Origin of the sequence: Microbulbifer discodermiae, assembly GCF_040742695.1 — a bacterium.
Taxonomy (GTDB): Bacteria; Pseudomonadota; Gammaproteobacteria; order Pseudomonadales; family Cellvibrionaceae; genus Microbulbifer.
In genome coordinates, this window is the sequence record NZ_JBFLAB010000039.1 from 1 (window position 1) to 41076 (window position 41076).

A 41076-nucleotide genomic window follows, 5' to 3' on the forward strand; every position below is an offset into this window, starting at 1 on the left:
CTGCTGAAGCGAGGTGCTGCGAATCCAGCTTTCCAGGATTGCTGCATCATGAGCGGTAATTGTAAAAACGTCCGGAGTATCCATGGGGCAAGTATACATGAAATCAAATCACGTAACCTTATTTTCCGCATAGCCCACTAGTCCAGCCTACAGTCGTAAAACTCCTCTTCCGGTAGAATTATAGGGATTGTCCATGGATATTCTATAGGCTATTCGAGCAGAGTAGGGCCTGCACACTTTGCTCAACTGTATTGCGTCAATCTCTTGGGTCTGCTGAGGACCGTCACTGCCTGGTTTCACTCTTTGGGTGCGATCGAATCTTTCATGGATACCGATTCGTTTGTCAGCCGGTCTCACTGGACGTTGTGCCCTCGATCTAATACGGATGTGGGGGCGCCTGGCTTGCCGGGAGGTAGCAGGCTCCCCGGTTGCTTAAAGTCCGTTCATCACCTATACACTCGAAATACCGTGAGAGGGGATTCCGGCGGAGGCAAATCCCACGACAAGAAACCATAGGTTGAAAGGAAACCCTATGCTGCAGAAAGCTTACCCCTACTATCTAGCTAATGAGGCTGTATACGCCAACGGGGAATTGGAAGTTATTGACAAATACTCCGGAAATTTGGCGACCCGGGTGGCGATGGCGGATACAGATGCCATCGATAACGCGATCACTTGGGCGGTGAAGGCTGAAAAGCCTATGGCACAGCTGCCACCTTACCGGCGCCAGGATGTTTTAAAGCACTGTGTACAGCGTTTTCAGGAGAGATTTGAGGAATTGGCGGAATCCCTGTGTATCGAGGCGGGCAAACCTATTCACGATTCCCGGGGGGAGGTGAACCGCCTGATCGATACCTTTCGTGTGGCATCCGAGGAGGCTGTACGTATAAATGGTGAGATTCTCAACCTGGAAATCTCAAAGTTATCTGTAGGGTATCGGGGTTTTGTCAAGCGGGTTCCGGTTGGAGCCTGCTCCTTTATATCACCGTTTAACTTTCCGTTGAATCTGGCTGCGCACAAGGTGGCACCGGCCATTGCATGCGGCTGCCCATTCGTCTTGAAACCTGCGAGCCGGACACCGATTGGCGCGCTGATTATTGCCGAGACTCTGGCCGAAACGGACCTGCCTAAAGGCGCTTTTTCCGTGCTGCCCTGCCATAGGGAGGGCGCCGAACTTTTCACGGTAGACAACCGCTTTAAGCTGCTCAGTTTTACCGGTTCTCCGGCGGTGGGCTGGGATTTAAAGGCCAGGGCAGGGCATAAGAAAGTGGTATTGGAATTGGGAGGCAATGCCGCCTGTGTGGTCGATGAAAATACCGATCTGGACGATGCTGTTCAGCGCCTGATTTTCGGTGCCTTTTATCAGTCGGGACAGAGTTGTATCAGTGTACAGCGAATCTATGGCCATAAAAGTATTTACAGTGAATTGAAAACGCGCCTAGTGGAGAGTGTTCAGAAACTCAGGAAAGGGGATCCAAAAAAGGAGGATACCTTTATCGGCCCGATGATCTCAGAGGGCGAGGCGGAGCGACTGCAACGCTGGGTGGATGAGGCGATTGCGACGGGAGCCAGGCTTTTGTGTGGTGGCAAGCGCGATGGCGCTATGCTGGACCCGACCCTGCTGGAAAATGTGAGTCACGATTGTGCTCTGGTGCAACAGGAGGCTTTTGGTCCGGTGGCCGTATTGGAGTCATTTGACAGCTTTGATGAGGCGCTGGAGAGGGTAAATGACAGCGCATTCGGCTTGCAGGCTGGAATTTTCACCAGGGATTTGTACAGGGCGCAAAAGGCCTGGGACAGGCTGGAGGTGGGTGGTGTCCTGATCGGAGAGGTTCCCAGCTGGCGCGTAGATAATATGCCCTATGGTGGAGTCAAGGACTCCGGCCTTGGCCGGGAGGGGATACGCTGGGCTATTGCGGATATGACGGAAGAGCGATTGTTGGTGATACGGACTGCGCAAATCTAGTTTAATGGGTTTCTTCAGTCTTTATTTGCAGGCTGATAAAGCTGAGTAGATCCTCGACCGTCACTAAAAATCTAGGTTTGGTGATTTTATTGGCAATAGATTTACCGATGTGTTTCTGGCCACGGGTAGTTATTGGAATATTTCATAGTCCGGCACGAGCGGGTGGTAGAGAGTCGGCAAATTTGTCGTGTTGGTAAGTGAATTCCGTTTCTTGGGTGCTGATGCAGATGGCACTACGGATATTTTAAGAAAAAGCGGTGGCGCCAAGTATGTATCTTGACCCGGCACCACTAGATGGCAGCTACTCAATACTGATATGTGGTCCTTTCCAATACGCTGATCGTCGATTTTGACGGCGATGGTTTTACCGATGTCCTCAGGATCAACTATTATGGTTGGGATTTGAGCATATTGGGCCATGCACCTTGGGAGTGGGCGAAGAAATTGACTTATTTACTCACGAAAATTTTGCGTGTAGAGAAATTTAATAATGATGGGTCCGCCGATATTCTTGCTCTTTACCATTCAAAATGGCACAAGATTTATGCAAGACCAAACGGTCCAGGTAACCTAAGGAACGTCTGAATAACTCAACAATCGCTACGGCAGTATCAGCTAATGGGCTGCCGGCACCGCTTATGGTAGAGATCAACTGTCTTGAATAAGCTCTCCAAATAACTCTTTGACTTTGATCTTGGCGTCTTGGAGTGCGGTGCGCCCTTTTCCGGTGATGGTGTAAACACGTCTGGGCGCGCGTGCACCACTTTTGGTGCTGGAAATCAAATAGCCTTTTTTTTCCAATCCGTGCAGCATGGGGTAAAGGGTGCCAGCACTAATATTGTATCCGTGTCGCTGTAATTCCTCTATGATCCCAAGGCCAAATACAGCTTCTTTATCGGCATGATACAGAATATGTAGGCGAATCAGGCCGCCGTATAGATCTTTGTCTGTCACCTTTTTCTTTTGCCATTTTTTGCTCTCAGTTGGCAATCTATAGCCAGCTGAACAAGGTTTCGGGATTTATGTAGGTTCAAGCTGTGAGGTTCAGGCCGCTACCCCTAAAAACCCAAGCCATCCCAGCCCTACTATCATAACAGTCGGAAGTGTGCTGCTGCTCCAATAGCGGGGCCGGGGGCATTGTACTTGCCGGGCGCTGCGCACGCATCGCTGTCAGTATAAGGCATGGAGTCGCACTTGGACGCGCCCATTTTGCAGGATTGTCGGCAGCTGAGCTATTAGCACAGCGAAGGGTGGAAGCGCTGTGATGTTGCAGCGACTATGGGGCTTTGCTAATGTATCGAAATTCGATATTATCTTAAAGAGACAGCCCGGAGTATGCGAGCTGCTATGCATACCCGATGCCACTGCTTATGTAGTGACAGCCTTAAGGCCAATGGGGACCTAGTCGGTAGATGAGCAATCTGTGCTAAACCGTGGCTGGACGGGTGCGGAAAATTACCCGGTCGATTTCAGCAGACAGGTCTGTTGCTAACTGGTGATTTGGCCATTGGAAAAGACAGTGGGGTCTGGGTGTCAGGGCGATTTGTGTCACCCGTCCCCTGCAGTAGTAAATAGTCAATTTGGCAACCGTAAGCTTCATCCTGGGAGGGATTAAGGTGAATACTCTATTGTTCGGCGGGCACAAGGCAAAGTCTTGCGACAACGCTACCATTTTCATCCGACTGGCGGTGGGCCTGGCTGTTTTCTTTCCCGAGGGGCTGCAAAAAGTGATGTTTGCCGACATTCTTGGAGCGGGGCGTTTTGCACGGATCGGCATTCCCGAGCCGGAATTTTTCGGCTACTTCGTGGGAGTTGTTGAAATTCTGTGCGGCTTGATGATTATTTTTGGAATCGCCACACGCCTGGCGACTGTCCCGCTGATTATCACTATGTGTGTTGCACTGGTATCCACTAAGCTGCCAATCCTGCTGGGGCACGATTGGTGGGTCTTTCATGTAAGAGAATTGAGTCGTTACGGGTTTTGGAGTGCCCAGCATGAAGCGCGAACTGATATGGTGATGCTGCTGAGCCTTGTATTCCTTTTTATAGCGGGTGCCGGGCGCTGGTCGGTGGATCGCTGGTTGTGGCGCAATCAGAAGCATGGAAATGGGGCTAACACCATTTAAGCGGAGGTTACAGCTTATATCGGGGACAATGCCGCTTCAGGGTGAGCGGAGCTGAAGGGTGGGGCAACCTGGCCCAAAACGGGTTGATGAGTAGAGTTGGATCCGGGCGGGACAGGGTGTCATATGCCAGTTCCGTCTGGGGTCGGAGAAGGCCTGGGGAAATGGCACTCGAGGACGAATCAGGCAGCGACACTAGCCGGTAAAACTTCTTTTACCAACTTGAAGTAGACGGTATACACTTCCGGCTCCCGGCCTTCCCGTTCCACCAGGAAAAAGGGTGCCCGGTCGACCCCATACTCTTTCGCCACCCGCATCCCGGGGCTTTGCGCATCGCGCGAATCGGCAATCAGGGTTTGATCGATAAAACGCATCTGGTCGTTGTCTTCCAGTTTGCGTTGCACGTCCCTGCACTTGGCACAGGGTGAGCCATCAGCCAGTATTTTTTTGACCAGGGTAATCTTCACACTGAATCTCCGAGTGTCACCGATTGATCATTCCCACCAAGAAGAGGGAGTCCACACGGGAGACGGAAATCTAACAAAAATATCAATAACCAGGAAATATCAAAAAAGGATACTTTTATAACTTTTAGATGTATCCACTGGGTGGATTAGGGTTCCTGGGCGCCCGGTGAGGATGGAAGCTGTTCCAGTGTGTCCAAAAGCATGCGCACCTTGTGCAGGCATTCGCGGTATTCCGCCGTCGGGTCTGAATCCGCCACTATGCCGCCGCCGGCGGCGCAGGTCAGCTGTTTGTCATCGGCGCTAAAGGTGCGAATCGCGATATTGGTGTCGGCGCGACCGCAACTGCTGATATAACCGAGAGTACCGCAGTAGGCCCCGCGGGGGCTGAGTTCCAGCTGGCGGATTATTTCCATGGCCCGCCGCTTGGGTGCTCCGGTGACCGAACCGCCGGGGAAACAGGCGGCCATCAGGTCGGGGAAATTGCAGTGGGTGGGGAGTTCGCCGGTGACCGTGCTGACCAGGTGGTGCACATTGGCGAAGCTGGCCAGTTCAAACAGCTGTGGTACCCGCACGGTACCGGGCCGGCACAGCTTGCCGATATCGTTGCGCAGCAGGTCCACGATCATCAGGTTTTCCGCGCGGTCCTTGCGGCTTCTGGACAGTGCAGTGGCTACTTCCCTGTCCCGTGCCGGGTCCGGGTGGCGCGGCGCCGTGCCTTTGATGGGCTGGGTCTGCACCCCTGCGCCGGCGGCGCCGATGAAGCGCTCCGGGGAAAGGCTTAGCAGGTAGCCCTGGGGCAGTTCCATATAGGCGGAAAAGGGGCCCGCAACCCGCTCCCGCAGGGCGAGATAGGCACGAAACAGATCCCCTTCATAGGGGGCCGTGAAGCGCTGGGTAAAGTTGGCCTGATAGATGTCGCCAGCGAGGATGTAGTCGAGGATCTGATGGACTTTCTCCTCGTACGCCGACTGGTCCAGCTCAGCGCTGAAGGCGGACAGCAGCCGGAAAGGGCGGAGTTTCGGCGCCTGCTGCCAGGAAACGGTGGAAAAACGGGCGATGACTTCCCGAATCTGCAGTTGGGTACAGACTGGGTGAAATACCAGGTGAGAGGCCCGCAATTTGTGATCCACTACCAGGGCCCAGCCATAGAGGCCAAAAAAGCCTCCGCCCAGCTCTGTTGGGCGTGAGTCTGCAGGGAGGAAGTTATCGCGCATACCCAACTCGTAGCCGGCATAGCCGATGGCGCCTCCGCAAAATGGCAGTTGGGCGTCGCCTTCGACGGGGCTCAGTTCACACAGCAGGTCGTCCAGCTGGGTAAAAGGGTCCAGGGTATCCCAGGCCAGCGACAGGGTCTGAAGCGGGTCGGCGGCGAGGATGTCGAAGCGCCCCCCGGGTGCCTGCGGCTGGCCGCTGTCCAGCCACACCGGTACCGGCATATCCGCAATGGCCTGGAATGCCATGGCGGTATTGACGGAGTAGGGCAGGGAGACAATCTTCAGTGAGTTCATCTTGGCATCTGTGGGGCCCATTGCCGCTGTCAGTCGGCGGTCTGGCCCTGGCTCAACAAAAAGGCGGCTACTTTAACCGAAACGGCGCTCAATGCCAGCCTGGGACATCAATCTGGTGGCTAGTTCCTCTACCGATAACTGAGTGGCGTTGAGGAAGGGTATCTGCGCCCTGCGCAGCATCTGTTCCACCTGCCGAACCTCAAATTCACACTGTTCTAGGGAAGCGTAGCGGCTGTTGGCGCGCCGCTCCTGGCGAATCTGCATCAGGCGGCGGGGATCTATGGTGAGACCGAACAGTTTGTCGTGGAATGGCCGCAGCACCCTGGGCAGGGCGGTGGAGTCCATATCCTCCTCGGTGATGGGATAGTTGGCCGCCCGCAGGCCGAACTGCAGGGCCATATACAGGCAGGTGGGTGTTTTCCCGCAGCGGGACACCCCCAGGAGTATGACATCCGCCTGTTCAAACTCGCGTACCCGCCGGCCATCATCGTTGTCCATGGCGAAATGGACCGCTTCGATTCGCTCCGAGTAGCGGCGGTCGTCGGCGATGCCGTGGGACACATTGACCATTTGCGCCGGATCCCGCCCAAACAGTTTGGCCAGCGGGGTCAGGTAACTCTCAAACACGTCCAGCATCAGTGCGGAACTGCAGTGTAGTTGCTGCCGGATATGGTCGGACACGATGCTGGTGATCATGACCGGCCGCAGCCCAGATTCCGCGGCGCACCGCTCTATGCGCTCCAGCGCCCGCTGCACCTTGTCGGTGGAGTCGATGTAGGGCAGGGTGACCTGCTCCACCTTTTCCCCGTGGAACTGGGCCAGGAGGCTGTGCCCTATGGCCTCTACCGTGAGGCCGGTGCCATCGGAGATGAAAAATACCGAGCGCTTTCTTTCTGTCATGTGGGTTACTGGCTTCCAATAGCCGCCGCCGCGGCAGCTTGTAGATTTTTTACAACATTTTGTCAGTTTTTCGGGGGGTATGTTTTACAAACCCCTTCCTTATAATCGACCGCCTCAATTCCTGCTGCTGAGGGCTTGCACTTGACGAACTTCACGCTTGAATTCGCACATCTGGGCATGGGCGACGTCGACAGGGTCGGGGGCAAGAACGCCTCTTTGGGAGAGATGATCTCGGGGCTGGCCGGGGCCGGCGTCGAGGTCCCGGGGGGCTTCGCCACCACCGCGGACGCATTCCGCACCTTTCTGGCCGGTGATAACCTGGAGCAGCGCATCGCCGACCGCCTCCTGTCTCTGGACGTTGCCGATGTTACCGCATTGGCGGAGGCAGGGGAGGAAATCCGTGGATGGATCCTGGCCACTCCTTTTCCGGCGGGGCTGGAGCAGGAGATCCGGAGCGGCTACGAGTCGCTGGGCGGCGGCGAGACCGCTGTAGCGGTGCGCTCTTCGGCGACGGCTGAGGACCTCCCGGATGCATCCTTCGCCGGCCAGCAGGAAACTTTTCTCAATATCCGCGGCATCGACGCGGTGCTGCAGGCGGTGAAAGAGGTCTTCGCATCTCTCTATAACGACCGCGCCATTGCCTACCGGGTCCACTCCGGTTACGCCCATGCGGGCGTGGCACTGTCGGCCGGTATCCAGCATATGGTGCGCAGCGAGACCGGCGCCGCCGGGGTGATGTTCACGCTGGACACGGAGAGCGGATTTCGCGATGTGGTGTTTATCACCTCCGCATTCGGTCTCGGCGAAACGGTGGTTCAGGGGGCTGTGAACCCGGACGAGTTCTATCTGTATAAGCCGGCCCTGAAAGCCGGCCGCCCGGCAATCCTGCGCCGCAACCGGGGCAGCAAGGCCATCAAAATGGTATATGGCGAGAGCGGCATTGGGGGTCGGTCGGTGCAGACAGTGCCGGTGGCGGAAGAGGACCGCCAGCGCTTCTCCCTCTCCGACGAGGACCTGACCAGCCTGGCGATGCAGGCCTGTCGGATCGAGGAGCACTATGGCCGGCCGATGGATATCGAGTGGGCCAAGGACGGGGACAGCGGCAAACTCTATATTGTTCAGGCGCGCCCGGAGACGGTTTGCTCGCAGCGGCAGGGTACCAGTATCGAGCGGTTTCATCTGCGGGAGCGCGGCGAAACTCTGTGCGAGGGGCGGGCGATAGGCCAGCGTATTGGTGCCGGCAAGGTGCGGGTGCTGGAATCGCCCGGGGACATGGCCGCGATGCAGGATGGCGAAGTGCTGGTTACGGATATGACGGACCCGGACTGGGAACCGGTGCTGAAAAAAGCCAGCGCTATTGTTACCAACCGCGGCGGCCGCACCTGCCACGCAGCCATCATTGCGCGGGAGCTGGGTATTCCCGCTGTTGTAGGTTGCGGCGATGCGACCCAGGTGCTCAGGGATGGCACTCCCGTCACCGTCTCCTGTGCAGAGGGTGACACGGGGCTGGTGCTGTCCGGAGAGCTGGATTTCGAGCGCAAGGAAACCGAGGTGGGAGCCATGCCGGACCTGCCTTTCAAGATTATGCTCAATGTGGGCAATCCGGATCGCGCCTTCGCTTTTAGCCAGCTGCCGAACACCGGTGTGGGGCTGGCGCGGCTGGAATTTATTCTCAATCGCATGATCGGAATTCACCCCAAAGCCCTGTTGGAACTCGACCGGCTTCCCGAGGACCTGCAACAGTCAATCCGCGCGCGCATCGGTGGTTACGCTTCACCGGAAAATTTTATTGTGGAAAAGCTGGCGGAGGGTATCGCCACCCTGGCGGCGGCATTCGCACCCAAGCGCGTGATAGTCCGCCTGTCGGATTTTAAGTCCAATGAATACGCCCACCTTGTGGGGGGGCAACTGTACGAGCCCAGTGAGGAGAATCCCATGCTGGGCTTTCGCGGCGCGGCCCGCTATCGCTCCGAGGATTTTCGCCAGTGCTTTGCCCTGGAGTGCCGGGCACTGAAAAAGGTCCGCGATGAAATGGGGCTGGACAATGTGGAGATTATGGTGCCCTTTGTGCGCACGCCGGCGGAGGCCGCAGACGTAATCGAATTGCTTGCCGAAAACGGCCTCAAGCGGGGGGAAGCCGGCCTCAAAGTGATTATGATGTGCGAGTTGCCCTCAAATGCGCTGCTGGCGGATGAATTTTTACAGTATTTTGACGGTTTCTCCATCGGTTCCAACGACCTCACCCAGTTGACACTGGGCCTGGACCGGGACTCCGGCCTGGTGGCGGAACTGTTCGACGAGCGCAATCCGGCGGTCAAAATGCTGTTGTCGAAGTCCATACAGGCGTGCAAAAAGGCTGGAAAATATGTCGGCATCTGTGGCCAGGGGCCCTCGGACCACAAGGATTTTGCTCGCTGGCTGATGGACGAGGGTATCGACAGCGTATCCCTGAACCCGGATACGGCCGTGGATACCTGGCTCTTTTTAGCCGGTGAACAGGGCTGAGGCTACTGTAGAAGCGGTCTTTTTAGGCCGCTTTAACTTTTTTGAACCCTGTTTGCAACACTATCTCTCCCACCGCAAGATGGTCCCGCCCGGGGCGCTAAAACGTCAATTTTGTTCCATTCCCCCATTTGGCTGCGACTGGTTTTCAGTCTAAGAACATTCTTCAGATTCCTATCAGCAGGCTCCCAGAGAATTATTCGGTCTAACTGCTCGGGCCACAGGCAATAGAATCGAAATAACTGTCAGGCCAAAAGGAAAAGCCAGCGTTGGTCCGTACCGGCCCGCACCAGGTCGCCGGACAACATATCAGGTGCGCCGGGACTTTACAGCGAAGCCTGTGAACAAAACACAGGGGCGGGTTACGACAGTTTCCGAGAATAATGTAAACAGCCGCGATATTTTACTACGACCCGAAACGCCATTGGGCTATCGGGTTGTGGGGATTCAGCCGGGGACATCTCCGTCATGCGGGATCCCTGGGAGTCAGCGGCCGGGTCGGGTAGGGGAAGGACCGTCTGACCAAGTAGGTGAGGTGACTTATGTATGCAATCCGGCAAACGTGGAGTCCCGTATTCTATGTATTGTGCCTGTTGTTCATCGCCGCACTCCTTACCCCGGTGCCAGCCGCGGCCAAGCCCGCAAACTGGTTCGATGAGGCCGCGGCGGCGAACTCCGGGGGGGCTCCATCAATCAAGATATCCCTCAGCCAGCAACGGGCCTATTTTTACAAAGGCGGTCGGTTGGTTGGGGTATCCAAAGTATCCTCGGGCAAAAAAGGCTATAGCACCAGACCCGGCCACTTTCGCGTACTGTCCAAACACCCCCGCCACCGCTCGACCGTTTACGGCAGCTATGTGGACAGAAACACGGGGCGTGTGGTGAGGTCAGACGTGAATACTCGTAAGCATCGCCGGCCGCCCGGAACCTATTACCGCGGCGCCAAGATGCATTATTACATCCGCTTTAACGGTGGTATCGGCATGCATGCCTCCGGCAATGTGCCCAACTACCCGGCCTCCCACGGCTGTGTGCGGATGCCGCCACATATGGCGCAGAAATTCTATCGCTATGCGCCGGTGGGTACGCGGGTGCGTGTCGTTTGGTGACCGGCTCGGGTTTGCGACACAGGTGCGCAAACCCTCCACTGCAAACCAAGCAGTTACACGCTTGGCTTGCGGTCCGAACATCTGAGTTCGGGGTCGCAGGCTGCTGGAAAGAAATTCTCAGCAGCCTGCTGGGATTCGCGAGCCCGACGACATAAATACGCCTTGTCCCGGCACTGGATGGCTTTATTAACGCCGGGGCAGGTGGCGGAATTTTCACTTTTCGATGTTTCCGGGTGACGCTTGTTCCCACTGAAAATCCGGTTATGATCCTTTTGTCGGACCGGGAATTTCGAATACGGCCTGCCTGACATGGGTACTACTGGCGCTTCAATCCTTGTGAATAGCTCCATAATTCTCACCGCGTGTCACCTATGCTAGAGGGTATGGACGGCGGGGAGGGAAACTCCCGGCCCGGTATGTGAGCGCCGGGACCACTGGGGTCGGAAGCTTGTTAATCTGCCGCTTCGGCAGCCAATCACCTGGAAACTACCGATGAGCGATCTGCGCAAGAAATGGATCACCAGTCCGCTTCTCAATTTTATCAAGAAGGTTTTGCCGCCCATTTCGGAAACGGAGCGGGAGGCGATGGAAGCGGGGGAAGTCTGGTGGGATGCGCAGCTTCTGTCGGGCCATCCGGCGTGGGATCAACTCCTGGGCATGGGGCCGCCGTCCCTGAGCGAAGAGGAGCAGGCCTTTCTCGATGGCCCCACAGAAGAACTCTGTCGCATGATCGACGACTGGCAGATCAGTTTTGAGGATCGCGATATCCCGCAGGAGGTTTGGACTTTTCTTAAAAAGGAGCGGTTTTTCGGCATCATTATTCCAAAGGAATACGGTGGCCTGGGGTTTTCTCCCACGGCCCACGCGGAAATCGTTACCAAGATATCAACCCGCAGCACCACCGTAGGGGTCACGGTGATGGTGCCAAACTCCCTCGGCCCCGGCGAGCTGCTGGCGGCGCACGGCACCAAGGAGCAAAAAGACTATTACCTGCCGAGACTGGCGGATGGCCGCGAACTGCCCTGTTTCGGGCTCACCGGTGTCGAAGCCGGTTCCGATGCCGCATCCATGACCGATACGGGCATCGTCTGCTACGGGGAATATAAGGGAGAGAAGACCCTGGGCATGCGGGTGAACTGGCACAAGCGCTATATCACTCTGGCGCCGGTGGCCACTATCCTGGGGTTGGCATTCAAACTCTACGACCCGGACCACATTCTGGGTGAAGAGGAGGAACTGGGCATCACAGTGGCCCTGGTGCCAACCGACACCCAGGGGGTCACCATAGGCCAGCGCCACCTGCCCGCCATGCAGGCGTTCCAGAATGGTCCCAACTGGGGCAAAGATGTTTTTATCCCCATGGAGTGGATCATTGGCGGACGCGAGAATGTGGGTCGCGGCTGGCAGATGCTGATGAGCGCACTGGCCGCGGGACGCGGTATCTCCCTGCCATCGCTTTCCACTGGTGGCGCGAAAATGGCGGCCAGGCTGACTGGCGCCTACGCGAGAGTCCGCGAGCAGTTCGGTATTCCCATCGGCAAGTTCGAGGGGGTGCAAAGGCGCCTGGCGGAAATCGCGGGCATTGCCTATGTGCTGGATTCCGCCCACAAGACCACTACCCGGGCGCTGGACGACGGTCTCAAGCCAGCGGTGGTTTCCGCCATAATGAAAGCCCACGCCACCTGCGGTTTGCGCGAAGCCATCAACGATGCGATGGATATCCACGCCGGCAAGGCGATTATGGACGGGCCCTTGAATTACCTCGGTAACCCCTATCGCGCAATACCGGTGGCGATTACGGTAGAGGGTGCCAATATTCTCACCCGTAGCTTGATGATCTTTGGCCAGGGCGCCATCCGCTGTCATCCGTATCTGCTGGAGGAGATGTTCGCGGCGGAGAACCCGGACCGCGAGGAGGGTCTGAGGCAACTGGATAAGCTCTTGCCAAAGCATATGTGGTTCCAACTTAAAACCCTGGGGCGCGGTGTTTTTCACGGCTGGACCGTCGGGCTTTTTGCCAGCAGTCCCCGGGGCGTGGGTTCCGCGGCCAAGTACTATCGCCAGCTCAACCGCTATTCGGCCATTCTCACGTTGGTGACGGAAATATCCCTGATGTCCCTGGGTGGAGAGCTGAAGCGGAAGGAGCTGATTTCGGCCAGGTTGGGGGATGTACTCAGCCAGCTGTACCTGCTCAGTTCCACCCTCAAGCGCTTCAAGGACGACGGCAGTCCCGATGCAGACAGGCCGCTGCTGGAGTTTGCCATGCGCGCGGGGCTGCACAAAATCGAAGTGAGTCTGCTGGAGGTGTTCCAGAACTTTCCACATAGATTCCTCGGTCAGTTGATGCATTTTCTCACCATGCCCTGGGGCCACAGTGTGCACACTGCTTCGGACCGGCAGGCGCGCGCCTGTGCGGAATTGCTGATGGAGCCCTCGGAGACCCGCGACCGCCTGACTAAAGGCGTGTTTCTCGGCAATCCCGGTGATGGTGTGGATATCGTTGAACAGGCATTCAATAGCGTCTGTGCCACCCAGTCGGCCCGCGACAAGATGAAAAAGGGCGGGATACGGCCACTGAACCGCGACGCCATCCAGCAGGCTCTGGATGCGGCGCTGATCAACGAGGAAGAGGCCGCATCTCTGAGAGAAGCTGCGGACGCGGTATACCTGGCCCTGCAGGTGGATCACTTCGATCACCTGAGCCCCTGTGGGGACAGGGCCAAACACGAACAGCTGGGTTAGCCGGCAGGCAATCAGGGCAGGGGGCAAATAGGGGTTTTTTATTGGACAGGCAACCGCTTCGCCTCAACAGCGCAACCGCAGCCGTGGACGCCGTGCTGGAAAAACTCGGCAAGCGCGTGGTCCTGGGGCTGCCCCTGGGCCTGGGTAAAGCCAATCACTTCGCCAATGCACTCTATGCGCGCGCGGCCGAGGATCCCTCGATTTCCCTGACCATTTTCACCGCGCTGACGCTGGAGCGCCCGTCGGGAACCGGCGAGATAGGGCGGCGTTTCACACAGCCGCTATTGGATCGCCTTTACAACCAGTACCAGGAACTTGCCTATACCCAACCGCGGCACAGGGGAAAGCTGCCACCCAATATCCAGGTGTGCGAATTCTTTTTGCTCACTGGTGCATTTCTCCACAACGCGGAGGCACAGCAGAGCCATGTGTGCGCCAACTACACATTGGTGGTCCGCGATCTGCTGGACCGGGGTGTCAATGTGATCGCGCAGATGGTGTCGCCGGGGGCCGGGGGCGATACCTTCAGCCTCAGCTGCAACCCGGACCTGACTCTGCCCCTGTTGCGGGAAACCCGCCAGATACCCGACTACCAGTTGCTGGTCGTGGGCGAGTCCAATCCGCAACTGCCCTATTTGACAGGCGACTGTGAACTGCCGGCGACGGAGTTCGACCTGATTCTGGAGGGGGAGCAGTTTGATACGCCGCCTTTCCCGGTGCCGTCGCTGCCGGTGAGTTTGACTGACTACGCCATTGCACTGCAGATTTCGACTTTGATCGCAGACGGCGGCAGTCTGGAAATTGGTATTGGCACTCTGGGAGATGCCATCTGCCATGTGCTCGGCATACGCCAGACCGATAATGACTCCTATCGGCGCCTGTTTACAGCGGTGAATGCCGATGACAGCCTGATGCTGCGCGAGCGCCTCCCGCCGCAACTGGAGTCGTTTATCCGCGGGCTCTATGGGGTCAGCGAAATGGTGCCGCAGGGGTTCCTGACCCTGCGCCGCAATCGTATTCTGAAACGGGAAGTGTTTCCCGATGCGGCTCTGCAACAGCTTTTGGATGAAGAGAAAATCACCACAAAGGTAACGGAGGATACACTGCTGGCACTGCGTGACTGCGGGCGTATTCAGGCGCCCCTGACCGTCGAGGACACGGAATTCCTGCAGCGGCTGGGAATAGTCGACCCCAGTTACAGTTGGCGCGGCCACAAGTTGCTGACCGCGGAGGGGGAGGAGGAGGAGTGCGATCTTCACAGCGAACACGGTCGGCGGCGTTTGCTGGGTCGATGCGCCAATGAAAAATTGCGTGGGGGAGTGTGGCTCCACGGCGGCTTCTATCTCGGGCCGGCAAGTATGTACGCGGAACTCAGGGATATGGCGCCGGCGAAAAGGGCCGGCATCTGCATGACGGCGATCGACTTTATTAACGACCTGCAGCGAGATCGCACGCTGAAAGTGGCCCAGCGTCGCCAGGCACGGTTTGTGAACTCGGCGATGATGGTTACCCTGAACGGCGCCGCTGTCTCGGACGGCCTGGCCGACAGCCAGGTGGTCAGTGGCGTGGGGGGGCAGTACAATTTTGTCGCCCAGGCCCAGGAGCTTCGGGACGGTCGTTCTATTCTCGCTCTCGCCAGTACCCGGGAGAGCGGTGGTAAAGTCACCAGCAATATTGTCTGGCAGTATCCCCACACCACGATCCCACGCCATTTGCGGGATATTGTAGTGACCGAGTATGGTGTCGCAGACCTGCGCGGCAAAACCGACCGGGATGTGATGGTTGCGATGCTGTGCATCGCGGACTCCCGCTTTCAGCCCGAATTGCTGCAGCGCGCCAAGGCGGCCGGCAAAGTCGAGCGGGATTTTGTGATCCCACTGGAATTTAGTGCCAACAGGCCGGATAGAATCACCGCCGCATTCGATGAACCCCAATACCTTGGTCTTTTGCCGTATTTTCCTCTGGGTACGGATTTCAGCGAGGAAGAGGCAATGCTGGCGGTTGCCCTAAAGCAGCTCAAGGCGGTGGGCAACCACTGGTGGAAAATGTTGCCGCTGATATTGGATGGGCGCAGAGTGAGACGGGACCATTCAGAAAAAAACCAGCCTATCCATCGTTGCCTCGAGCGAATGGATTTTGAGTATACGGACACCTTTGAGCACCGATTGCTGGCCTGTGTGGTTGCCGGAGCATTGTACCGCTATATCGACCGGGAAAGACCCCTGTGCGGGAGCTGAGCAGTTTCCAACGGCAATATTAGCCCGGTAACCAAATAACCTGCAGAGTGAATAATGATTCGTTGAATTTCATACTGATTTAAATTCAAAATCTTCAAGGTCCAACTCTCGCATAAATCTTCTTTTTCTATTTATCATCATTGTTAAGAGAAAATAAAAATTAATAGAGTGAAATTCCGTCAGCAAAATAAATTGACATGATAGCGCTGGCTGTGCTAATCGTTGTTTGCGATGTGTGTTTTACTGATTTCAATGGCAATAGGACTTAGCAGCTTGTTGAATAAGTTTTTTCCTGCTTGGTTTGTGGCGCGTGTTCGCAAAATTTTCGTGACAAACCGGGCAGTCGCATATTTTATTTACTACCCGGCCCACCCTATTCGAGACAGCAGGTTGTTGGCGAAGCCTTTTACAGCAGATTACTAGTTATACGATTATTGGGACTGAGTCGGTGTCAGAGGTGGAATAAGTCCTGTGGCAGTAGGCAGAGAATATTCTGCTCTCGTATTCACACCGTAATATTTGCAGCCTAGATTGGTCCGGACCTTGCCGGAAACAGGGTTTTTCCGATCGAATGCCTGCTTTTTAATCGGTGGGGTTGTGGGCCTTCTCTTTCAATCCATTCATGGAGGATTTTAGGATGTTAAAGCAAATCAAATATATTTTGCTTGGCGGTGCGATTTTCGGGAGCCTAAGCTTGGCGATCAATGCTCAGTCGTCTCTTGCAGCAACCACAGATATACCGGTTTCGGACCCGGACATGCTCCGGGCAATGGGTTTTGCGCCGGATGCAGGCAATGTCTATGTGGCAGCGGGCGTTGATTTAACCGGCACCCGGGTTGATCTCGAAAGCGACACTTCGGTAAACAGGGATCTCGCTGTTCACCCCAATTTATTTCCATCCGGCAGTGTCGACTATTCACCGGTTGCACCGAAGGAGTTTTTTGGGCGGGTGGACACCACCGGGACCCAGTGGCGTTTTTCCTCCGGTGGCAGCACCGAGATCAGCCGCCTGGGCACTGAGGCCTTTGCCGATGCCCAGGTTGAGGACCTGCCAAATGGTGGTGTCTTGCAATTTTTTAGGTGGTGGTGGTCCGACAATGACCCCAGTTCGTCGATGACGGCTTTTCTTTTTGAAATCTGTCAACCCGCTTTTGCTGGCGGTGCCATCACCTTTACAACCGTCGCGACCAGTACCAGTACCGATACGCTCACTGGGTCTGCAGCAGTCAGTACCGCTTCCCGGCCCATCGATACCCAGAGCTGCTACTATCTGGTTCGCGTGCGCTTTGATGCCGCGACAGCTCTGCTGAGGTTCCAGAAAGCCCGGCTGCAGTTTACCCATCCCTAGTTTGGACCTGTTCGCTTTCTTGCATTGGAGGAGTCCCACTTGAGGTGGGCTCCTCATTCCCGGCAGGTCAATTACGGGGAATAGCCTTTTCAGAATTAACTACTATTAACCTGGCAATCCAATCGATGACCTTCACCGATTGGATTGTTGTCCTTGAAAGCCAAAAAGTACTTGTCATGAGAATCAGTTGAGTAATTTATTGGAAGTTTTCGTTGCGCTGGAAAAGAATAAATCGTTATCAAGTATATAAGCATGTGTGACTAACATGCCATAACTTTACATTTTTTTATGATCGAATAATTTTATCTATTGCTAGCCACCTTTGGTTAGCGTAAATTTACTCTAAACGATAAATAGATGAATTCATGTAATGCAGATTTATAAACGAACCATCTTTGCTTTTTCTCTTGCCGGCTTCGTCGGAGTTGTGCTCTATTTTTCTCTTTATGAGCGTGAACCTATTAATGCCTCTGCCGTTGATGCAATAAATGAGAATCCAAAGGTGGTGGAAGGAAAACCTGCTGAAAAAGACTTTCAAAATACTGACTTCAACCAAGCCAGCGTTGAGGATGGTATTGAAAAGGGACCGATAAGGGAATCTGAAGAGCGAAAATTTCAAGACATATTCTCCGGGGCAAAACTCAAGAAGCTTGCGGGCGATGGTCCAATGGCTGTAGGTGTTCGGGACTTTAATATCAATGACTACTTAAATAAACCTGTTGAGCCTAGAGCGGCTTTTAATTTATATAAGGCGCATTATCTATGCAGGACTAAGTTCATTCCAGTTTCATCCGATATATGTAAAAAGCTTGAAGAGTATCACTTGCCATCTGAGTATGAGAGTTTAAAAGCAGCCGCAGATGGCGGATATGTAACAGCTCAACTGGAGTTTCCTAATTATTTGCCTGTAAATCATGAATCTTTCAGCCAGGATGAGGTCGATGAATTTAGAAAATCAAGTATCGAGTATTTAAAAGCTGCATGGGCATCGGGCAGTGTGCGAGCTTTAGCTCAACTATCATCTACATATTTTTATGGCCAGGGTGTCGAAGTCAATTTTAACCGGGCCTATTTTTATTCAAAGACAGCACAAATAATTTTTGAAGAATATAGTCAATATATACCCATTATTTATAAGAATCACAACCAGAAAATTGTCCAGCATCTGGAAGCCGTATTGTACCCATATCAGAAGGGGCCAATTCTAAAGGAGGTATACGCTCAGAAAAACAGCAATTGTTGTATCTTTATATTCTAATAAAAAATAAGGGTTTTTTATGCACAGTAAGAAAAATATTTTTCTTTGGTCGCTTTGTTTTGTTGCCGTGGCTGCGTTTGCAGCAACTTACTACACCAGTATGGATGGTGATGTGGCTAACACGGAGGAAGTGAATTTACATATTAAAACTGAAGTCAATAAGGATGTGAGTCGATGGAGGTCAGGTGACAAAGTCGTTGTTACATCGACTACGACCGGCGATAAAGCGGTTTACACGTATCAGTCTATGCGCAATGAGCATTACATGACAAGCTATATTCCTGCAAGTTCTGGAGATGAAGGGGGTTCTGGTAGTGGGGGTAGTGGGGGCGACTCTGGCGGCGGTACAGGTGGCAGCGGTCTGGGTGGTGGTGACGACTTGGGCGGAGGGAATGACGGTGATCCCACTTGCTACAGCCATTTACCATGTACCACTGATGGTATTTTCGGTGGTGCTGGCTGACACCTTGAGTTTTTCTAGGCTCTGCATAGAGAAGGTGCAATAAGCACTAAGGCCGCAGAGTCAAATATCTCAAGTTATGTATAATTTAGATTAAATTTCTGGTGGCTCCAGGTAAGACGCCCGCCAGTTAAAATAAGTTTTAAGCCCGCTGCGAGTGGGCTTTTTGTACCTTCTGACCTCATTTCAATAAACTGCTAACTCGGATTTCCCTTGCTCCCAGATACAAGAATAACGAAAAGTTTTACCATCTCTGACGTTTAAAACAGCACGATGAGAAATTCCCCATGCCCAAATTTTGCCTGTGGGAAATCCGCTTTTCACCCCTCTCCCGTCGCAAACTCATCGCAGGTTTCACTAGCGGTGATTTATGGAATCTCTGATTAAGTCAGCGCAAGCTGAGGCTTTGCATTGAGTGTGCCAGTTAGACGCAGTCGCGGGGAATGCTGGTTGCTTTTCTAGCGATTGTAGGACAGCCAGCGGACTCGGCGCAAAGCTCCGTAGGCGGAGTGTGGCGTCACTTGGATTGTATTTCTCCGCTGGGGCAGTACTGACTTAATCAGAGGGTCCTTGGTTTGAGCCCGTCCGCACTCCTGTGCATAGAGGAGTTTCACTTGAGTTGTTATTAAATAGTTTATATTTTTCATTGGTGAACCTATTCTTTGATAAGCTCGCAAATGGAAACTTTGAAGTTCCGGCGGCAGAACAAAAGACCGGTTACACAAACCAGAAAGCAGCTGATGCCAAGTGTGCTCAATAGCCAGGCGTAGTCGGGATTATAAGTCATCGACAGCTGAGAGCTGTAGATCAAGCTCCCAGCCACCCATATCCCTAAGATGGAGCCGATTGCTGCAATCAGGCCGGTAATTAACCACTCATAACCCACCAGTTTGAGACAGTCCCGTTTTTTTAGCCCCATACTGAGTAGCAGACCGAGCCGCTTTCTGTCGTCGCTCTCAAAGCCGGCAATGGATGCGGCAATCACAATCAAGGAAAAAAGGAGAATAGCTGCACTGAAGCTGACAGCGACTTTTCTCACTAGGGCCATGGTTTTATCGAATCTTTCGGTAATTTCCTGAAGGGATGTCAGGGCCAGAGAAGGGTGTTTTCGTAGTAGTTGACCGAGCTTTTCCCAGGCTGTCATGGGTAGCTCCATATTGCCCATATAGTGGACTTTTGGCTTGATATGCTGAACTGCCACTGAGGGAATGCGAAACCAAAAGGTGATCTGGCTTCCTCCCGGCTTGAAGTCGTGGCTGGCCACTATTGTAAACTCATACTCTTTGCCCTCCAGGTCAAAACTGATTTTTTCACCGAGCTTTAGTCCGAGATCCGTAAGAACTTCGCCCTCAACCGATACTTGCTGCCAGTGGTTGTCATCAGGCGACCACCAATTACCTTGTAATACTTTATTATTCGTGGGAATCTGCTCAGACCAGCTCAGTCTGATTGGATGTTGCAGCCGTGTCAGACTGTCACTAGGTGGTAGTGAAAGGTCACGTATTGGCCTGCCGTGAATACGGCTGAGTAGGGCGGGGGTGTAGACATGAAAGTCACGCATTTTGCTGTCACTTTCTCGTGACCATGCTGAGATTGCATCCATTTGCCAATCCCGTGCATCGGAGATTAGAAGATTGCCATTGGACTGGCGCAGCTGGCTGTGCATGGCATCGCCGATATCTCTCATCAACATCAGGGAAAACAGCAAGAGAGTCATACAAAGTCCGAACCCAAAAATTTGTGTGAATTTACTGAATACACGCTGTTTCATGATGGCGAAAACAAAGGAAAGTATTCCAGAAAATCTGTGGCTGGCCTGGGCGGCTAGTGTTATCAGAATCCAGGTGGTTACTAACATCAGCAGGATAGTAGATACCATTGCTGCGATAACCATACTGGTAAGCAGCCAGTTATCAGAGTAGCAGGCAATTAAGATAAACAACGCCAAGCTACTCCCAAGTAGCTGCCAGCGCATTGAATACTGGCTTTGTTTTCGGATCAAAGTGGTGATGGCGGTGTTTTTCAACTGCCAGAAAAGTGGCAGCTGATTGCAGAAAAGGACGAGAAAAGCCACTTGTAGGGTTTCCAGCACTCTTTTCCAATGGAAATCGGCCGCGATACCCGCAAACTGGCTTTGCAGCGACATCACTATCAGATGTTGAGCACTGTAGGCAAGGAGCAGTGCAGGGGCGAGGGCCAATATAAAGATCATTCCCCATTCAAAGATGGACATGCGGACACAGCGTTCTAGGGACACGCCAAAGGACAGATATAGCGCAAAACGATATTGCTGTTGCTCCAGTAAACGCCGACTGACCATATGTAGAGCAATAATGCCCATGAAAAAAAATATAACCGAGACAAGGCCAAGGAAGTTTTCTATCCTTTGCCACTGCCTCGAAAGTGGGTGTTGGCCACTGTGACGGTCAAGGAGCTGTGCCTCGGGCAGAGTCTCAGAAACCCATTGCGTGACCGCCTCCCTGGAATAAGCACTACTTGCAGCAATCAAATATCGATGTTGTATTTTGCCGGTACCCAGATTTTCGTCAATAAGGGAGTGTGAGGAAACAAGAGCGCGCATCTCTACATTGTGGCCTTCCAGCAAACGGTCAGGCTCATGCCCAAGGATGGCGCCGACCCGTAAAGTCGTTTTTCCGAGGGTGATCTTGTTACCGATCGAGAGGTTGAGATGGGCGGCGACCCGGCTGTCCACCCATATTTCACCCTCGGCGGGAGGGCTGCTGGTTGCTTTTGCTACTCCGCCCATGGTTGTGCTGTAAGTCAATTGGCCCTGGACGGGGTAGTTATTGTCTACCTGCTTCAATTGTACACGCTGCCACTTTACTCCCCGGGTTATATTTACTACCTGCACAGTGGTTTCTGAGACCACTGTGCCATAAGTCCGCAATCTATTCAGTTGCCCAGGGGTGAGAGGGTAGTGCTGAGCAATAACCATGTCAGAACCCAGTAACGACTGCAGATTTTTGGCGAGATATTCCTGAATGGATGCGCTGGTCAGGGAGAGTGTTACCAGGAAAAACACTAAGCAGCTCTGGATTCCAAGGACAAGTAACTGATCGCGCTGACCGATGCTTTTACGGAAAATTTTCTTTACCAGGGTGATATCTCTCATTGCCTTAGCTCCAGCTTGCCCTGGCTCAGCCGATAGCAATCATCGGCTTCAGCGGCAAGTGTGGGGTTATGGCTGACCAGCACCAGGGCGCTACCTGTCTTGCGGGCACAATCAAACATCAGTTGTGAGACATGTGCGGAGGTATCCTCGTCAAGGTTGCCAGTAGGTTCGTCGGCAAAGACAAAATGCGGCTCGGAGATAAAGGCTCTTGCAATGGCGACTCGCTGCTGTTCGCCACCACTGAGTTGGTTGGATTTGAAGGACGACCTTGCGCTGAGCCCGATTTTCTCCAGCCAGCACGAGGCTTTCATATAGGCTTGGTTGTCGCCGTGGAGTAGGAGAGGTAACGCCACATTGGTGAGTGCGTCCAATTCTGGTATTAAATGAAATTGTTGGAAGATAAAACCACTGTTTTTTCGTAGTTTTTCGGCAGGTAGAGTTTGATCGCCCAGCTGGTAGGTAATATGTCCTTTGGTGGGTGGCTCAAGTGCCGCTATCAGGCTCAACAATGTTGATTTTCCAGCCCCGGATGCACCGACAATTGATAGGCTTCTCCCTGTTTCAATAGTGAGAGACAGGTTTTTAAACAGTTGTACCTCACTGGTGGCGCTCCGGTAGGAGTGACTTACCTTTTCAAGGTTAATGGAATGTTTGACATATGACATAAGCATTTTCCCTACATTTTGACCAATAGTAGGAAGTGCCCGGTGAAATAATCGTGAAATCTGTAGCGGGCGTATTTAACGACCCGCTTCTCGCACGCGCCCGCCGGCTTTTTTATCCGGCGGGCGCTCAGCGGGTCAAGGCACAGTTAGGCGCTCACGCCAATAACCGAGATGGCGTAGTCGATGGAATCCGAGAGGATTTGGCGATAGGTGGTTTGCTCCGGGGAGTTATCCACCTGCGCTGCGGCCAAAAAGTCCGCCCACCAGGGTGCCAGGGCGGTCATATCGGTTTCCAGTATCACCTGTACTGCAGCGGAAATCTCCGCAGCCGAGGCACCGCCCGGGGGAAGCTTGGCCCGCACCAGATCCAGAAATACGGCATTCTGATCCTGATTCGGGGCCTCGGGCAGTGCGACTTTGTCGGTCAGAGAAGGCACTGCCTGGAACCGGGGGGGGATACGACTGACATAGGTCACGCGGTGCAGTATTCGCCAGGGCGCTGTACCGGCAGACAGTGCTTCGGCCTGGCGCATGGCAGCGGCATTGGGGTCCTGTGACGTTCGCAGCCAACGCTGATCCACCACTGAGCTGAACAAGTTGGAGGCGTTGTCCTGCCGGTTGGCAAGGAAGAACGTCATAAAGCGATAGCCATCCACCTTGCCGGGCACTGGTTCACTACTCATTTCCCCATTCTCGTCGTACTTGAAGGGGAAACTATCCGGTGCCGCTTCAACTTCCATTTGCAAAGCGCGACTGCGCGACAGGGATTTGGTGACGCTGAAGCTGACTTTGTCGGACCAGATCGCCTCGCCCTCGATGGTGACACCCCCACCAAAGATGGTGAAGAAAATACTGAAATTGAAACCCTTGCCGATTTCCGTGGAGTTCCCGAGGCTGTAGCTCTCGCTCAATTCGGTACTAAAGCCCTCGGATTCGGCATAGGTGCCAGCGCCGGCGGACCAGACATAGGTGTTCACCATATCGCGTACCGGGGTTTCCAGATCTGGTGAGAAGAGAGGGTTAGCCCGCGCAATAGCACTGATATCAACCCCGTCTCCCAACTGCGCCTGCAAATTGGTCTGCTCAAAATAAGCAGCCAGCGCCTGGCGCTGCCGTTCCACATCCCGCTTGAGGGTATAGGCCTCCCTGGGCTTGTAATAACTGGACTCTGTCATGGGGGCTTTTTGCAGGCCGATGCGCCCATCCAGTGAACCGGCAAGCTGGTAGAGCGGATCGATGGGGAAGCGCAGGATATTGATATCCTCTGGAATATCCGGGTTGGGCTCCGCGGACAGAGACACCAGGGCACCAGTGGCGGGAATACGCAAGCCATACAGGTCCGCCACCCGCGACTTGACCAGGGCCGAGCCGGTATTACCGGGAATAAACCGGCGCTCGCCGCTATCCAGGAAGTACTCGCCATCGGGGTTTTTGCGTTCCCACTGGCCGCCATTGGCCAGCCGCTGGGTAAGAGCCCGGTCGGCACTGGCGGCCAATCCTCCTTCTTCACTCTCACTGGACTCCAGGGTGGCGGAGACGACGCCGCCCAGTTTCAGCTCGAATTTGACGGATTTAACCGCGCTTTGGATCGGTGGTATGCCGATCACTTCGTCCTTTTCCGCCGCCCCAGCGGCGCCGACACTCAGTTTAAAGTCTTTGGTGGAAGAATCCTCCCGACTGGAGCTGTAATTGACTCCCTGGCCCATCTGATCGGAGAGGGACACCGCAGAAATGCCCTTGTAGGTATCCACATCGGCGGGCTCGGTCAGTGGCCGGGTCAGATTTTCACTGGGTAAGGGTGGCGCACCCTCCACATACCCCAACACGGTGGGGTCGGTTTGTACCTGGCCGATATAAAAACGTTCCAGGTCGCCCACCTTGTAGCCGGTGTCATCCCTCAGCCCGCTGATGCCCTCGTACACATAACTGCGTTTAAGGACACTCTGCAGGGTGCCGTCGGGCAGAGGCAAGGAGTCGCCATACTCAAACACGGCAATGGCCGTAGCGGCATCGGCCAGTTGCACCGCCTGGGGGCTCTGGCGGGTATCCAGAGCGTCGTCGACGATAGCCGCGTCGAATCCCACCGGTGCCGAGGAAGCGGTCCAGGGGATAGTGGCCGGTTTGCCGGCGCTGTCATAGTAGCGGGCATCGCCGCGGTGGATGGTGCGATCGGCTACCACGTTGCCAGAACCGGTGTCGAAGCGCCAATAGCCGATCAACCCCTTCTCGGCCCCGGTCAGGTAGCGGGCCTGGTTGTTGAGAATCTGCTCGCGGGTGCGCTGGCCGCGCCACAGTCGCAACTCATCCAGCTTGCCCCGCATACCGGCTCCGAAACGGCCGGCACTGTTTTCTACCATACCGCCGATACGCATCTGCCTCGGTGTGGTGCTGACCGGCGGCTGTGACATACCCAGGGCAGGCAGGGGTTGGCCATCGATATAAAAGGCCGCGGTGGCAGCGTCGAACCAGGTCCACAAGGTGCTGTCGGTCAGGGTGAGGTCATTCCCACCAATCACATCCTTGGCCAGGCGGCCGGACTGTTCGGTAAACGGCCACCAGGAAACCAGCTTGTCATCAAAGGGGCTGGCGCCGGGTTGGGCGGACAGTTCGTTGACAGCGGCCGTATCCAGGGCCAGGCCCCACAAGCGCACGTCTGAAACCTGACCGTTGAAAGGTCCATCACCCAGGCCACCGGACTGACCGACCCGGGTGAGCGAGTTGGCCTGATTAAATTCCACCGGATCGACGAAGGCATTGGCGGCGACGGTGATATCTACAAAGTCATCGCCACTCCCCATGGTCAGAGTGGTTTTAAATAGGGCGTGATCCGCCACATCGACCGTGGCGTACCAGCCGCGGAAGTGGGTGGGGTCGGTGGCAGTGATAGTGACGGTTTCCCCTTCACTATAAAAGCCGGAACCACTGCCGCCGATCACCGTCACCAGCCGTTGGGTGGCGATATCTTCCGGCGGATCGATCACCGGTTCACCCCCCACGCCATCCACATAGACGCTTCCCTGCAGCGCCGTCACATCGCGGCCGGTGCGCTTGTCGTTAAAAGTTTCCAGTGCCAGGGTGGCCGCCAGATGATGGGGCTCGCCCGGAAGGATACGCCGGTCGTGGGGTCCCAGCAGAGTAATCAGCCCCTGGTCGGAACTGAGCCGATGATTGCCGACGGCCTGCAGGCGTATCGTGGCATAGGCCTGACCATCTTCCCGCACTCCCAATTCGTACAACTGCTGCGGCAATTCGTTGCCGAAGCGGCTGACAACCACTTGACGCGACAGACTCTGGCCAGCCAACAGAATACGGGCATCCAGACTAAAGCTGCCACCGACGCGGGACTCGCGGACGCCATCTGTGGCAGCCGATTGCCCCGGCATAAGCGCCAGCGCGCCGCGCCGGTTGAGGACTACAGTCGCATGCCGCCAGCGCCCAGGCGCCAGCGCCGGGGTGGAGGACATGGCTGCATGATCGCCAAACGCGCCCACCAAATCGAAGAACAGGCCGGTGTTGGTGAAAAACGGCCGGTTGGTGAGCTGGGTATCGTAGATGGTGGTCGTCCAGCGGCACAGGTTGGTCAAGGCAAAGTTGTTTTCCTTTCTCGATAGAGGCAGCAAAACCGCCAGGCCGGGTTCCGCCCCAGTCAGGGGCATCAGATAGCTGCCGCGGATTTCCTCGGCGGTACGCGGCCGATTCCAGGCGGCAAATTCATTGGGATCGAACTCAAACAAATCGTTGTTCGCAGGGTTTGCCACGGTATAGCGGTTTTGCTCGATCGACACCGGCGGCACATCGTCGCGCGACTGTGCCAGTTCACCGTTGAGATAGATGGCCACATCGCTGTTGTCCCGCACCAGTGTAACCAGTGTCCATTGACCGGCAGACAGATCTTTGGGGACTTCCATCTCGATATCGGCAGAATTAAAAACCAATCGCCACTTCTGCGGTTGCCCACCGGATTGCGCCGCCAGCACGCGGATCGACAACGCCTCTTTGACCTCGCTGGCATCGGCAGTGCGGGTCCAGAATGCGCAGGTCCCGGGTGCAATCAATGACGGGCGCAGGTAAATCTGCACCGTGTACTGATTGTCGCGCACCAGGCGATCCGTCGGTTCCGCATCGGCGGGTTGGGTGATCGCGAACTGGACCTTTTCGAAAAAGCGTGGCGTTTCTGCCGGTTTCATGCCGAGGGTGTAAGAGATGCCATTCTCAGCGGCGGAGAAGTGCAGCAAACTCTGCAAGGTATCCTGATCCCGATCCGCTGCGCGGCGGGAGGGATCGGGTTGTACCCAACTCTCGATGGTCACCGGCCCGGGTGCTTCATAGACGTCTGGTGCCGGAACCAGTTTGGTCAGGTCCACGGACAGGGCGCCGGCGCCGTTGAAAGCCTCGGCGTAACGGGGGGGATCCGCCAACCAGCCGCCATCCCGGCCGGCGCTGGCCAGAGCAATACCCACCGGGGTCTTCGCCAGATTAACGCCGGCGGGATAACCGGACTTGGGCCTGGTCAACGCCTGCATAGAAACGACGGCGGAGGATACACTGGCATCCGGTTCCACATTTAAGCCATCCACGCCCTGCAGTATTTCGGCGGTCAGGTCGAAACTGTCGGGTAGGGTTCCGTCCCCCCCCTCGCGAAAAGCTGCAACCAAAGCCGTGGCATAGCGCAAATTGCTCTGCTGCTCCACTTTTACTGAATCGGCATCCAGGGCGATGCCCTCGGTGCAATCGAGAAACGTCAGCAGGTCCAGCACCGCCTTCTGTTCCGGCGTTGGATCGGTACTCAGAAAGGCAACGAAAGCCGCCGCATCCCGGGGCGCATTTTTCCAACTGGCGGCCAACTGGGTGTCATCGCTGAGTGTGAGGGCGGCGCTAAAATCGGCCAGATACAAGGATTCCCCGGCGGACAAAGTAAACACCGCGGAGGCCACCATAAAGTTTCCGTCCTTGCGACGGGGCGCCATTACAAACAGGTCTTTGGACGCCGCAGGCAAGGCCCAGGCGGGGGTGGAGTTTTTCGTCTCCGCATAGGCCGAATCGGCCGCGCCACCGCGCAACAGACTGATCATTGCATCGGCGGACGCGGTGACTGGGCCGAAGCTGACAATGGCAGGCTCGCCCAATGGGGTAGCCACACTCAGGCTCAGAGAGAGTTTATTGTCGCTGGTGGCACCGGTCAGAGTCGCCAGACTGTAGTCACCGGTTGAAGTGCCCACGACCCGCAATCCAGCCAGTGCCGATGGGTGTCCGAGGCCGATTAGGACCTGTTTACGGACACCTTCATAGTCATAAAAAATCGCCCGGCCCTCACCAATGCGGCCATCGCTCGGGTCTGCCACTGCTCTGCCGGCGATAATGAGGTCAAAGTAACCGAGCCGGCGGGGCACACCGCGCCAGATCTCTGTCGCAGTGGTGGAGGAACGCACAAATTGCATTAGGGTTTTGGCGGCAAAACCACTGCCGGTGTTGACCCCGCCGAAGGTGGCATCGGTTACGCGGGGGTCGTCGCCCGCAGCCAGGTCGATGGAAGTAAAACTGTTGTAGGCCCCGGTCTGGCGGGAAATAAATACTAGGCCGCCGGTTTCAACCGTGGCGTCTCCATCGGCCGCCGACCAGCCGCCGGAAAAAAAGGCCCGGGTTGCCGTACCGGAAAGCCGGGCGGCGGTCAGCAGGCGCGTTTCCGCCGCCGGGTAGTACAGGTGGATGGGCCCATCCCCGGTAGCCAGGGCGCAGGGCCTTGCATCGGCGACCACCGGCCCGAATGCCGGATAAGTGTCGGTGGGCGTCAGCCAGCCAGCGGACAAGCCGCGATTGGGGGTGTCCAGCTGATAGATGGGTTGATTGGATCGTGCCAGCGGCGCAGTGGTATCGGTCCAGACGGTGCCGGCCATCTTTGCATCGTGACCCTTGCCGGAGGCGTCGACGATGGTGGTACCGGTGCCGCCGTCCATGGGCCAGTAGGCCGCCAGGCCATCCGCTTCGGTGGGGTTTGGCAGCGGCTCGAACAAGCTCGTGCGGATTTCCTCGCCGTCCAGAGCGCGAGACCAGATCCGGGTTTCGGTCATTTGCCCGACGAAGCCGCCATTGGCAGCACCCAGGCGATCGATCTCGCCGACGGGCCCCTCGCCGGGGTTCCCTTTTTGTTCCACCGGCACCGCGGCACCGTTCATATAAATCTGAATGGTAGTGCCGTCAAAGGTGACCGAGATATTGCTCCAAACGCCATAGGTAAGCACATTGCCCACTGTAGTGGCGGACACCTCCGCTTCACCGGAGCCGAAGGTTATTCGTACCTGAAACTGGTTGACGATCGCCAGCGTCGGTCCCCGCTTGGCCGGCTCGATACTGCCGGACTGGGACAGCAACAGGCGTGTTGCCGCAGCCTGGTCGGCAGCTACCGGCCCGCGCTGTGGACACAGCCAGGCCTGCAGGGTGAACTTCGGGGTTGCCGCCACCGGTGAGGCAATGGTTGCCGAAGACGGCAGTGGAAAATCCACACTGAGGGTTTCAGGTCCGGTTTCCCCCACCAGAACCCGGGTTGCTTCGCTGCCGTCAAAGGCCAGGGTGCCCCCCGCACTGTCCACTTCGAAGTCCAACGTCGCCAGGCGGGCATCTGTCTCACCCGTCTCACCCTTCTCACACGCCGCATTGTCCGGTGGCGACAACACGGCCGGGCAAGCCACCAGGACGCGGCTGGCAGTGCGCATCTGCACCGTTTCGCCCTCGGCACTGACCATAGGCTCCAACCGCTGATACAAGGTGGCGCCAATGGCACCGGTGAGTTGCATCGGGCTGGGTTTGTCTTCGGTTTCCAGCGCCAGGGTCAGATTGGAGACGGGCAATACCAACCCTGAGTCGTCCCGCTTGACCGCACCCAGGTCGAACCAGCCGTCGTCCAGGCGCGGAATCGAATAGCTCAGCAAATTGGTGCCGTCAGAGCTGCGGGCAAAGAGTCGCCAAATCAATTTGCCGCTGTCGCCATCGGCGAGCAACATCACATGAAATCCCTTTGCCAGATCCAGCTTGCTGGCCCCGGGGGCCAGGGACAGGTAACGACGCGGGTCCAGAAAGGGCACGCCGTCGGGATTGCGGAAAGCGGATACATCGTCCGCAGATGCCGGTAAATTTGCATTGCCACTGCGCCGAAAGCGGACTTCCCAATCCGGGGTCAGTACAAATCCACGCCCGTCCCGGGCCTTGGGGTCCGCCGCCTCCACCAGCAGGAAGCGCTCCACCGATAAAGTGTGGCCGTCGGGGCGGAACAGATAGATATGGCGCTCGTCGGAGACCACTTGGGCGGGGCCGTTAAATTCGTCGACCCCCATTACCCGCAATACACTAAAACCGGACACGCTGGTCTGGCGGGCATCCTGATCGGGCAGTTGCAAAAAACCCTGCCAACCCAGCCCGTCATCGGTGATGTCGGGATTCAGGGCGAGAATGTTATACACCAGCTCGCGGGTTTCGACGCCGCTGTTTGGATCGGATTGAAAACGTTCGGCGATCAAAACGCCGCGCCCCTGGTGCCTTACGGCTGTGGGGTTGAGATAACGAGTCATTGGAAATTCCTTGTTGCGATCGAATGGCCGGGCTCAGGGCAGTACTTTGATCAGGTGCTGAACATTGATATTGATGGGGCGGGTTTCATCGTCTCCGCCCGATGTCTCTAAAGTCTTGCTGCCATCGATCTTTAATAATTTCGTGCCGGTGCCGTAATTGATGATATTGTTTTTACTGGTTGGGTAGCCTTTCACCGGATATTGAAAGGCATTGTGGGGTTGGGCGGTGGCCGCATCCTGATACTCACCTTCCGACGTTGGCGCTTCACCGCGATTGCGCTGGCCAGCACCGCCGCGTTCCACACCGCGCAGGAATCTGCCGCGCAGATCCGGGAGATTAAAGGTGGTTTCACCGTCATCACCAAAAGTGGTGCCAATAATTTTAAACAGGTCACTGTATTCACTGATCAGAAGTTCCTGCCCATTGCAGGGCTGCCATTGGCTGACTTCCACCGCACTGCCGGTTGCCACAATACTGCCAAGGGGCAAATAGGCTCCGGGTTCATCGGAGCGGCCGGATTTTAGAAAACGGATATACCACCCCACCGCCATGGACAGAGGCCGTGTTTCTTCGTCCCCACTTTCGACATCAAAATTTTTGGTATCTGTCTTGTACGCGGAAGCCGAAGCGGCGCCGGCCTGGTAGCCATCGGTCTTGCTGAACGGATAGTTTTTGAGTTTTGCAGTCAGGGGATTGTTGGGCATGGCCGTGGCCCAATTTTCATAGGAGCCAACGGCATTGCCACCATTGCCCGGGATAGACAGATCCGGGCGGGGCGTTTCGCGTTCGTCACGATCTGGATCATAGAGGCTTGCTTCCTGGCGGTCACCGGCCACACCACGGACAAAGACACTGGTCAGATCGGGAATGGCGAAACGCAGCGGTTTGTTTTCCTCTTCCTCTTCGCCCCCATTGGCCTGCCCGATAGCTTCGAATAAGGGATAAAAAGTGCTGCCCTGTGCGCCGATAAAAGTTTGGCCGTTGCAATAACGCCAAAAGTCATCCACGGGATTGTCGTCCCGTTTGTCCGGATCATAGGGCAGGGCCAGAGAGCACCCCAGGGGAATCTCGCCAATAGCCGGGTCCACTGCACTGTTGGCTTTTGCCTTGATCACATAGTGGGCAGCGATATTGATAGGACGGGATTCCGCATCGCCGCCGGTAACAGAGATCGCAGTGTCATCATCTTTGTACTTGATCCGGTCGCTGTCGCTACACCCACCGTGGGTTTTATAGCCGCCAAAATTGAGGTTGTCTTTGATAAAGAAGGTGCCTTTGACGGGCTGAGCGGTGGCACAGGTCTGCAGGCTGCCGATGGCATCCCCGTCATTACCAGTGCCGTTTGGCCCGGACCCTGTGCGGTCCGCCGCATTGGGATCGCGGCCGGCGCCGAGATCCGGTGAACGCATAAAAACCCCCCGCAGATCGGGCAGAGAAAATTCTTCGTCTCCGGTGGAACCAAACGCGGTTTGAATAGCTGCAAACAAATCCGGCCAGTCACTGCGCGGCAGAGAGGCGCCGTCGCAGACCAGCCAGCCATAATCGGCTAGTACGGTGGGATCATTGCCGAAAAATGCGACGATCGCGCCCACAGGTGCATCGGCTTTCATATCAATCTGAGCCATAAACAACTCCATTTATCCAAGTGACCGCCCCAGGCAGCCAGGTTTTGAAAGAAGATCAGAAAAGGCTGGGCCGGAAAGGCCCGAAAGTTCAGTCGGCGTTCTGGATCAATTCCCGCAAACAGGTGCGGATCCAGGCTTCGCTTTCGGTGTCGTCAAACAGGCCTAAAAAGGCGTAAGCGGTTTCCGCCGCAGCCTCGTAAGCGCTGGGGTCCAAGGCGGCTTCCACTGCGTGGCAACCATCGGAGGCCCGTTCACAGGCGTACTCCTGATGATCCAGCCTCGCCTGAACGGCGGCACGGTGTAGCGGTTCCAGCGACCGCACATGGCGCTCGCCCTTTAGGTGGGCTTTAACAGCGGCTATTCCGGCGGTGAGGCGAATATCGGAGAGCACTCCTTCTTTAGACAATCGATTGAGGCATTCGCTAGCTACCTCAAAAGCAAACTGCCGCACCAGCTGCTCGGGCAACAGGCCCGGCCGTCGGGCCAGCCACAATAGACGGGGAAATTTTGTCGGAGATGCAAACATATCCCCCAGGCGAAAACACAAATCATCGGAAATTTCTTCCTGTGCGGCTGCGTCGGCCGCTATATCTTTACCGGCAACAAAGGCTTTCACTTCTGCCTCATGATAAAGCTCAAATGCGCCCAGGCGGCGAAAATCCGCAATGGACAAGGTCTGGTCGGAAAGACTCATGGATACCCCTCCGAGGGTTAATCGTTAGTTAGAGAAACCGATTAATGATCACGCAACGCTACAAATACAGGACAATTAATGCCCTGCAAAAAGAAGAAAAAAGAAAATTTAATAAATCAAAGAAACTTAGATTTTCCGCGGCTATAGTCGGGGATATTTAATTAATACACCACCCAGTATTAGACATCACTCAGCGTGACGGAAATTGAGAAAAAATTCACCTGTTTTCCTGATTTAATAAAAACCTGTTGCGTTGAGGCGGCGGTATTAATGCCGCATCCCATTCTGCGATAAATCGGAGTAGGTATCCATTACGTCCCATTACAGATTATTACACCCCATTACATTTTTAGTTGAAAAGCATAATTTTTCATTTTAGACGCTATTAACTATTGAAATAACGTGACTATCATGGACTTTCCTCAATATCTTTGCTCCTTTTTTTGAGAAGTGGATAAGCACAGTTGTCGCCTTAATCCTTTATTAGGAAGGTTGGTAATATTTTTCTTTTATTCGTAGGTGAGATATAGAGATGGGGGGTGATAGCTTATTTAAGGTTTATACAGCGGTTCGCGCAGCTAGAATCTTCACTACCTTGGGCAATAGGGTTTTGTCCATCTTTGGTGCTTAATTTTTGCGCAGGCCTCGTGAATCACTGTGCTGTTCACAGTTGGCCAGGATTTTTCTGCGCTTGACGATCTCTTCTGTATAATGTAGTGACTATAAAATGCTCTGATAGAAAATAAAGGCGCATTGTTAGCGCCAAAAAACTGTCGTACCTTTAATAAGCTAACAGTCTGGTTACTACTGCGTCGGGCTTTTTGAATTACTCGGTTTGACTAGGGCCAACTCAGTTAGTGTCAACAGGCCCTAAGATACCGATCGACCATCCACAATCTGTCCTGTCCCCATACAACAAGGGAGTCAACTGTCATAGCCGGCACGCCCCAGAGCCCATACTCATAGAGTTCCTGGCGGTTTTCCTCCACAACAGATCGCCAGTTATCATTTTGTAAGGCCTGTTCACAGCTTGGCCAATCCAGTTCCAGTTGCCGGCATATGGAGTGAAGGTTTTTGGTGTTGGAAAGGTCGATTCCTTCCGACCAGCAGGCTTTGGTAATGGCCAGCAGAAATGCACGTTCTTTCCCCATGCTTTTGGCATAATCGTGCAGCGCCAGCGCATTCTCCACACCCTTACCCAATGGGTCGGAAATATAACCGAAGGGTATCTTGTATCGGTTTGCTTCGCGTTTGACATCCAACAAAATATAAAATCGTTTGACAGAAGGAACTGGCAGGCCCCGGGTAACCATAGGGAGTAGGGGTTTAAGGTCCAATTGGCACTTATAGTGATCCGCCAGTGCAAACAATCTGGGCAACAGAATATACGAATAGGGGCTGCGGATGGAGAAGTAGCAACTCAATGATTTACCTTTCCCGGTCCCGGCGGGGCCTGCCAACATTTCCTGGTCGGGATATGGAAATAGAAGTTCACCATCATTAAAGCGGCGTTCCAGATAGTGTAGCCGATCCAGCCCCCAGTATTTGTCTCCGGCATAGTCAATCATGGCCGTCAGATAGTGGCCGCGTTTTGCCATAAGAAGATTGTTGTCTTGGAGCTGTTTTCGCAGTTCTGCAATTTCATGACTGTGAATGCCGGGGATAGCTTCCTGTGTTACCCATAACGCTTTAAAAATTGTGGCTATAGTTGACCAGGGGTCAGGTTGTTGAGCGGCTTTACATAACGCAAGGTTTGCCTTTTCCGACATGGCACTGCGCTTTATTGGAGGCTCAAGGCCATAGGCGGCCGCCAAACGCTGGCAGTCCCCAAGGGCATAGTCAGCCAGCAATTGCTGTTCCGGATAACAATTGTCTGGAAGACGGGTAACGATAACAGGATCTAAGTTGAGAGGGTAACTTTCGCACAACCTGGGGATCAACTGGCTCAATAAATAGGAGTAGGGGTCATCTGCGCGAAGGTAGCAGTCACCCTGGCCCTGGCGATTTTGCCTGGCCAGTTGCCGTTCCGCGTGCCGGTAAAGTTTTGCACGTCTTTTGTCGCTGGTATACCAGCGGGCAAATAGTGAGGTTAGCCGCTTTTTTATGGTCAATGTTGTGCCTTGTTTTTAAATGATTAGCCAGGCTGTAAAACATCTTATTTTTTCCCTAATTTTTGTAATGGTCAAGTAATTTTATTGGATTGGAGAGTTTGGAAAATCTCTTGCCTGCTCCCGGGGAGGGAGCCTGTAGTTAGCTTCTTATTAACCCGATAATTTGTAGGTGGGCTAAGAAAACTCAGGTAGGGCTTTTGCGGCAACCTATGAGCTGTAAGGTTAACAGTCAAGGAACCCTGTCCCAACTACAGTGAGTTGATACCAATAACATCTGCAATTGATAAAGTCGCCAAAAGTGCGCTGCCGGCCAAGTCTGGACAGAACCCACAGTGGATGACCTCTGCTTTTTGATGCCAGTAAAAGCGGCGGAAGTGGATATCGAGTTGTTCACCATTGCCAAATCATAGAGAGCAGCACCAAGTAGGTTGCGCTTTCGCTGCACAACAATTTGGCAATGGAAGGAGTGGGCGAACAAGCCCGCTCCGACTGAACCATAATCCCTGTCTACAGCTGGATCGGTTCGGATGGCAAGCAAACGGACTCACGTGTTTCCTGGTAGCTTCGGGATGACCTGACCGGCCCATTGGTGGGTGTGAATGGTGGATATTTTGAGCCCCTGACTTAAGGGTCATTGTTGCAGTTGGGGGATAGTGACCGGGCTAATGGGGCCGACCAGCGGTCACCATCTAGTCATTGGTGGCCCCGGACTGGTTGATCAGTCAGGTTCTGGCAGCGGCAAGAGTTCAACATACCCTGAAAGTATCGCTGAGAAGTTTGCCCATTAACCGGCAATCCAACTGTTGGTCCCTTATCCATCGGATAGTCGCTCTTGAACAGCTGCGCAATTTTACAGAATTACTTACTTTTCAAGGGCTTGGGCCGGTCCCCACCCGGCAGCGGCATATCCTCGTGTCGCATTAGGCCGGCAGCTTATTGGGTTGCCCGCTTAATAAATAGTCTTTGTGTGATTCTGAAATTTTTGCTAGCTTACGCATCCAGGCTCACTCGAGGTGTTGTCGTTGTTCATTCGCCCTCTGATCGAGCCCATGCACTCCAATCCTCAATTGCTAGCTGCTGGATGAAGTATTGAAAGCGCTCAGGCCCTCTGCACTACCGAATCTAAACCCTTGCCCCAGGCTGGGCCGGTGGGTTGAGTCTGTGCTGGCCTTTGTGCCCATCGCTTGTGCGGCTATCGGCTTTTTCCATTTTCTGACTCTATTTGGCCTGGCTTCCGATGCGATCGAGTTGGTGTCGGCCCTGGATAGTTACGCTGGTGTGTATGTGTCGGCCAGTATGCTGCTGGGTGGCCTGCTGATTTGGAACCTTTTCAACTATAGGCACTATCTGCTTCTGCTGGCGATGGCCAGGCCCTTCCGCGCGGCTATTCCCCTGCGCCAGCGCAGCTTAATGCCGTGCACACCGATACTGCGCTCTGCACCTCGGGCGGCCCACGGCAGCCGAGATCCTCCCTTCACCGGCTGATTTTGCCGGTCTGCCCTACAACAATCTCTTTGTTATACACATCTGATTGGGTGTAGCAGCCACAGGTTTGCCCATTGGCTGCTTGTCTTGCCGGTTATTGGCGCCAAGTGATGGCTGGCTCCTAATTTAGGGGCGCCTCCAGTGCGTTGTTCACTCTGCCTTTCACTTTTGTTAGGCGGCCGTGGTAAACCTCTGAGTGGAGGGGATCTGTCCTCGTGTTAGTTCGTAGCCTTAAAAGCGCAGCACTGACTGCCGCCGTGTTCGCATTGGCGGGATGTCAGGGTGGCGTGCTCGACCCCAAAGGCCAAGTGGGTGTCGATGAGAAGAACCTGATAATTATCTCGACCCTACTGATGTTGCTGGTGGTAATTCCGGTGATCGTTATGACCCTGTACTTCGCCTGGAAGTACCGGGAAGGGCGGGATCATGAAATCTACGCACCCAACTGGGCACACTCCACCAGGATCGAAACAGTTGTCTGGCTGGTGCCAGTGGCGATTGTCCTGATCCTTGGTGTGATCACCTGGCGTTCGACCCAGGCACTGGATCCCTACAAGCCACTGGCTCACAAGGAAAAACACCTGACTGTTGAAGTGGTGTCGCTGAACTGGAAATGGTTGTTTATCTATCCGGAACAGGGCGTCGCCTCGGTGAATGAGCTGGTGATCCCCACGGATGTGCCGGTGCGTTTTAAGATCACCTCTGAATCCACCATGAATTCATTTTTCATCCCCCAGCTGGGCAGCCAGATCTACTCCATGGCGGGCATGGAGACCAAACTGCACTTGATCGCCAACGAGCCGGGTACCTTCGAGGGCTATTCCGCCAATTTCAGCGGTGCCGGTTTTACCGGTATGCAATTCAAGACTGTGGCTACCGACAACGCCGGTTTCCAACGTTGGATCGACTCACTCAGGCAGGACCAAGACAGGCTGGATAACGCCAGCTATGCGCAGTTGGCCAAGCCGAGTTCTGAGGTTCCGGTAGAGTATTTTGGTTCGGTGAGTAAGGGCCTGTTCCACGACATTATGTACAAGTACATGAAGAACTATAACGACTGGAATAAGGGCCCAAAGGTCGGTAAATCCGGTCGCGAAATTTCTGAACACAACGCTGCTCAGCCTGGGGCGGCAGATGCTGAGAGGAGCTAGGAGTAGCCATGTCTTTGCTCGGTAAATTATCTCTAGATGCCATCCCCTTTGACGAGCCCATCATCATGGGCACGCTGGCGGTGGTTGCTATAGTCGGTGCTGCAGTTGCCATTGCAATCACCCGCTACAAAAAATGGGGTGTGTTGTGGAACGACTGGTTTACCACGGTTGACCACAAGCGCCTGGGTGTGATGTATATCGTGCTGGCACTGATTATGCTGGTACGCGGCTTCTCCGATGCCATTATGATGCGTACCCAGCTGGCGCTGGCCACAAATGGTGCTGAGGGTTACCTGCCACCGGAGCACTACGACCAGATCTTCACTGCGCACGGTATTATCATGATCATATTTATGGCGATGCCATTTATGATCGGGCTGATGAACATCGCTCTGCCATTACAGATTGGTGCGCGGGACGTGGCTTTCCCGTTTATGAACAACCTGAGTTTCTGGCTGACTACCGGCGGTGCCGTGCTCATCAATCTGTCGCTGGGCCTGGGGGAGTTCGCTAAAACCGGCTGGCTGGCCTACCCACCTCTGTCGGAGCAGTCATTCAGTCCGGGGGTAGGGGTCGATTACTATATCTGGTCGTTGCAGTTATCGGGGATCGGGACCCTACTCACGGGGGTCAACTTCCTGGTAACGGTCCTGAAGATGCGTGCACCGGGTATGAAACTGATGGATATGCCGATCTTCACCTGGGCCTGTACCTGGGCCAATATCCTGATTTTGGCGGCCTTTCCGGTTCTGACCGCGGTACTGGGTCTGCTGACACTGGACCGCTACTTCGATTTCCATTTTTTTACCAATGCGGCTGGCGGCAACGCCATGATGTATATCAACCTGTTCTGGGTCTGGGGCCACCCGGAGGTGTACATTCTGATTTTGCCGGCATTCGGTATTTTTTCAGATGTGATCTCCACCTTCAGCGGTAAGCGCCTGTTCGGCTACAAGTCGATGGTGTGGGCCAGTGGTGTCATCTGCATTCTCGGCTTTATCGTGTGGTTGCACCACTTCTTCACCATGGGTTCCAGTGCCAACGTCAATGCCTTCTTCGGCATCATGACCATGATCATCGCAGTGCCGACCGGGGTTAAGTTGTTCAACTGGCTGTTTACCATCTACCGCGGGCGGCTCCGCCTGACAGTTCCGGTGCTTTGGACCCTTGGGTTTATGGTGACTTTTACGATTGGCGGCATGACCGGGGTGCTATTGGCGGTGCCGGGTGCCGACTATGTACTACACAACAGCCTGTTTCTGATTGCCCACTTCCACAATACCATCATCGGCGGTGCCGTCTTCGGTTATCTGGCGGGATTTGCCTACTGGTTCCCGAAAGCCATGGGTTTTCACCTCAATGAACGCCTTGGCAAGGCGTCCTTTTGGTGCTGGCAGATCGGATTCTATGTGGCTTTTATGCCGCTGTATGTACTGGGCTTTCTGGGTATGACCCGCCGTTTGCACCAGACGAACAATCCGGACTGGAATATCTGGCTGTATATCGCCTGTATCGGTGCCTTTATTATCCTGGTGGGTATTTTGCTGCAATTGATACAGCTTTATCTGGCCTTTCGCGATCGCGAGAAGAATCCCGATCTAACCGGTGACCCATGGAACGGCCGCTCGCTGGAATGGTCCACCGCATCTCCGCCCCAGTTCTACAATTTTGCCCGGTTGCCAAAGGTGCACGATATCGATGCCTTCACAGAGATGAAAGAGCAGGGCACTGCCTATCAAAAACTACGGCGCTACACACCGATCCATATGCCGAAAAACACTCCCAGTGGTTTATTGATTGGCGGTGCGGCTACTCTGTTCGGTTTCGCCGCCATCTGGCATATAGGCTGGCTGGCCGCGGTGGGCTTGGCCGGCGTTGTCGTTTTCCTGCTGTTGCGGGCATATAACGATGATGTGGATTACTATGTGCAGCCCGACGAAGTCGAGCGGCTGGAATCTCTCCATTTGCGTCAAGTCAGGGAGGCCACCGCATGAACGTCATGACGGATAGTGCCTACCTGGCCGACGAATCAAACTGGGATCAAGATACCCACGAGCACCACGACACCAGTGATACTACGGTATTCGGTTTCTGGATCTATTTGATGACCGACTGTGTACTCTTCGCATCGGTCTTTGCCACCTACGCGGTATTGTTTATCAATACCGCCGGCGGTGTTTCCGGTCGGGATATCTTCGAGCTGGACTATGTTGCGGTAGAAACTGCTGCACTGTTGTTAAGTAGTATCACTTACGGCTTCGCTTTACTTTTTGCCCACAAGCAGAACAAGAGCGCCACTCTGGCCTGGCTGCTGGTGACCTTTGCCCTCGGCGCCGTGTTTATCGGCATGGAAGTGTATGAATTCCACCACCTGATCGTCGAGGGTAATGGCCCGTCCCGCAGTGCTTTCCTGTCTGGATTTTTTACCCTGGTCGGCATGCACGGTTTGCACGTCACTGCCGGCCTTTTGTGGATGTTGGTAATGATGGCCGAGGTCGTCAAGCGCGGCCTGGGCAGCAAGACAGTGACTCGTCTCAGCTGTCTCAGTCTTTTCTGGCATTTTCTGGATATTGTCTGGATTTGTGTCTTTACCCTTGTATACCTGATGGGAGTCATGTAATGGGTTCGCATTCCTCTACCCAAAATGTCGATCACCTTGCTGCTCATGGCGCAGGCCATAATGCAGACCATGGCAGCGTTCAGTCCTACCTGATCGGCTTTGTACTGTCGGTTATCCTGACGGTCATTCCTTTTTGGGCGGCGATGACCGGTTACTTTTCCAAGTCGATCGCTATTCCTCTGATCGTAGTCCTGGCGGTGGTACAGGTGGTTGTTCACCTGAAATACTTCCTGCATCTGAACTTTTCTACAAAGGGACAGGCCAATACTTTCGCCTTTCTGTTCACCGCATTAATCATCGTCATGTTTGTAGGTCTGTCGATATGGGTTATCTATGCATCCAACGCGATGATGATGCACTGATATGAAGACTAACTTTGGCCGCTACTTAAAGGTGATCAAGCCTGGGATCATTGCCGGAAACCTGATTTCGGTAGCGGGAGGCTTTTTTCTCGCCGCCCGCGGTGAGATCGATTGGTTGTTGTTTTCTGCCACGCTAATTGGCTTATCTCTGGTGGTGGCTTCCGGTTGCGCACTGAATAACTGTATTGACCGTGATATTGATGCCCGGATGCAGCGCACCCGAAATCGGGTGACAGTGACCGGTGAGATATCTGTGCGCGCGGCCTTGTGGCACGGTGTATTGTTGGGAGTAGTTGGTTTCGGCGTGCTGATGGCTTATACGAATACGGTCAGTGTCGCCTTTGCGGCACTCGGCTATGTGGTTTATGTAGGTATTTACAGTCTGTATATGAAGCGGCACTCTGTCTACGGTACCCATGTCGGAGCCCTCTCCGGTGCGGTTCCTCCGGTGGTTGGCTACTGCGCCGTGACCGGACAGTGCGACGTTGCTGCACTGATCCTGTTGCTGATGTTCTGTTTATGGCAGATGCCGCACGCCTATGCTATTGCAATTTTTCGCTATAAGGACTACGAAGCTGCCAGTATTCCGGTGTTACCGGTAGCGCAGGGAATCGCCAAGGCCAAGTGGCATATTATTTTGTATATTGTTGTATTCGGTCTGGTTACGGCACTATTGCCGTTGGCGGGTTATACCGGTAGTACTTTTATGGTGGTTGCCTGTGCAACCAGCCTGTGGTGGTTGGCCATGGCGATGCGCGGCTTTCGGCAGGGTATTGATATTACCCGCTGGGCGCGCCAGGTATTTGCCATTTCCATTATTACAGTCACCGCACTGAGTATTACCATGGCAGTGGATTTTAATGCGGCTGGCCCACATTTGGTAGTGGTGGGACCGTGAAGCTTGTGGCCCATGCGGAAAATAAGGTTACGTGATTTGATTTCACGTATACTTGTCACATGGATACTCCTGACGTTTTTACAATTACCGCTCATGATGCAGCGACCCTGGAAAGCTGGATTCGCAGCACCTCGCTTCAGCAGGGTCAA

General features: G+C 54.7%; 25 protein-coding genes. 15 read left to right on the forward strand and 10 right to left on the reverse strand.

The window, feature by feature from the left end; genetic code table 11:
- Window positions 1-532 precede the first annotated feature (532 nt).
- Entirely contained in the window at window positions 533-1966 is a 1434-nt protein-coding gene (locus tag AB1S50_RS13555) for an aldehyde dehydrogenase family protein (RefSeq protein ID WP_367151342.1), read from the forward strand.
- 648 nt (window positions 1967-2614) lie between these two features.
- Here AB1S50_RS13555 and AB1S50_RS13560 read toward each other — a convergent pair.
- Window positions 2615-2956 (reverse strand): PadR family transcriptional regulator, encoded by a 342-nt coding sequence (locus AB1S50_RS13560; RefSeq protein ID WP_455363753.1) that lies wholly within the window; start codon window positions 2954-2956, stop codon window positions 2615-2617.
- Window positions 2957-3582: 626 nt separating this feature from the next.
- Here AB1S50_RS13560 and AB1S50_RS13565 point away from each other — a divergent pair.
- Complete coding sequence (locus AB1S50_RS13565; protein ID WP_367151343.1) at window positions 3583-4092, forward strand: DoxX family protein; 510 nt, start codon at window positions 3583-3585, stop codon at window positions 4090-4092.
- Between the two features lie 179 nt (window positions 4093-4271).
- Here AB1S50_RS13565 and AB1S50_RS13570 read toward each other — a convergent pair whose 3' ends face one another.
- The 3 genes from AB1S50_RS13570 to ppsR form a co-directional block, all read right to left on the reverse strand.
- Window positions 4272-4556 carry a hypothetical protein gene (locus AB1S50_RS13570; RefSeq protein WP_367151345.1) on the reverse strand — a complete coding sequence of 95 codons (285 nt, stop codon included), beginning with the start codon at window positions 4554-4556 and terminating at the stop codon, window positions 4272-4274.
- A 146-nt stretch (window positions 4557-4702) separates the two neighbouring features.
- Window positions 4703-6064 (reverse strand): aminodeoxychorismate synthase component I, encoded by a 1362-nt coding sequence (gene pabB / locus AB1S50_RS13575; protein ID WP_367151347.1) that lies wholly within the window; start codon window positions 6062-6064, stop codon window positions 4703-4705.
- 72 nt (window positions 6065-6136) lie between these two features.
- Window positions 6137-6964, reverse strand: a complete 828-nt coding sequence (gene ppsR, locus AB1S50_RS13580) for a posphoenolpyruvate synthetase regulatory kinase/phosphorylase PpsR (protein WP_367151348.1) — start codon at window positions 6962-6964, stop codon at window positions 6137-6139.
- Between the two features lie 141 nt (window positions 6965-7105).
- Between ppsR and ppsA the strand changes: the two genes are divergently transcribed.
- The 7 genes from ppsA to AB1S50_RS13615 all read left to right on the forward strand — a co-directional run bounded on the left by ppsA (window position 7106) and on the right by AB1S50_RS13615 (window position 18623).
- Window positions 7106-9469, forward strand: coding sequence for a phosphoenolpyruvate synthase (gene ppsA, locus AB1S50_RS13585; protein WP_367151350.1), 2364 nt, complete (start codon window positions 7106-7108; stop codon window positions 9467-9469).
- A 539-nt stretch (window positions 9470-10008) separates the two neighbouring features.
- A complete protein-coding gene (locus AB1S50_RS13590) occupies window positions 10009-10575 on the forward strand; it encodes a L,D-transpeptidase family protein (protein ID WP_367151352.1) in 567 nt (188 codons plus the stop codon).
- 492 nt (window positions 10576-11067) lie between these two features.
- The gene (locus AB1S50_RS13595; protein ID WP_367151353.1) at window positions 11068-13317 is read left to right on the forward strand and encodes an acyl-CoA dehydrogenase; all 2250 of its coding nucleotides are present in this window, start codon (window positions 11068-11070) and stop codon (window positions 13315-13317) included.
- 41 nt (window positions 13318-13358) lie between these two features.
- Complete coding sequence (locus AB1S50_RS13600) at window positions 13359-15554, forward strand: acetyl-CoA hydrolase/transferase C-terminal domain-containing protein (RefSeq protein WP_367151355.1); 2196 nt, start codon at window positions 13359-13361, stop codon at window positions 15552-15554.
- Between the two features lie 694 nt (window positions 15555-16248).
- Entirely contained in the window at window positions 16249-16902 is a 654-nt protein-coding gene (locus AB1S50_RS13605) for a hypothetical protein (RefSeq protein ID WP_367151356.1), read from the forward strand.
- 370 nt (window positions 16903-17272) lie between these two features.
- The gene (locus tag AB1S50_RS13610) at window positions 17273-18160 is read left to right on the forward strand and encodes an SEL1-like repeat protein (RefSeq protein ID WP_367151357.1); all 888 of its coding nucleotides are present in this window, start codon (window positions 17273-17275) and stop codon (window positions 18158-18160) included.
- 19 nt (window positions 18161-18179) lie between these two features.
- Window positions 18180-18623: a hypothetical protein gene (locus AB1S50_RS13615; RefSeq protein ID WP_367151360.1), complete on the forward strand. Its 444-nt coding sequence runs from the start codon at window positions 18180-18182 to the stop codon at window positions 18621-18623.
- 652 nt (window positions 18624-19275) lie between these two features.
- Here the strand turns inward: AB1S50_RS13615 and AB1S50_RS13620 are convergent.
- From AB1S50_RS13620 to AB1S50_RS13645, 6 genes are all read right to left on the reverse strand, one after another.
- Window positions 19276-21753: an ABC transporter permease gene (locus AB1S50_RS13620; protein ID WP_367151361.1), complete on the reverse strand. Its 2478-nt coding sequence runs from the start codon at window positions 21751-21753 to the stop codon at window positions 19276-19278.
- The gene (locus tag AB1S50_RS13625; protein WP_367151362.1) at window positions 21750-22418 is read right to left on the reverse strand and encodes an ABC transporter ATP-binding protein; all 669 of its coding nucleotides are present in this window, start codon (window positions 22416-22418) and stop codon (window positions 21750-21752) included. Before AB1S50_RS13625 ends, AB1S50_RS13620 begins: the two co-directional genes overlap by 4 nt.
- Before the next feature lie 146 nt (window positions 22419-22564).
- Entirely contained in the window at window positions 22565-29980 is a 7416-nt protein-coding gene (locus tag AB1S50_RS13630; RefSeq protein WP_367151363.1) for a LamG-like jellyroll fold domain-containing protein, read from the reverse strand.
- A 33-nt stretch (window positions 29981-30013) separates the two neighbouring features.
- Window positions 30014-31606, reverse strand: coding sequence for a phage tail protein (locus tag AB1S50_RS13635; protein WP_367151365.1), 1593 nt, complete (start codon window positions 31604-31606; stop codon window positions 30014-30016).
- An 88-nt stretch (window positions 31607-31694) separates the two neighbouring features.
- Entirely contained in the window at window positions 31695-32300 is a 606-nt protein-coding gene (locus AB1S50_RS13640; RefSeq protein WP_367151367.1) for a hypothetical protein, read from the reverse strand.
- Between the two features lie 860 nt (window positions 32301-33160).
- Entirely contained in the window at window positions 33161-34411 is a 1251-nt protein-coding gene (locus AB1S50_RS13645) for a DsbA family protein (protein ID WP_367151368.1), read from the reverse strand.
- Window positions 34412-35572: 1161 nt separating this feature from the next.
- Here AB1S50_RS13645 and AB1S50_RS13650 point away from each other — a divergent pair.
- The 6 genes from AB1S50_RS13650 to cyoE all read left to right on the forward strand — a co-directional run bounded on the left by AB1S50_RS13650 (window position 35573) and on the right by cyoE (window position 40927).
- Entirely contained in the window at window positions 35573-35896 is a 324-nt protein-coding gene (locus AB1S50_RS13650) for a hypothetical protein (protein ID WP_367151369.1), read from the forward strand.
- A gap of 215 nt (window positions 35897-36111) precedes the next feature.
- Window positions 36112-37047, forward strand: a complete 936-nt coding sequence (gene cyoA / locus AB1S50_RS13655) for a ubiquinol oxidase subunit II (RefSeq protein ID WP_367151370.1) — start codon at window positions 36112-36114, stop codon at window positions 37045-37047.
- 8 nt (window positions 37048-37055) lie between these two features.
- Window positions 37056-39041 (forward strand): cytochrome o ubiquinol oxidase subunit I, encoded by a 1986-nt coding sequence (cyoB, locus tag AB1S50_RS13660; RefSeq protein ID WP_367151371.1) that lies wholly within the window; start codon window positions 37056-37058, stop codon window positions 39039-39041.
- A complete protein-coding gene (cyoC, locus tag AB1S50_RS13665; protein WP_367151372.1) occupies window positions 39038-39667 on the forward strand; it encodes a cytochrome o ubiquinol oxidase subunit III in 630 nt (209 codons plus the stop codon). The genes cyoB and cyoC overlap by 4 nt, the downstream gene beginning before the upstream one ends.
- Window positions 39667-40029 carry a cytochrome o ubiquinol oxidase subunit IV gene (gene cyoD, locus AB1S50_RS13670; RefSeq protein WP_367151373.1) on the forward strand — a complete coding sequence of 121 codons (363 nt, stop codon included), beginning with the start codon at window positions 39667-39669 and terminating at the stop codon, window positions 40027-40029. Before cyoC ends, cyoD begins: the two co-directional genes overlap by 1 nt.
- A gap of 1 nt (window position 40030) precedes the next feature.
- Window positions 40031-40927 carry a heme o synthase gene (gene cyoE / locus AB1S50_RS13675; RefSeq protein WP_367151374.1) on the forward strand — a complete coding sequence of 299 codons (897 nt, stop codon included), beginning with the start codon at window positions 40031-40033 and terminating at the stop codon, window positions 40925-40927.
- Window positions 40928-41076: the final 149 nt, after the last annotated feature.

Excerpts from the sequence above, each read along its gene's own strand:
- AB1S50_RS13555 (WP_367151342.1), top strand. The coding sequence starts at position 533 with ATGCTGCAGAAAGCTTACCCCTACTATCTAGCTAATGAGGCTGTATAC.
- pabB (WP_367151347.1), bottom strand. The coding sequence starts at position 6,064 with ATGAACTCACTGAAGATTGTCTCCCTGCCCTACTCCGTCAATACCGCC.
- ppsR (WP_367151348.1), bottom strand. The coding sequence starts at position 6,964 with ATGACAGAAAGAAAGCGCTCGGTATTTTTCATCTCCGATGGCACCGGC.
- AB1S50_RS13590 (WP_367151352.1), top strand. The coding sequence starts at position 10,009 with ATGTATGCAATCCGGCAAACGTGGAGTCCCGTATTCTATGTATTGTGC.
- AB1S50_RS13595 (WP_367151353.1), top strand. The coding sequence starts at position 11,068 with ATGAGCGATCTGCGCAAGAAATGGATCACCAGTCCGCTTCTCAATTTT.
- AB1S50_RS13610 (WP_367151357.1), top strand. The coding sequence starts at position 17,273 with ATGCAGATTTATAAACGAACCATCTTTGCTTTTTCTCTTGCCGGCTTC.
- AB1S50_RS13615 (WP_367151360.1), top strand. The coding sequence starts at position 18,180 with ATGCACAGTAAGAAAAATATTTTTCTTTGGTCGCTTTGTTTTGTTGCC.
- AB1S50_RS13620 (WP_367151361.1), bottom strand. The coding sequence starts at position 21,753 with ATGAGAGATATCACCCTGGTAAAGAAAATTTTCCGTAAAAGCATCGGT.
- AB1S50_RS13625 (WP_367151362.1), bottom strand. The coding sequence starts at position 22,418 with ATGTCATATGTCAAACATTCCATTAACCTTGAAAAGGTAAGTCACTCC.
- AB1S50_RS13630 (WP_367151363.1), bottom strand. The coding sequence starts at position 29,980 with ATGACTCGTTATCTCAACCCCACAGCCGTAAGGCACCAGGGGCGCGGC.
- AB1S50_RS13635 (WP_367151365.1), bottom strand. The coding sequence starts at position 31,606 with ATGGCTCAGATTGATATGAAAGCCGATGCACCTGTGGGCGCGATCGTC.
- AB1S50_RS13640 (WP_367151367.1), bottom strand. The coding sequence starts at position 32,300 with ATGAGTCTTTCCGACCAGACCTTGTCCATTGCGGATTTTCGCCGCCTG.
- cyoB (WP_367151371.1), top strand. The coding sequence starts at position 37,056 with ATGTCTTTGCTCGGTAAATTATCTCTAGATGCCATCCCCTTTGACGAG.
- cyoC (WP_367151372.1), top strand. The coding sequence starts at position 39,038 with ATGAACGTCATGACGGATAGTGCCTACCTGGCCGACGAATCAAACTGG.
- cyoD (WP_367151373.1), top strand. The coding sequence starts at position 39,667 with ATGGGTTCGCATTCCTCTACCCAAAATGTCGATCACCTTGCTGCTCAT.
- cyoE (WP_367151374.1), top strand. The coding sequence starts at position 40,031 with ATGAAGACTAACTTTGGCCGCTACTTAAAGGTGATCAAGCCTGGGATC.